Consider the following 57,671-nt stretch of genomic DNA (forward strand, 5'->3'; position numbering starts at 1 on the left):
GAGGCGCTGCTGGACGAACTAACCGGCTGGGCCGCCCGCCAGTTCGCCGATGCCGTCGATGCCGCTCGCCCGGACGCCGCCCCGCCGCTCGTAGCCCTCTACCAGATCACCGCCAACGTCCTGCGCGTGAAGACGGACTGGTCGTTCGCCATGAACCGAGCGGCCGAGGACGACCACCCCGAGGCGGCCCGCATCCACGCCGACGTCCGCGCCACCTGCATCCGGCTCTTCCGCCGCGCCCAGGAGGGACGCGTGCTCCGCCCCGACATCGACCTCGACTGGACACGACGCGTCTACTACGCCCTCATCCACGAAGCAGCCAAGGAAGGAGTGGCCGGCGGGGACCCCGACACGCTTGCCACACGCGTCGTGGACACCCTGCTGCGCGGCGCTGGGACGTCGGGCGCACTCGCCGGAATGTGACCGTCAGTAGATCGGCGCGGCGCTGGGGATGGCCAGCCGGGCCGTCGAGGGGCACGTGGCCCGACTGTTTCACCGGGCCAAACTGCCGCACGACACAGGCGAGATCGATGCGCCATACGCTCTGATCCGCCGCGCAAAGGCGGTCGTAGGAAGAAAAACGGCTACGGCTCGACCTGACGTCGTCGGGGTACAGGAGATCCCGGTGAGAACGATCACGGTCGGGGCGTGACCGGACAACCGACGGCACTGTGAACGATCATTGTGTGTGCACGAGCGTGCTGAGCCGGTTCCCCTACACGTCTGCAGGGCCGGCGGTGCCGGAACCGATCGTGGCCCGGGTGGCATGAGTGTGCCGGCCCGGGACGCGTACTCGCAGCGGGTTTCCTGGGCTTTCACCCTGGCCGTTCGGCCTGGCGTCGCACTTTCCGGCCCTGAGTCTTTCTACGGTCGGTGCAGACCGACGAACGGCAGAAGGAGACAGTTCCCCGATGAGCACCATCACCCTGTACGGCGCCACCGGCACCATCGGCTCGCGCGTGCTGGACGAGGCGCTGCGCCGCGGCCACACGCTGACCGCGGTGGTCCGCGACCCGGCGAAACTGACGGCCGAGCACCCGGGGCTGACCGTGGTGACCGGAGATGTGACGGACCCGGCGTCGGTGGCCGAGCACGCCAGGGGCGCCGACGTGGTGGTCAGCGCGGTCGGCGGCGGCGACGGGCCGGGCCACCAGACGCTGATCAAGCCGTCCTTCGAGGCCTTGGTGGCGGGGCTGCGCACCCTTGGCACGGATGCCCCGCGGCTGGTCACGGTGGGCGGCGCGGGCTCGCTGCGCACGGCGGACGGCAAGCGGGTGTGGGACGCCGAAGGCCTGCCGGAGTTCCTGCTGCAGATCATGCACGCGCACGGCGACGCACTGGACTTCCTGCGTACCGTCACCGACGTGCAGTGGACCAACCTCTCCCCCGCCGGCACCATCGCCCCGGGCGAACGCACCGGTGAATACCGCGAAAGCCTGGAAGATCTGATCACCGATGCGGACGGCCAGAGCCGGATCTCCACCGAGGACTATGCGGTGGCGCTGGTGGACGAGATCGAGAAGCCCAGGCACATCGGGGAGCGGTTCACCGTGGCGTACTGAAGACCCTGCCATCACACTCCGGGGCCCAGGAGACCCTTGCGGCCCGGGGCCCTGGGGGTGTGATGGGGCCGGGGGGTGGATCAGCGCGAGTTCGCTGAGCCGCTCCAGGCCGGCGCGGGGACTTGCCGTTCCGGAAGCTGAGGGCGGGCCGCCAGGTCGGCGACCCCGTCGTTGGGGTGGCTGAGCATGGCTCGGTCACGCCCCTGCATCGCCGTTGACCTCAGGGCCGGGGTCGGTCTCGGTGCCGGCGATGAGGACGCCTCTGATCGCGGGAGGACGGACCACCGACCCCGATGGCCTCGGCTCAGGCACTCAACCATCTGTCCTGGGCGCATTGCGGGCCCTGAACGCCTCCTCCACACGGTCCTGGAGCCTCGCGTGGCGGAACTGGTACACGGGCCCTACGGTTCGCAGGACATGACGCTCGCGGGCATCGGAGAGAAACCTGACCAGGCGGACCGGCGTCTCGTCCCTCCGACGCAGTTGGAGGCTCGCGAGGAACGTGCGCCAGGTCACCGATCCCACCAGGCTCAGCGCCAGGCTGAGCAGGAGGCCCCCCACCATGACCAGCGCGATCCCGGACAGGAATCCGTCGATGATCCCGAAGATCCGCTGGTGTGTCAGTTCGGCGAGCAGACCGAGGCAGGATCCCCCGGTGACGCTGCCAACGAGGCCTCCAGCGATTCCTGCGGTCAGCGTGTACTGACGGTCCTGTCTCCAGCACGAGACGGGGTCGATGGGAGTGTGGCTGTCGGCGCTGCGGTTGCTGAGACCCGTGACGAATCCGCCCACCACACCGGCGAGAAGGCCGAACACCAGGCCGCCGAAAAGCATGACGAGGCGGCCGTGCGCGAGGAGGAGGGCGACGCCCACTGCCAGTCCGAGAGCTCCCCCGCCGACAATCCCGAACTGGAAGTTCTCGCGGACGACGAAATCCCTCCACTGCAGACGGCCCAGCAACTGAGGGGAGTCCCCGGCGCGTCCGTACGTGAGTGACAGTGTTACCGAGAGTCCCACTGTCGCGCCGGCTCCCAGTCCGGCCGCCAGTCCCGCCCAGCAGAAGCCCACTGCTCCGGCGAGGACTCCGAGGAAGAGGCAACTGGCTGTCGTTCTCGGCCATGCCGGTCGCCACCGGGGAACCTGCCACCAGGCGAGGTCGCGGGTCCCCTCGCTGTTCATCCGATGCGCTATGGCGCCGAGCCAGCGCTCGGCCTGGGCGAGACTGTAGCGACTGTGCGGCTGTCCCGGCCGGTCGTCGTCATAGGCGGCGGGCAGCACTCGGGCGAGAAGGTGGTCCTCCACCGCCGCCCGGTCCGCGAACCGTTCCAGTTCGAAGCGCTGGTCGGTGCGGTAGGTGTCGCGCATCAGCGTGAGCATCAGGGGCGTGTCCAGTGCCTGGGCCACTGCGCCCGAGGGGTGCGTTCGGATGTGCTGCACCAAAACGCGCCAGGCGTCCGGGAGCGGCTGTGTCTGGCAGCGCGTCAGGTACTCCGCCGCGTCCTCGGCGCTGACCGGCAGCAGTTGCAGCCCGGCGGAGCCGGACAGGGGTCCCGCCACGGATACGGCCGTCAGCAGCTCGTTCACGCGGCTCAGCATGACCAGGCGGAAGTTCGCCTGCTCGTCCAGCGCCCGCAGTGCCACGGGGCGTACGGGCTCGGGTATCTCGTCCAGGCCGTCCAGGAAGACGGCGATCCGGCCCGTGCCGAGGAGTCGGGAGACGGCGCCACCCGCGTGTTCTTCGGACTTCCTGAACATGTAGTCCGTGGCAAGCCGTGTGACGAGCCAGTCGTGCAGTCGCTGATTCAGCGGATCCCAACCGCTCAGCGTGAGCAGCACGGGCACGGGGACTCTGGCGCGCGCGGTGGGGTCCAGCGCCTCACGATGCGCGAGCGCGTCGAGCAGCAACCTGATGGCGGCGCCGCTCTTGCCGGCCCCGCCTGCTCCGACGATCACCATCCGGCCGGAGTCCAACGCACCGTAGAGGCGGAAGAGGTCCCGAACGGCACCCGCTTCCAAATCCGCGATGGTGATCGGTTCCAGCCCCGGGAGGGTCTCGAACCGCCGTGAGCCGTTCCCGGCACCCACAGCGTCGGCCGCCGGACCTGACAACGGAAGATCCGACCATCTCCACCGCACCGGTACGGGGCTCGGATGCAGCAGCCGCCGTTCGCCGGCCGCGGCACTCCACTGCACCTTTACCCGCTCAGCCAACTCGTCGGCAAAGCGGCGCAGAGCCGGTTCGGTGAGTTCCGCCCGGGGCCTGCGGTTCGTCAGAAACAACGCGGCGCTGGCGGCAGGGACGACGATAGCGCCGATTCCCTGGACCAGTGTGGCCGCTGAGTCCCGGTCATGGGACCGGAAGATGAACCCAAGGGCGACGAAAACGACGAACAGGATAACCACTAAGCCAACGATGACCATTCGTGCCCCCCTCTTGTCACCGTATGAGGAGTGTGTCAGACGGTTACGGGGCGTGTCCTCGAATCGGCCGTGCAGCTCGGTGGCCCGGTCCGCGTCGTGCCCACAGTGCGGTCAGGGGGTGGCAAGGGCGTACGGGGATACTCGGCGGACGGCCGACCTGTGCGTCCGGCAAACGCCCCGCCCACCGGGGGCAGGGGGAGGGTGAGCAGCCGTATCGTTGACGCCGGCCCGACCGGCGGCGCGGCGGCGGGCGTCCGCGGACGCGGGGCTGTCAGCGGGAGCGGACGGCGTCGGTGATGCGGTTCTGGATCGCTTTGGGCGGGTGTTTGCGGGCGCCGCGGCGATAGTGCACGGTCCGGTAGCGCACGGTCCGGGTCAGGCTGAACGCGGAAGCATCGCGCGGCCCGCCGCAAGGGCAGGCCCAAGCCTCGGACCCACCTGCCACGGGATGCTGTGCCGGGCAACGGATGACGTCCTCACCGCACAGGAGTGGCTGACGACGTGGACGCGATACGACACGGCCGGCACACTGCGTCCGGTCGCCCCGATGACCCCGCTGCGCCCGGAGACGGCCCGACGTCTGGCCGGACAGCTCACCGTGGCCGGACCGGGACATCCCTGGGAGGACGTACGGTTCACGGCGTCGTGGGCGCGCACACTCCGCTGGACGTCCTCCTCACCGATCCCGCCTGGTGGCCGAGGCGGTGGGTCGTAGGGCCGGGTTCGTGCTCAGTCACGGGAGGAGATGCCGCAAGCTTCCCGACGGATCAGGGTGTGGGCGAGGCGTCGGTGAGTGACATCCACTCTCGGACCGTCTCTTGGTGCGAACCTTTCGCTGTGTTCGCAGCCACCGCTTCGGCGTCGTCGACGGAGCACGGGCGTCCTGCTCGGGTGAGCAGGACGAGAGGCCACACAGGACCCGCGCCGGCCGGTTCCCCGTCGAAGGCGGTCCAGTCCCAGGGCCCGCCGAACCGCCATGCCCGGCCGCCGGCGTCGGCTACTTCGTCGCCCACTTGAAGGGATGCGTACGGACGCATCAAGAGTTCGAAGGTGAAGGGAATCCCGTCGCCAGGGTGGATGGTGTACCCCGAGCCGTCGAGATGGCTCTCACTCGGAAACTCGCGATAGGACAGACCTCGACGCAGCACGCTCACGGATTGTGTGGGATGCGGCAGCCAGGTCGTCTCCAGCGGGGGATCATGGTGGTCGACGGCCGTCACGTGCACAACGGTAGGTGGCACGCCGACCCTGCAGACGTCCCCCGCCTTCAGCTGTTCGGGCGGAGGGTCCGTGCGAAACAGCTCGGCCGCCACCTCAGGCGAGACGCTGCTGCCGCTGTGCACGCCGAGGGCGACGATGCCGTTCCAGCGCGCGAACTCGTTGCCGTCGTCGGTTTCCCACCACGGCCATCGCACCGAAAGATGGCCCCCCGTGACACCACGCTCGACCCTGGTGAGCGTGAAGGGGCACGCGACCGACAGCACGTCACCGACCCGGAAATCCCCTTCATGAATCATGTGGTCAGGCTATACGGGCACCTGGGCGGGCCGGTTCGACGGTTTTCACGGATCAGGCTCGTCACATCGGTCCCCGGCACCACGGCCGGGGGCAGGGCCGCCGGCAGCGCGGTACTGGCGCGGTCCAGCACCGCGACGTAGACCCTCCAAGCGGGGCAGGATCGCGCGCAGTCGGTGGGCGAGAGGTTGTCACCGCCGACGTCCGGGTGATCGAGGAGTGGCTCCAGCACGGTGGACACCTCGCTCCACGGTCGTTCGCCGCCGAAGCCCCGCATCTCGGAGAGGGTGAACCCCTCGGCCCGGGCCAAGCGCCGCCGGAAGGCGGCAAAGCCGCTGTAGGATCAGGAGCCTTCCGGACTGGACGTGGCTCCATCGCCCGGGAAATGAACCAGGCCCATGCGCCCTCCTTGACCTGCGCGTCGAGCACGTCGGATCGACGAGGTGGGGCGGGACCGGCAACTGGGATGATCTCCCTGTGGCTGCTGCGGTCACTGCGGTGATGTCGCCCTGGACAGCCCCGTTCAGCGGACTGATGCTGCGGCAGTTCGGCCGCAAGCTGGTCACGGCGCTGCGGCGCGAGGGAGCGGACCCGGTACGCAAGGGCCGGCTGGAAGACCGACACCGCCGCGAACCCGGCCGGAGCGAACTTGTGGCCTGGAGAGAGAAGCACCACGCCTCACACCGCAAGGTCCGTGCCCCTGTCGGGCACGCCTTTGTCTGTATGAAGACCTGGATTCCTGGCATCGCCTCCGGCCGCATCCGGTGGTGAGTTTCGTAACGCGTACGATCCACCGGTCATCCGATCGATCCCACGAGCGGCCGCAGGCGCCATTCTCGCAGCATGACTGACACCCCCCGCCCCCATTCCGCAAGCCGCAGAACCGTCATAGCCGCCCTGGGCGGTGCGACGCTCGGAGCGGCCGCCCTGGGGCTGACGACCGGACAGGCGACCGCGGCCGCGGACCGGAGCCGCGCCGACCAGACCCCGGCCCTGCCGGTCGCCGACTGCGTCCTCACGCCCGAGCAGACCGAGGGACCGTACTACCTGGACCTGGAGACGGTCCGCAAGGACATCACCGAGGGCAAGCCCGGCGTGCCGCTCACCCTCCGCGTCAAGGTGATCGACACCGCGACCTGCTCCCCACTACCCGGCACGGCGGTCGACATCTGGCACTGCGACGCTCTCGGCGTCTACTCCGGATACGTCGCAGGCGGCTCGACCCCGGACACGACGTTCCTGCGCGGCGTCCAGCTGACCGACTCCACCGGGATCGCGGAGTTCACCACCGTCTACCCCGGCTGGTACGTCGGCCGTGCCCTCCACATCCACGTCAAGACACATGCCGGCGGCACCGTCACCAACGGCAAGTACCACGGAGGCCACGTCTCCCACACCGGTCAGCTCTACTTCCCGGAGACGTACAACAGCAGGATCGCCACCCTGGCCCCCTACCGGAGCAACACCGCCACGCGCACGCTCAACGCCAGGGACGGCATCTACCGCAACGGCGGGTCCTCCACCTTGCTGACGCTCACGCAGATCGGCAGCGATCTCGGCAAGGGTGTGACCGGCACCGTCGTGCTCGGCATCGACCCCGACGGCACGACGAACTCCAGGGCCTCCCACCGGGAGTGAGCGACCCGGAACTGGGGATGACAGGTTCATGGCATGCGAGGCGTGCGGTGCACCGCTGACCGGTCGACCGCGTCGCGGTCGGCCGGCTCGCTACTGCTCCGACGCATGCAGACAGCGGGCGTTCCGGCAACGCTCGGCGCGCCGGAACTCCGGCCTGGCGCAGACGGCCGTATCACCGCCCCCGCGCAGCGATGCCCCGGCGACCGCCCAGGGCCGCGGCCTGCCACGGACACTCGACTCCTTCGTGGGCCGACGGGCCGAGCTGTCACGACTGCGCACGCTGCTGCGGACGTCGCGGCTGCTGACCCTGACCGGTGCCGGCGGCGTCGGCAAGACGCGGTTGGCGCTGGAGTTCGCCAAGGGCCTGACCGCCCGCCACGGGCGCGTCGACCTGGTCGAACTCGACGCGCTGCATGACGGCGCCGCGCTCGCGCAGTCCGTCGCCGCCGCGCTGGCCGTGGGTGAACGGGCAGGACGCTCCGGTGCCGACGTCCTGGTCCACGCGATCGGTGACACCCGTCGGCTGATGATCCTGGACAACTGCGAGCATCTGGCGGAGCCGTGCGCCCGACTGATCGCGACGTTGCTGAGTCACTGCCCTCGGCTACGCATCCTGGCCACCAGTCGGGAGGCCCTGCGGGTGCCCGGCGAGACGGTGCTCCGGGTCGGTGAGCTTTCGCTGCCTCCGGCCGACGCCGGAGACGACCCGGTCGTCCTCCTGCGGGCGGACGCCGTCCGGCTGTTCGTCGATCGTGCCGCGAGTCGCTCACCAGGATTCCGGCTCCATCGTGGAAACGCCCGGACGGTTGCCGAGATCTGCCGCAGACTGGACGGTCTCACGCTCGCCGTCGAGCTGGCGGCCCGCCGGGCCGGAACCCTTCCGCCGAGTGACATCCTGGCGGGGCTGGGCGACCAGGTCTCGTCGCTGTCCCTCTTGGCAGGCGGACACAGGACCGGACCCGGGCGCCACAGCGAGCTGGCCTCCGCGATCGACTGGAGCCACCGCCTGCTCGATCCGGCCGAGCAGGCGGTCTTCCGACGTCTTGCGGTACTCGTCGGAGGGTTCGACGTGGCCGCCGCGCGGGCGGTCTGCGGCGGTGACGGCATCCCACCCGGGCAGGTGCTCGGCATCCTCTGTGCCCTGGAGGCCAAGTCCCTGATCGCACGTGTCCCCCAGGCGGGGACCGCGCGTTTCAGACAGCTGAGTCCCATCCGCGCCTACGCCTTGGAGTGTCTGCTTGCATCGGGTGAACTGCCGACCACCAGGCGCCGGGTCCTCGAGTGGCTGAACGGGCTGGCCGACCGGGCCGGCGACGAGGTCTTCCCCGACCAGGCAGGCAGCCCACTGGCCGTGGAGCGGGACAACCTCGTGGCGGCTTTGGCCGGCACCACCGTCCGCGACGGCGCCTCGCTGCCACGGCTGGCACTGGAACTGGCGCGCGTGCACTACGAGCAGGAGCAGCCGTCAGCCGCCCGCGCGCTGCTGGCGAAGCTGCTACCGGAAGCCGGCGGCCGGATGCTCGGCGGGGAGGTGGCGGCGCTCGCCGCGCGCGTGGCCTGCCAGCGGGCCGACCCGGCACAGGCACTGCGCCTCGGCGAGCGGGCGGTGGCCATGGAGCGCACGCGCGGTCACCCCGCCGGACTTGCCAACGCCCTGGACGCGCGGGCCGCGGCCCGGCTGTGCCGCGGGGAGTTCGGCGCGGCCGTCGCGGATCTGCGCGAGTGTGTGGACGTCGTCGCCGCGCTGGGCAAACCGGAGGACACCGCGTGGTGCACGCATCACCTGGCCTGGGCGCTGTTGCAAGGGGGCGAGGCACGAGAGGCCGACGAACTCATGTCCCGCTGCCTGCCCGTGCTCAGGGCTCACGCCCCGTGGAGCCGCGTCGCGGCCGCTCTGCACACGGCGGGCGCCGTCCGGCTGGCTCTGGGGCACCTGGAAAGTGCCGAGGCCCTGTTCGCCGAGGTACTGCGGATCGTCCCCGGAACAAGTCTTCACGCGCTCTACCCGGTGGAGGGCCTGGCCCTCGTGGCCGCCGAAAGCGGCGACATGCGGCGAGCCCTTCGGCTGTACGAGGCGAGCGCGCAGGCACGCCGCCGACTCGACGCCGTGTCCGAAGCCCCGTGGCGACGCCAGGTGGAGCGCACGGTGGCTCGTGCCAGGACAGGGCTCCCGGCGGCCGCTCGGGACGCGGCTGTCAGCGGCGGCCGTCGGCTGTGCGGGAACCGGCTTGTCGCGTACGCGCTGCGGACAAGGAGCGACGACCACCGAACGACGACGGACGCCGTGGAGGCCGTCGGCGACCGGTCCACGCTCACCGGGAGGGAGTTCATGGTGGCCCGGCTCGTCGCTCGCGGACTGACCAACCGGCAGATCGCGGAGCGGCTCGGTCTCTCGGCACATACGGTCGCCACGCACCTGGACAAGGTGCGTGACAAACTCGGCATGCGGTCACGCACGCAGATCGCCCTGTGGGTGGCCGCACGGACCAAGGCCGAGGACACGTGCGGGTGACCTCACCCGGCAGCTGTCGCTCCGCAGCGTCCCGAAGAGCGCGTCGAGAGCGGGTTGGTGGGCGTGCTCGGGAGGAGCCGCGAAGCCGCGAAGCCGATGGGCAGACCTTCCGGGCGCGAAGCCGGTGAGCGGACCTTCCGGGCAGCCGCGCGGATCGATCTGGAGTGCGGACAGACCTCGCAGTGAGAGTCCCTGCCGGGCGCAGCGGGAGAGGATCTCGTCAGCGGGTGGCCAGTCGGCGGGGAATCTCCCCGGGTGTGGGCACGTGCGCAAGTGCCGACGGCCTGCCGCCGGCCGGGGTGGAGAGGGACACTGGTCGGGTACGGGTGCGAGGACGTCAGCAGCACGGTGTCGACCCCGTGCGTCAGCGCGTCCTGTACCACCGCGCAGGCCGGGCTTTGCTGCCCGGGGAGCGATGCGAGCCACCGGCGAAGGAGCGGTTCAGGCGGCGTCGGAAGCGCCCTGCTGGGCGCTGAGCGCGTCGTCGGTGCTCGGGTAATGGGGTAGGAGGCTGTCGACGCCGGTGAGGATGAGCATGCGCATCAGCCGGTCGGGGACGGCGGCCAGGGCCAGGGAGCCTCCTGCTTCCTGGGCGCCGTGCCAGATGCCGATCAGTGCGCTGAGGCCGGAAGAGTCGCAGAAGTCCACACCGGACAGTTCCAGGATCAAGTGGTGGTGGCCCTGGTCGATCAGCTCCAGCGTGCGGGTGGCCAAGCCGGGTGCGGTATGCAGGTCGATGTCGCCGGTGACGGTGGCGATCGCTGCGGAACCGGCGGTGGCGGTCAGGGTCAGCTCGAGGTCGTCGGTCATGGCGGTCAGTGCTCCTCGCCGGCCGGCGCGGCGGTGGTGTGGGCGGTGGATCCGGCCCCCGTCGCGGCGGCGGCCTGGTCGGGAGTGGGAACCGACAGAGCCAGCAGGGCGACGTCGTCGTTCGCGCCCTGGGGCAGGGCGTCCAGCAGACCGACGGTGTCCTGGACCAACTGCGCCGCCCCGCACAAGGCGGGACGAGCGGTGAGGAAGGCCGTCAGGCCCTCGTCACCGAGCATGGTGCCGGTGCTGGTGTGTGCCTCGGTCAGGCCGTCGGTATAGAGGAGCAGGGTCTGGCCCGGGGCGAGGTGGAGGGTGGTGGAGGCGAAATGGGCACCGGGGAAGGCCCCGATGAGCATGCCGCCCTTGGGATGGACCGCTTCCACCCGGGTGTGCGAGGCGGGCCCGGCTTCGGGCGGGGCGGGGCTGAGGTGGTAGGCCGGGGGGTGCCCACCGGTGGCCAGCTCCACGGTGAAGCCCCCGGCCGCATCAGGGGTCAGGGTGGCGAAGAAAGCTGTGCAGAACCGGCTGCCCGCCCGCACATCGGCCAGCAGGGCGCTGTTCAGGGCCTGGAGTACCGCGACTGGATCGTCCGTGTGCTGGGCGGAGGCGCGCAGGGTGTAGCGGGCCAGGGAGGTGATGGTGGCCGCCTCGGCGCCCTTGCCGCACACGTCCCCCAGGAACAGTCCCCACTTCCCGGCGGGCAGGGGGAAGACGTCGTAGAAGTCGCCGCCGACGTCGTGCACGGACGCGGTGTGATAGTGACAGGCCAGCTCCAGGCCCGGCACTGTCGGCAGCACCGGCGGCAACAGAGTGCGCTGCAAGGTGGAGGCGAAGGAGGCGAGCGCCGCCTTGTCCCTCTCCGCCTGCTCCCGGGCCGCCCGCTCGGCCTCGGCGGCCCGCTGCTCCTGGCGCACGGTGCGCAGCGCGGAAAGGCGCAGCTCCATCTCGTCCATCACGATCGCCGCCAGATCGGTCAGGGTGGCAGTCTGTTCGGAGGTGATGGAGCGGGGCTTGGTGTCCAGGACGTTGACCGTGCCCAGCTTGTGTCCTTCCACGGTGGTGATCGGCGCGGCGGCGTAGAACCGCACCCCCAGCGGACCGGTGACCAGCGGGTTGCCGCAGGCGACCTCGTCGAGCAGAGTGTCGGGAATCACCAGCGCATCGTCGCGCAGCACCGCGGAGCCGCACAGGCCCGGGTCCCGGCCGATCTCACTGACCCCGTCCAGGCCGTACGCGGCCTTGAACCAGATCCGGTCCTCGTCCACGATCGTCACCGTCGCCACGGGAACCTCGAACAAGCGGGCTGCCAGCGCAGCCACCCGGTCGAAGGCACCGTCGGGCGGGGTGTCGAGGATGTCGTAACGGCGAACCGCCTCCATCCGGCTGGCCTCGACGGCCTCGTCGGGCACCAGATGCAGGCGCTTGCCAGGAACGCCGTGCTCGGATGCCGAAGCCTGCTCGGGCATCGGCCTCCCACCTCCTTGACCTCCCACAGCCACCGGGCGTGGCGCGGGCCAGCGGAAAGCGTAAGCGGAACGAGTGTGCGAAAGCCATTCGGGTGGCATCTCATAGGATCACCGTCACAGATTGCCGAGCTTCGGCTTGCCGCCGAGGATCAAGCGGATCGACAAGCGGATCAACAAGGTGAAGCCGTACCGGCCGGTGGCCGGCGAACCGGATGCCTGCCCCCAGCCGACCCCGGTGCCGGCCCGCCCGACCCGCCGGGAACTCAATCGCCCGGCGGCACGACCGGATGATCAAGTATGCAACCGCGATCCGGACCCGCACCGCGTCCGCCGAGGCGATCCCTCACGCCGGCCGACCGACGCGGCCCGACCCCGCTGTCCTGGTCCCACGTGCGTCCGTACGGAGAGGTGAACCTCGACATGGACGCCCGGCTCGACCTCGCGGCAGCAACCGTGCCGTGCGTGGCCTCCGCTGGAGATCGGGCTCCTGACGGCGGAGGTCGGCGAAGCTTTCGCAACCTGGCTGAGCGGCTCCCCCACCGGGGCGAAGAGCTGACCGACGTGTTCCTCCGCCTGGTGGGATGTGCCCGGACGCAGGGCGTGGACCTGGATGAGGAAGTCACGCAAGATCGAGAAAGGATGCGCGCCGTACCTACGCCCGGAGGCGAACGGCACCCTCCTGCGGACCGGGGAGGAATAGACCGGTCGGAATAGACCGGGCGGTTCCCCGTACCGGTGGGCGTTCGCGCCGGTTCGGCAGAGACGGTCAGACGGTGCCCGATGCGCCGCCGCGGACTGGCCTGCTGCCTGCGCACCGCATCCCGGCCGTCAGGAAGTGATCCCTGGCCGGGCCGGCATGTCAGCGCACCCGGTGGTGAGCAGCGGCGGCGCTGATGGCCAGGGCAGGGTGTGCGCCGCACTGCACGCATGTGCCCGCGGTGCAGTCACCGGCCCCGGAGCGCTGACCGCTGATCCACCAGGCGCGACGCGCTACAGCCTGCCGACCGCGGACTGCTCTGGCCGAGGCCCGTTCGGCATAGCGGAAGGTCCGCGCGGCCATGAGGAGTCAGCGTCGGCGCTGAGTCGGTCCGGTCAGACCCGAGTCCCTTGCTGATCAGGAAGACCCGAAGTTATCCGGTGCCTGGATGAGACGGCCGAGCAGCGCGGACGTCCATCTGCCGCCAGCACCGGGCAGCGCGGCGGCGACGCCGAGCAGGACGAGCACGGTCGCGGCGAGTGGAGGGTGAGTACATCGGGCAGCCGGTGCGCCGCGACGTCGACGGTGGCGAGCAGCACGGCGTCCGGTGTGAGCAGCAGCCCGACCACCAGCTCGGGGCGGACCCCGGTGACGGCCGCGAACAGTGCGCAGACCACGGCAGTGACGGAGGCGACGCAAAGTGCGCTCGGCCCGTAAGGGTGCCCGGCTGCCCAGCGAGAACGTCCCAGCCATCCGTTGCCGGTATCGAAGAGCAGACGGCCGGCCGAGCGCGCCGACCGCCAGGGCTCCTCCAAGACCACGGAGAACCGGTACGCGGGAGGGGGCATGAGCACGCCCGCGCCCAGCCCCACAGAGCGGCAGTCGTGATGATCAGCAACGTCTCCACCGTATGGAGCTCGGAACGAGGCGGACCCGGGGCTCAGCTTCGCTCCGACGGCTCCTTGAGGGCATTCGCCAGGGCGCGGACATCCATCCGTCCGGCGGCAACCTGCTCGAACGAGGTCTGCAGCCTCCTTGGCGGTGAACCGCACGGGCGGATCGCTGTCGTTCAGGTGGCGTACAGCGACCGCAGCGTCGAAGAGCGGGTTGCCGTGCTCCAGAGCCGGGACGCGCAGCAGCGACTGGACGAGAGCCGCGGCGCGGTGCCAGGTCTGCGGTCAGCCGCCGGCTCGCGTATTGGTCAGGGTCCTCGTGGTCGTCGGCGGCGAGACGTTGCAGTTCCTCGTACGTCTCGTCCTCGACCCCGGATGCGGATCTCCTTCGCCATGGGGCCACGGAAACCGGGCCGAAAGCCGGACGGGAGAGATGTGCTGGAGCCCGTCGGACATCCGAGCTCCCGAGGCGGTGACGGCCACACCACCTCGGGGACTCACTGGGGTACACGCACGATCGAGGCCCTGGACGACGACGTCCGGAAATGGACCATCGAGGTCCGGCCGGAAGAGGCCGAGCGGGAGCTGCTACGTTCCCTGCAAGGGTCGGTGAAGAAGATCATTCGCCGCACACGGGCGAGCCATCCACCGAAGAGGGCGACGGCCAGTGAGCCCCGAACATCGTCCTAGCGTTGTATCGGAGCCTGGGCAGCCTGGGCGAAGTGCATGACCGCGGCCTTGGCTCCGACGGCGGCCTCGTCGATCAGGGCCTCGCTGCGCGGGTGGGTCGGGTGCTTCATCGCCCAGAGCATGGAGAATTTGATGATCTGGTCGACGTCGCTCGGGCGTAGCAGGATCGCCTGGCCGGTGTGCAGCGGTTCGGGGGACTTGTACTGCCACAGACGGTAGAAGTGGCCGTCCTCGTCGTTGAAGGCCAAGTGCCGGTCGCCGTGGGGGTTGATCAGGCTGATCGCGAAGGGCAGGTCCTTCGGGCTCGGCTGCCACGGCTCTTCCCGCTGGCTCATCGTGTCCTCCGTTGGCGTGCGGTGATCACAACAGACCGAGTGTGGCAGTGCCGGCCGGAGACAGGCAGGCTTTCTGGCCAATGCGCCCGATCCGCGCAGTGGTAGAACGCCTAGCCCGCACAGGGCGGGGCTCGTCTTCGGGTGCCGCTTTGACTGGTCTCAGCAACAGCGCGCACCCGGCGTCCCGGACGGGCGGCCGCCGCTCTCGTGCTCACCCCCGGACAGAGCCCTCCGACCAGCATTCCGACACAGATCAGCGCGCCCCGGACGTCCTCGCACAGGTGCCGGCGCGCCGACCGTACTGCTCGCCGTCGGCTTCCCCGCCGAGCTTGTCCAGGTCGGCGATCAGGCAGACGTGCCATCATCCGGCCGTCGACATGAGCACAGCACGCAAGGGTGCCCGGCTACCCGAGGTGGCCGGTGGGTACGGGACTGCTCTTCGGCTACGGCACCGCCTCGACGGAGGCCACCCGGGGCGCGAGCGCGGCCAGCACGGGTACAGCGCCGGGGTGCGCGCGGGCCTGCTCGGGGTCGGCGACGATGGGGACGAGCGTGCCGGCGAAGTCGAGGCCTACGAGCGCGGCGCGGGTCGCCGGCCAGATCACTCCGTCATGGGCAGGCACTCGGCGAGCAGGTCGACGACGTCCCGCCAACAGCGCCGCGCGTGCTGCGGGTGGTAGCCGACGCCGGGGACCACGGTGTGCTCGACCGTTGGGTGATGGAAGGCGTGCAAGGCGCCGCCGTAGACCACGAGGCGCCAGTCGACGCCCGCAGCCTGCATCTCGGCGGTGAACGCGTCCCGTTGCGCGGGCGGCATGATCGGGTCTTCCGACCCGACCCCGGCCCACACCGGGCAGTGAATGCGCGCCGCCTCGCCCGGTCGGCCCGTGGTCAGTGCGTTGACTGTCGCGATGGCGCGCAGGTCGACGCCGTCGCGACCGAGTTCCAGCGCGATCGCGCCCCCGGTGCCGTAGCCGACGGCGGCGATCCGGTCCGGGTCGGTCCTCGGCTCGGCGCGCAGCACGTCGAGCGCCGCGTGGCCGATGCCGCGCATCCGGTCGGGATCGGCGAGCAGCGGCATGCAACGGGCGAGCATCTCCTCGGGGTCACTCAAGTAGCGGCCGCCGTGGAGGTCGAAGGCCAGGGCCACGTATCCCAGCTCGGCGAGCGCCTCGGCCCGGCGGCGCTCGACGTCGCTGAGCCCCATGCCCTCGGGCCCGACCAGGACCGCGGGCCGGCGGTCGGTACCGGCCGGGAGCGCGAGGTGCCCGGTCATCGTCAGGCCGTCGGCCGCGTATTCGATCGTGCGCGTGGTAACCGTCGTCATGGGCCTGGACTGTAGTGATCGTCGAGCCCGCTCGGGCCGGTGTTCTGCCACTGGCAGAAGGCAGGTCTCCGGCGCGTTCCGGAACCACTCCGTCGACGGTTCGGCACAGAGCCTGGGAACAAACCGCCGTCCGTCCGAAGGGGCGTACCAGACGCCGCTGTTCGCGGACGGGCGAGGCTTGCCTACGGGGGCGCCGGCCTGTTGGTGGCCTTGCGTGGTCTCCTGGGGCGTATCGGCTCCATGTACCGCCTGTCTCTCTACGGCTGTGGCCCTTGACCTCAAGCGAACCTGAGGTCTCAGGATGATCTACATGAACACCGAAACCGCGGACATCAAGGCCATCGAACAGGTCGTGGCTACAGTCGAGCGCGCTCAGCGTGCCAAAGACGTGGAGGGGTTCCTCGCGCTCTTCCATCCCGACGCCCTCTGGACGACTTCTCACGGCAAGGTCCTCATCGGCTTCGACGCGATTGCCGAGTTCACCCGCGCCGTCCTGCCCAACGCGAGCTGGGACGGCAAGGTCACCTACGAGGCAGTGCACACGCAGTTCCTGCGGCCCGACGTGGCGGCCGTCAAGGTCCGGCAGGTCTACCACTCGGCAGAGGGCGACACGGAGGGCGCCCCTCTCTACGTCATGACCAAGCAGGAGGACGGGAGCTGGTTGCTGCACGCCTGCCAGAACACCGAAGTGCGGGTCGATTAGAGCCCGTCCGAGCGATCCGTTGATCGCCCGCTCGACGGTGTTGCGTTCCTTGTACCGTTCCTCGTCGAAGCCGGGTGGCCGTCCGCCGCGTGAGCCCTTACGCAGGCGGGCGGCCTGACTGTCGGTCTTCTCCGGGATGCCGGCCGGATGCCGCTTCGGCGCAGGTAGCCGCGGCAAGGTCCGTTGCCGTGGGCCTTGTCCGCGGCTGGGCTGTCCGGCTTCTTGAGGGGGTTGCAGCTGGGTGGTGAACCACCGCGCGGGCGGCCCAGCCCCTCACCTCCCGCACCACCTCCGCCCAGGGGGGCGCTGTGGCTCTGCCGCGGGGTCTCGATCCGGTGTTCTGACACTGCGTCCCCTTTTGACACAGGAGCCGGCGGCGGGTCGGTGCGGGCACCGGCGGCGTGCTGATGCGCCCGCGCGACGGCGCCTGCGTTCCCACGTCTCCTCCCTCGGCAGACACCATGGGCGTGCCGTCACTGCCGGCAGGACGGCGACAGCACGCCACGAGAAGTGGTCGCCGGGCCTTTGGCAGCGGCCCCACTCGATCCGAGGTCGAGGCACCGTTTCCACGCGGCCGGTCAGTGCAGGATGCTGACGGCCCGGGCGATCACCAGAAGGGAGGTGAACAGGGCGGAGACGCACTGGATGCTCATCAGGAGCTTCGCGCGGGTCGACAGCGGCATCGTGTCGGTCGGGCTGAACGCCGTGGAGTTCGTGACGGACACGTAAAGGTAGTCCACCAGGGTGGGGACCCAGTCCGACGTGCCGCTGGCGCCGTCGGCCACTTCCTGGACGGCGTCGTCGTTCTCGTCCTGCGAGAAACGGAAGTCCGCCAGAGGCAGGGCCGAGCGGGCCGCCTGTGTGCGGCTGACCGGGCCGCCGCGGTCCAGCTCCCAGTAGGCCAGACCGAAGACGATGATGTTGGTGAGCCACACCTGCAGCGCCGCCACCAGCAAGGACCGGCCGTCCTTGACCCCGGCGTACACCAGCTCGTGGATCAGGATGACCAGCGCCACCAGATTGCTGACGGCGATGACCGCCACGAGCGTGAGGGAAAGCACCCGGAACACCCTCGTCTGCCGGGTCAGGCGCTTCGGATTGATCGCGATCAGGGGAACCAGCAGCAGGCACTCCAGGACGGGCAGCACGTAGCGCGGGGCCACCAGCAGCCGTTGCGGCAGGAACAGGTACAGGGCGATCGCGGCGAGCGTCGCGACGACCGCAGGCAGCCGTACCTCGCCCCTGCGTTCGTGCCGGGGATGCCTCGTGCTCGCCTCCGCACGCGTACGTGCCATACCGACTGCTCCCTGGGGTCGCCGCCACTGACAGCGCCACGACGCCTGCATCCTTCAACGGTGCGGGCCACCGAGCGCCTCCACCATCTACCCCGAATACGGCTCTCCCCCGCCTGCTTGATCCGGCACGCGAGGGGGGCCGGCGGGGCGTCTCACTCCTGTGGGTGATCGCCTGCCTCTCCTGTCGGGGTTTGCCCGGTGGTGGCGGTCCGACCGGCCCGGCCGGTGGTCGGTCCACGGCAGGGACCACCCGCAGGACGGTATCCACCCCACCCCTGGGAAACGACGTGGCCGTTCTTGAACCGCGCGGCGGCTGCCTGGCGGATGCGGGCCACCGATCTGACGGGCGGCTGGCGGCGGGTAGCCCCTTGGACCGCCGTAGAGTACGCGCCCCGACGGTGAGGTACGGCTGGACTAGCGCGTGTCTCTTTGGTCGGTTCGTCAGTTGATCGGATGTGCCTGTCCGATTAGTGATCACTGATGCGATGTGGGGACGGATCGAGCCGCTGATGCCGGCCGATCCGGTCCGTGGACGACGGTGGGCCGGCCACCGCCGAACACTGGAGGCCATCGCGTGGAAGTATCGCGCCAACTCGCCCTGGCGGGACCTGCCCGAGGAACTCGGACCGTTCCAGACCGCTCACAAGCGGCTGATCAGGTGCGCTGTCGACGGCACCTGGGAGATGGCCCTCGCCGCTGTTCTGAGGGCGGCGGACGCCGACGACGAGATCGACTGGACGGTGTCGGTGGACTCCACGGTCGTCCGGGCTCACCAGCACGCCGCCGGGGCACGCAAAAAGGGGCGGCTTGCTCCGGTGAGCCCGCCGATCACGCGCTCGGACACTCCCGCGGTGGGCTGAGCACCACGGTGCACCCGGCCGCGGACGGCGGGGCACGACCTCTGGCCTTCACCGGCACTGCAGGTCAGGCCGGTGACGCCCCCGTCTTCGAAAAAGTGATGTCCCGCATCCGCGTGCCCCGCAGCGGCCCCGGAAGGCCCCGGACCCGGCCTCTGGCCGTGCTGGCCGACTCCTCCCGCGCCATCCGCAGCCACCTACAGCGCCGGGGAATCCGAGCTGTCATCCCTCAGCCGTCCGACCAGATCGGCCACCGCTTGCGGCGGGGCCGCCGAGGCGGCCGCCCACCTGGCTTCGACGCCGAGACATACAAGCAGGGCTTGCGAGCCTCACGCCCCGCACTGCCGGAGGACTGTCAGAACAGCCCCCTGGCGCGGTTGAAGCCACTACCGATCTTGACCCGGGTGCCGTATGACCCCTTGCCGTCACCGGACTGGCGGTAGAGGTTGCCGGCGGTGTCGCGGGCGATCAGGTCGCTTGTGCCGTCGCCGGTGATGTCGCCGACGCCGACCACCACGTTGTAGGAGCCGCCCCAGTTACTGGCGAGCTTGACGCGGCCGGCGAAGGTGCCGTTGCCCTTGCCGTAGTAGCGGTACAGGTTGTTGGAGGTGTCCTGTGCGATCAGGTCGCTGATGCCGTCGCCGTTGAGGTCACCGGCGCCGATGACTTTCTTGTACGTCTTCCAGTTCGCGTACAGCTTCACGCGCGCGGAGAGGGTGCCGGTGCTGGTGCCCTTGTAGAGGTAGACGGCGCCGGTGGAGGAGTTGCGAGCGATCAGGTCCGGGCGGCCGTCCTTGGTGACGTCACCGGGGTAGGTCAGGACGTCGTACTGCTTCCAGCCGGTACTGGAGACCGTCCTGTACGGCGTGCCCGCGGCCGACGGCGCGGCGCCACAGGCCGGCCGGTAGGCGCGCAGGGCGTCGCCGACGCGGACGAGGAAGTCGTTGCAGCGGTCACCGCTGAGGTCGCCAAACGGCACCGCCTTGATGCTCGTCGACCATCCGCCGCCGATATCGCCCCCCGCCAGGGCGCCGCCCGTGCCGAGGAGCCACTGGAGCCTGCCGGAGGTGTCGAGCTGGAGCAGGTCACCGAATCCGTCGGAGACGATGTCGGCGCCGCCGCTGAAGTCACGGAAAGCCGGCCTGCCGCCGGCCACCGCGATGGTGCCGGTCTGCAGTGTCGACGCAACGCCGGAGCCGTACTGGACGGCCTTCAGCGTCCAGGTGAGTCTGCCGTTGTCGGCGATCGCGCCGGTGCTGGTGCGGCCGTTCCAGACCGGGGCGATCGTCGTGGCGGAGCCGGGGTCGCCGGTGAGGGTGCGGACGGTCCGCCCCCTGGTGTCCTTGAGCGTGAGCGACCAGGAGGCGACGGGGGAGTTGGTGGTCCAGGAAGGCTTCCACGCGGCGCTGGAGGAGGTGGTGCCGTTCAAGAACACCTTCGCCGGGACCGTGCTGTCCGTCACCTGAAGGGTGGGCCAGATCATGGTGGAGGCCATCACCTCCGTGTCCGGGGAGATGGAGGACGCAGGCCCCCAGACCGCGGTGGCGGAGCCGACGGCGTCCGCTGCGATCTCGACCTGCACCGACCGTCCGCCACCCACTCGGCGTGCGGACGTCCACTTTCCGCCGGCCAGGGTGGACTCCCACACGGACTCGTGCTGCTGGTCGGCGTCGAGCTCGGGCCACAGCACATGGACCGAGTCGTCGGGGGCGATGACTGCGTCGGACTTGTACCGGGCGTCGCCGGAGGACAGCGTCCTCGACGCCGACCAGGTGCCGCCGGTGCTGTCGAAGGTGGTGGTCCGTACCGCTTCCGAGCCCGTGGCTTCGTCGGTCCAGGCGAGGGTGATATCCCCGTCGGACCCGACCAGCGGCTCCGGAACCTCGGCGGGCTTGCCGACGGCGGTCGCGGCGGTCTGCGGCTGGCCCCACGCGGAGGCCGCGCTGGCGCGGCGCATGATCTGGAAGCTGCCGTTCGCGTCCTGCCACACCAGGTGGACCGAGCCGTCCGGGGCGGAGGCCAGCTGCGGAGCGACGGTAGCTGCGGTGACCTCCTGCGGGGTCGGCCAGGTCGAGACGCCGAACGGTCTGGTGTTGGTCATCACCCGGTAGTACTGGGAGCTCACGCTCATCCAGTACGAGACGACGAGCCCGCCCTGTCCGTCGTAGGCGATGTGCGGGTGCCCGACGGTCCCGTAGCCGGAGGGACCCGCGTAGGTGGCGGCGTTGCTGACCTGCGCCGGAGTGGACCAACCACCCTCGCCGGCCAGGGTGGCGGCGTACGCCTCGCTCCTGCCGGTCCGCCACACGCGCTGGCTCCACACGGCGGCGATCGTCCCGCCCGGTCCTACGGCGAGGTCAGGGGAGTCGAAGTTCGTGCTCTGGTTCGAGGCGATCACCGTGGGCTGCGACCAGGCCGACTGTCCGGCGCCCAGTGTGGCGGAGGCGATGTGGTCGGTCGTGGTCCATACCGCGGTGACCGATCCGTCCGGCAGGGCCGCGAGGCGCGCTTGGCCGACCGTCTCGGAGGCCAGGGCCCGGGTGGTCCACGTCCCGCTGTTGGCGGGGCGCGTCGCCCAGTAGAGGACGCCGGTCGTGTGCTGGGTCCAGACGGCCACGGCGGTGCCGCTCTTGGTGATGACGACGTCCTGGACCTCGGACTTGTAGTCGTACAACGACACCGGGCTACTCCACGGCGGCTGCACGGTCGCCGCGGCGGCCGGTACCGCCGGGATCGTGCTGCCTGCGAGAGCGAGCGAGACGGTGGCGAGTGCGACGGCCGAGCCACGGCGGCGCGTCGGCAGCGCTGATCTGCCCATGAGTATGACTTTCCCTCCCCCATAAGGGCTGTTCGCCCCTCCTCCGGGCAGCTTAGGGGGTTCGTGAGCGAATCGTGAAGGGATGTGATCAGAGGCGTGGAGAGGTGAAGCAGACCGTTCCGATCAGCGGCCCCCCTTCACGGTCCGCCGACCACTGACAAGGCGCTGACCCGCTCCTCCCGCGCCTGGCAAGAACACCGTGCGCAATGCCGGGCCGGACGGAGATCGTGAGGGAGCCGCGGTAGCAAGGTCCCCGGCATCCAGCCTGCGACTGGAAGTGGTACCCGTGGCCTCATCCCCCTTTCCGTTGCACCGCACGACGCACCCAGTCCTGCGCTACCCCCACGCCCTGCAACCGGGCCCCGGCGGGCTGGCCGTCGCGCCGTGATCCGGGGCCACCGACCTCGACCGACCGCCCCGTCTCGGGTGGAGTCCGGTGTTGGCCAGCGCTGCGATGCCGGTGCGGGTGCCTGGGGCGAAGCCGAGCAAGGCGGTGACTCCGCAGGTGGCACCCGCGTGGAAGAGCAAGGTGGGCTATCCACCACAGGTTCCGGTTCTGGTGCCGGACGCGCCTGTGGTGCACACGTCTGCTGTGCGGTCGGTGTTGTGGACGGTCGCGCACGCGGCTGCGGTGGGGGCGGTGGTGTGTCTGTACGGCGACGCCGGTCTGGGCAGGACCGTCGCGCTGCAGTACGCCCTGTCCAAGTTGTCGCACCCGGCCAGGGTTCGCCGGGTCCACGTCGGTGTGCGTCCGACGGTGCCGGAACTGCGCCGGATGCTCTTGAGCTGGGCGTGCGTCTGCCGCGCGGGGCGGGGGAGGCGGACCTGATGCCGGTGAACGCGCTACGACAGCCCGGCGTGCTGGTGCTGCACGAGGCGCAGCGTCTTCGGGCTGTTCGCTCGCGCGGCCAGGGGCGGAGGGGAAGGCGCCTTCCGTCGATGCCGACGCTGCAGCGGGCGATCCGTCGTGATCTGGCGCCGGGGGCGCGGGCCGGGCTCGTCGGCGGTTTTGTCTCGTCCACCCAACCCATTGCAAGGCCCATTGCAACTGGCCGTGCTGGCCGTGCTGGCCAACCGGGCCTACTCCTCCCGCGCCATCCGCAGCCACCTACAGCGCCGGGGAATCCGAGCTGTCATCCCTCAGCCGTCCGACCAGATCGGCCACCGCTTGCGGCGGGGCCGCCGAGGCGGCCGCCCACCTGGCTTCGACGCCGAGACATACGAGCAGCGCAACACCGTCGAGCAATGCATCAACCGCCTCAAGCAGTGGCGCGGCCCGGCCACACGAACCGACAAGCTCGCCATCGCCTACCAGGCCGCACTCCACCTCGCCGGCATCCTCATCCGGTCCCGACGCTGACCAAAGAGACAGAACCTAGGTGGTGGAGGAGATGCTCCGTATGGCCCGCGCGGCCACGTACGCCCGGCCCCGAAGAGACCGGCCGCGCTCCCAGCTCCCGGATCCGGTGGTCCGGGCCCGTGGTCAGGACACCGATGAACGCCGCTATGTGCCGCTCGACCGCGTCGACTCCGAGGCGAGCACGGCCATGGGCGTCCGGCGCTTGGCCGGCCCTGCGGTCAGGACCTTCAGCGCCACCACGGGGTGGAACAGCACGGCGGGAGAGGCCACCATGTTCACCACCCGCACGAACCTCGCCCACACACGAGCGTCCCTCACCGCCACCTGGAAGAGACGTGTGTTGTACCAGTGTGCGAAACGCGCCCCGAGCGGCTGGCCGTGCGGGTTCCACATCAGGTCGGAGTTGGTGGACAGCGTCCAAGGACCACGCACCAGACGGCCCACCCTCTTCTGGAAATCGGCAGCGAGGCCGTCCAACCGGCCAGACGCGCTGCGCCGCGCCAGCATGCCCTGGAGCAGTTCCGCCTCCATCGCGGCCACCGTCAGGCCCTGGCCGTAGACCGGGTTGAACACGCAGACGGCGTCACCGACGGCGACAAGCCGGTCCGGCCAATCCTTGACCGCGTGGTAGAGCCGCCACTGGTTGTCGACGTTGGTGTAACTGCGGGTGGGCTCCTGGACGGTACGCCGGCCGATCTGCTGGGCCAGGCGCGGATTGTTCAGGCTCTCGGCGAACGCCAGGTAGCCCGCGTCGTCGGTCGGCGGCTGGTCCTGGAAGGCGAACAGTGAACACGTCCACCGGTTGCGTTCCACAGCGAGCAGGACTCCGGCCCGGTGCACGCTGGGAGCGAACAGCATCTGGTAGGCGACGTGGAAGTCCGGATGGCCGGGATCGCCTTCCTCCACCCGATCGAAGATCATCGACGTGTATGTGACCTTCGCCTTCACCGTACGCTTCGGCGGCACGGCGACGCCCATCCCACCCAGCCAGTCGGCCAGGGAGCTGGACCGCCCGGAGGCGTCGACGACGAGATCGGCGGTGACCTTGACGGGGTCCGCGCCCTGCGGCCTGCACGTCACCCCGCTCACTCGCCCCGAGGGGTGCCTGTCCAGGCCCGTGCACGACGTGGACGGCAGCAGCGTGACGCCGGGCAGTGCCAGCACCTTGCGGCGCAACCGGCGTTCCAGCTCGTCACGGGTGAAGGTCTGGATCCGCACTCCGGTGCGGTTGCGCGGCGCGAGCCCGACGGGCAGCAGGAAGTCGATTCCCTCCCCGTAGTCGAAGACCGGTGCCCCCGCCGCCCTCAACTCCTCGCGCAACCCCGGAAACAGTCGCTCCAGGATCTCCCCGCCCCTCGCCAGCATCGCGTGCGCGTGGTGGCCCTGCGGCGCGCCGGGATGCACACCGGTGTCCTCGTCCACGGCGTCCCGCTCCACCAGGACGACCTCGTCGAAGAAGTCGGCCAGCACCCGCGCGGTCACCAGCCCCGCGTAACTGCCGCCGATGACAACAGCCTTGCTCCAAGGGCGATCTGTTCCCATGCCGTCTCCCAGATATGACCCAGCCAGCCCGTCCACGCCAAGTCAACGCCGTTGCGCGCTCTTCGCCAACAGGCTCGGGAAGCACTCGGGGAGCGCGTTACAGCAGAGGCAGCTGACAACCACGCCGGCACCATGCTGTGCCGGATGAGCCACGGCGCCTCCCGACGGAAACGGAAGTCGGAGAGGCACGCTGGTTCCGGTACCACCAGCGCTACGACCTGCCCTCGGCCCGCCGCGTGTACGGCGCGCGATGAGGCCTCAGATGGCCGGCTCCCGGTGCAAACGGATCCGGGTGCCGTCGCCGGCCAGGCGGAGGACGCGGCGTACGGCGTTCGGCTGGATCGCTGAGTGCCCCCGGGGGGCGGCCCGTGGCGTACGCCCGTGGCGGTGCGGAGGCTGCGGATCGGCCCTGATTACCTCCCGCTGGCCCGATCGCAGGGAGCACACAACACCGACCTCGATGCCCCCGGCGCGCAACGGCAGCACGGTGTCGACCGCCGTGTCACGCGCGCACGTGCCGGCCGTGATGTGACGCGCGGCCAGCCCTGCGGCGGTGGGGCCACGGAAGACGTCGCCTCCTGGTGGTTCGCCCGCCAGCCGGTGCCGGATCCGACCGATCAGCCGCATCACGAGCAGGGAGTCGCCACCCCGCTCGGAGAAGTCCGTTCCAGCCCGCTTTCACCGGCGAGTTGTACGTGGCGGGGCCGGGCCGGCCCGGGGCTTGGCGCCGGTTGTCGTCGCTGTAACGTCATGGCGCAGGTCCCAGGACGCGCAGGACGCTGTTCAGGCGGTCTGCTTGCGGGTCGATCGATCCGGGCGAAGGTGCTCGGCCCGGGCGGCCTCCAGCAGCAAGCGCCAAGAGGTCACCGTCGGGCGGCGCCGAAGAAGGCCGCGTCGTTCCCGCTCGGTCATGCCTCCCCAGATGCCGTGTTCAATGCGGTTGTCGAGAGCGTGGGCGAGGCATTCGGTCCGGACCGGACAGCCGCCGCACAGCGCCTTCGCCCGGTTCTGGGCCGCGCCCTCGACGAACAACTCGTCCGGGTCCGCAGTACGGCACTTCGCCCGAGTCTCCCACTCCCGGTCGCTCGTCTCCATCGCTGGCTGCCCCTCCCTGCAGTTGCCCCTCGCTACGGGGGCCGGTGCAGACCGTATGCCCAGGACACCTGGCATGATGATCCCCTGCGCAGATCACAACGCAGCCGTTGACGGCAACGGCCACCAGCGCGCCGCGCGCTCCAGCGGCACAGAAGACTTCCCGCCGGGGCCCGATGTGCCCAGCGGATCCGCGCGGGGGCGGGGATCACGTACCTCTCCCCCGTCCCTCGGCGTTCGCCCTGGCGCGCCGAATCTGGAGCATGGGCAGACGTACGCGAAGCACCGGCCGGGCGGAGCACCGGGTCGGCAACCTACGCCGACGCTCAGCCGACCCGCGTTCCCGTGCCGTTGACACGGACCCCGGTGTCACCCTTCCGCAGGGTGACCGTGAGCTCGCCAGGGCTGTCCAGGTCATCCCGGACGTGGAAGACGGTGGCCGGCTCCCGCCACACCGACTGGAGTCGTCGTCAGTCCAGGCGCTGCACCAGGGATTCGAGGCGCGCGACGTCGTACGCGAGGTCGGCGAGGCGCTCGCGCGTGGCGGCCGCGAGGACGAGACGGCGGGCGCCCTCGAACGCCACCCGGGGCGGGAAAGCCGGGTCGAGATCAGCGGCCGGCCCGCCGAGCCGGCCGGCGCCTCTGCGCCTCTGCACCTTTGTACTCGGACTCGTGGTGTCGAGTGGCGCGAGTCCCCAATCCGGTCGATACGTCCTGTGGCGCTCCGACGCTCCCCTGTTCGGACCATTCCATTATTGAGGCCCCCACCATGCCCATTAGCTTCAGAACATGGGCATGTGTGCAGTCCGGCCGATCGGCCGCGCAACGGTGCTGGTGAGCATGGTGTGCTCCCTCCTGGCTGGGGGCGTCGGTCATACCGATGCCGCAGCCCGACATTCGAGATTGTTGGTCCTGGGTGACTCCATCGCCGGGGGCAGCTCACAGGGCGGCAAAGGATCGAACGGCTGGCCCTCGCTGGTCGCTGAGCAACTGGGACTGACTCTGAAGCTCGACGCCAAGGGTGGAACCGGCTACACCACTGGTGGCCGGCAGGAAGGCGGTCGGCCGTACTCAGACCGGATCAAACAGGCCATCGCCGCTAAGCCGGACGTGGTCGTGGTCGAGGGCTCCCGCAACGACGCCAACCCGACGAAGACCGCAGCCGCCGCGGTAGACACCCTGCGGCGTCTGCGCACAGGACTTCCGCACGCACGCATCCTGGTCATCGGACCCATCTACTCGTTTCAACGACCGATCGGCTCACATCCGATCGATGAGGCGGTCTCGGCCGCAGCGGAGAAGGTCGGCCTGGCTCACGTGTCCGCGGTGCGCCGTGGGTGGTTCACCGGATCCGCCCACCAGTTCATCGGAGGGGACGGTGTTCACCCCACGAACGCCGGCCACGCCTACCTCGCCAAACGAATCCGCCCCGAACTGGCACGGCTGTTGCGTACATAGGACCGGGACGGCCGATCACTCCTGCCTGCCTTGCGAGACACCGTTGCAGGGCTACCTGGCACGGTTGTCCGCCCGACCGGGCTCATCGACTGCTTGATCGCCGATGCGGGGCAGCGGCAGCTGGGAGCGCAGATGCGTCCGGTCCTGCCGTACTGGCTGGTCCAGTACGGCAGGACCGGGTGAACGTCGACGCGGCCCACGCCCTACGGCTGCTCGGCGGTGAAGAAGAGGCCGCCGAGCGCGTCAGGGCTGCTCGCGCGTGGCCGGCCGACAGCGACCGGCTCCGGGGCAGACCGGCACCTGACCGCGCCGGACTACTGGCCCCCATCTGGCGCATCGTCCGTTCGGCGAAGAAACCCGGTGACATCTGGCAGTGGCCGTCCTACGGAAAAGGGGGCCGCGCTTCTACGACTGGGCCGCGCCCGTACGGCTCGCCTCCCTGCTCTTCCATCCGGATCCGCCAATTCCCCGGTGGGTGACGGCCGCCGCGGCCTGTCCGACCCGGTGCGATCTGCTGCGGTCTGGCCTGCGTGCCCGTCGACTGAGACCGCCGAGCCGGCACGGGGGTGCCGGCTCCGGCTGGGTGATCGAGCACCGTCCGGTGGGCGCGCACCCGGGCTCCTGCTCCGCGGGTCGGCCCCCGACCGGGCGATCAGCGCTCGCGAGCGGCCCACGGCCGGGGGAGGGTGATCCAAGACCTGCCCTTTCACCGGCTCACCGATATCCGCACTGCAAGGAGCACCGCCATGACCGGACGCCATACCGTCATCCGCAGCCTGCACGATCTGGGACTAGCCGCGTGGTTCGGTGGCTCCCTGATGGGCGCAGTGGGGCTCAACGGAGCCGCCAGACAGGAAGGCGGCACGGAGGCCGCCCAGACGCGCATCGCATCAGCCGGCTGGACCAAGTGGACGCCGGTCAGCGCGGCCGCGATCGCTGCGCACCTGTACGGAGGCGGAGGCCTGCTCGCCGTCAACGCCCACCGGGTGTACAAGCAGAAGGGCGTGACCGGCTCCGCCACCGCGAAGACGGTCGTCACCGCGGCGGCGCTGGCGGCCACCGCCTATGCCCGCGTCTTGGGAAAGAAGGCCGAACTCGCCTCCTCCCCCGACCCCCGGGACATCGAGAGGGCGGCCAAGCACCCCATCGACACAGCCAAGGCGCAGCGCCGGCTCGCCTGCGTCCAGTGGGCGGTGCCGGCCCTGACCGGAGGCCTGGTGGTCCTCAACGCCCTGCACGGCGAACAGCAACGGCCACTCGAGCAGCTGCACGGGATGTGGGAGCGCGCCCGCGCCGCCACCCCACTCCTGCCCTGACAGCCTGACAGCCGGACAGCCGGACGGTCACCGGCGCACCTCGGGAGACGTTTCGGCCGGGCCGCACGACGGTGCTCGTGGCCGCGACGGCGCTCATGCCCGCGCCATCCGCTGTTGTGTGCCGTCCTGCCGGACAGCGATGGGAGGGTCCGGGTGGACGCTTCTCACCGCGCCGGAAGGGGGACGGGATGCCGGGGGGTCGGGTTCATCGCCTCGACCGCTGTGACCAGGGGGGCGAGGGCGGGGTTCTCGGCGGCCTCGTCGAGAGCGTGTCTGAGGGCGGTGTCGTTGGAGGGCCGGGCTTCTTCCAGGAGCCTCAGGCCGGCTTCGGTGACGTCGGTGTAGATGCCGCGGCGGTCGGTCGGGCACAGGTAGCGGGAGAGCAGGCCGCGGTCCTCCAGGCGGGCGACCAGGCGGGTGGTGGCGCTTTGGCTGAGGACGACCGCGTCGGCGACCTGCTTCATCTGCAGGTGCCCGCCCTCGCCGTCGTGCTGCCGGCTGAGCACGTCGAGCAGCGAGTACTCCCGCACGCTCAGACCGTGCCTGGCTTGCAGGGCGCGCTCGATGTGCGCCTCGATCATGCCGTGCAGCAGGGAGAGGGCTGCCCATCCGTTGGCGAGGGCGGTCAACGCGGGATCCGTGGCGGTCATGGGTCCGGGTCTCCTTCCGGATGAGACTGGGATCCAGGGTAAGCCCTGGTTGAAATTACCCGCTCTCTCCTATATCCGGCGCGTGCAAGTAGAGCGTGTTGATCTAGGGCGAGGCGCTCCTGGCGCGCCGTCCTGGGCCCGGACGGGGGGCGAGAGGGCGGGGATGGCTACCGTCCGGCCCGCTGCCCGGCGGGCCGCCGTCGGCTGAAAGGTGCTCGTCCGATGCAGATCGACTCCAGTGGACGTACCGCGGCGCTCACGGGGTCGACGGCGGGAACCGGCGAGGCGACGGCGCAGGCGCCCCGACCGATGCCGGGGCCGACGTGGTGGTCGACGGCCGCGACGCCGACCGGTCCCCGAGGCGGCGGAGCGGATCGGAGCGCGCGGTCGCGGCCGCTGCCGGGACGGCGGAGGGGAGCCCACCTGGTCCGGCAGCTGCCCGACGTCGACGTCCCGGTCGTCAATGCCGGCACCTTCGCGACCGGACCCACCTTCGAGATCCCCGATGGGGCTGGCTGCGGTTCTTCGAGGTCAACGTGCTCCCCAGGGGGCGCCTGACCCGCCGCCACTCCCGCGGATGCCCGGCGCGAGCGGGGCCGTGATCTTCGTCAGCACCGAGGCGGGCAGCGAGACGCCGACGGACATGACCCCTTGCGAGATGACCAGGACGGCGCAACCGGCGATCTCGCCGGCGGAGGGGTCACCGTGAACCGCGTGCCGCCCGAGCCGAGGACGAGTGACGGCATGCCGGCGGTGTTCGACGAGCCGCATCCGGGCTCGAGCCGGACGAGCAGGAGCGGCGCTGTCCGGCGGAGGACCGTGCGGCCGCATCCCTGCTCAAGCGCCTGATCCCGCCCGGTGAGTGATCACTTGTGTGCGTCGGAGCAGGCTTCGGCGACCACAGGCCGGGCACCCGGCGCGGACGGCGGCCTGGTGCCCACGAGCGTCCCCTGCCGGGGCCACTTGCCTTACCCCGCGTCTGCAATTATTGTCTTCGCCTGTAACGGGCTAGAGCAAACATATGGGGGTAGCCCTTACCGCCCAGGCGGCTGACCCTCCCGCCCGGTGCCCGGCCTTCCTGCATGCAGGCCGCCGCACCGGGAGGCATCCGCTCTCCTTCACGCCTCACCCCCCATACCGAGGCACCGATCGAAAAGGCACCGTCCATGTCCCTGAAGAACATCCTTCCCGACCGTCTCGGCTTCGGCACCGCCCCCCTCGGCAACATGTTCCGCGCCATCCCCGACGAGGACGCCCGCGCCACCGTCGAAGCCGCCTGGGACCAGGGCATCCGCTACTACGACACCGCCCCCTTCTACGGCGCCGGCCTCGCCGAGGAACGCCTGGGCCAGGTCCTGTCGACCAAGCCCCGCGACTCCTACGTGCTGTCCACCAAGGTGGGCCGGGTCATCCTCGACGAGATCGAGACCGGCGTCCCCGACTTCGGCGAGAAGGGCGGCCTGTTCGAGCACGGCAACCCCAACAAGGTCCTCCACGAGTGGACCGCCGACGCCACCGAACGCTCCATCGAGGGCAGCCTGCGCCGCATGGGCGTCGACCGCTTCGACATCGTCTGGGTCCACGACATCGCCCAGGACTTCCACGGCGACGCCTGGGTCGGCAAGTTCGAGGAGGCCCGCACCGGAGCCTTCCGCGTCCTGTCCCGCCTGCGCGACGAAGGCGTCATCAGGGCCTGGGGCCTGGGCGTCAACAAGACCGAGCCCATCGAGATGACCCTCGCCCTGGACGAGCCCCGGCCCGACGGATTCCTCCTCGCCGGCCGCTACACCCTCCTCGACCACTCCCACGCTCTCCAGCGCCTGCTGCCCCTGGCCGAGGAGCAGAACGTCGACATGGTCGTCGGCGGCCCCTACAGCTCCGGCATCCTCGCCGGCGGCACCAACTTCGAGTACCAGCAGGCCCCGCCGGAGATCATCGAGAAGGTCAAGCGCATCAAGGCCCTCACCGACCAGCACGGCATCAGCATCAAGGCCGCCGCCCTCCAGTTCTCCCTGGCCCACCCCGTGGCCGCCGCCGTCATCCCCGGCGCCACCCGGCCCAGCCGCATCGCCGAGGACACCGCCGCACTCGACGAGAACATCCCGGCCGCCTTCTGGACCGACCTGCGCGCCGCGGGCCTGGTCAGCCCGGCCGCCCCGCTGCCCAACGGCGCCTGAACCCCGCCCTCCCCGAAATCCCCCGCACCAGTACCACCGTCCGGAGAAGCACCATGGCCTCGACGTCCGTCAGCCGTATCGTCCCCGCGTCGCCCGAGAAGGTCTGGAGCCTCGTCGGAGGCTTCGACGCCCTGCCCGACTGGCTCCCGTACATCTCCGAAAGCACCCTGCTCGAAGGCGGCCGGGTCCGCCGGCTGAAGAACTCGGAGGGCGAGGTCATCGTCGAACGCCTCGTCGGCTTCAACGAGACCGAACGTCACTACAGCTACGCCATCCTCCAGGCCCCCTTCCCCGTCAACGGCTACGTCTCCACCATCCGGGTCCACGCCGTGCCCGGGCAGGAGAACGCCGCCGAAGTGCAGTGGTCCGGCCGCTTCAACCCCATCAACGCCCCCGAGGACGAGGTCACCGACCTGTTCACCGGCATCTACCGCGACGGCCTCGACGCCCTCCACCAGACCCTCACCGCCTGACCCCGCCACCGGCCCGCCCCAGGGAACCGGCCCCGGCCCGGCCCGGGTACGCATGCCGCGTACCCGGGCCACTGTGCGCCCGGGCGCAACGCCGCCCGTGAGCCGGACCGATGCCCACGACCGGGTCCTCTCCAGGCGGCACACCGCAGCGCCGTGTGCCGCCGACGGATCCTGCACCAGTGCCGACACACCGTCCGCTCCGCAGCACGGGTTCTGGCGAGGGCCGTACTCGGCGTAAGGAAGAGGTTCGAGCGTATGCGTCAGTACACCGCTGAGGACCGACGCCGCTACGACTTCGCCGGTCATGAACCTCTACTTGATGGCCACCTTGAGGATGCGGTCCTTTCCGGCGCCCTGGTCGGTCGTGCCCATCCAGAGCTGGTCGGCGCCAGGGACCTTGGCGATCGCGCGGAGCCGGCCGTAAGCACCGTTGTAGTAGGACGTCGCGTGTCCGACATCCTGGCCGGTGGCGTCGATCGGCATCCTCCACAGTCGGCGACCGCTCAGCGTGGTGGCGTAGATGACGTCGTTGACAACCGCAATCTGTGCGGGCACGCCCCCCTTGTCCGGGCTCCAGACCATTTTGGGGTTGGTCATGCCCGAGGTGGAGCAGTTGCCCTGGCAGAGCGGCCAGCCGTAGTTCTTACCGGGCTTGACGAGGTTGAGCTCGTCCCATTTCTCCGCGCCGATCTCTGTTTCCCACAGCCGTCCGGCACGGTCCCAGGCCAGTCCCTGGGGGTTGCGGTGGCCGTAGCTGTAGACACGGGTTCCGAAGGGGTTTCCGGGTGCCGCGGCGCCGGTCTTGGTGATCCGCAGGATCTTTCCGTTGGGCGACTTCTTGTCCTGAGCCAGTTGGCGCTTCGAGGCGTCGCCGGTGGCGACGTACAGATATCCGTCGGGTCCGAAGGCGATCTGCCCGCCGTTGTGCCTGGTCTCCTGGGGGTCCCTGCGGATTCCTGTCAGGATCGGGGTGTAGTCGCTCAGCTTGGTGCCGTCGAAGCGCATCCTGACCACGCGGGAGTCCTCGGACGTGGTCTCCATGAAGAAGACGTCCTTGTCGGTGGTCCCGTTCCAGGTCGGGGACACGGCGACACCGAGCAGACCGCCCTTGTCCCGCGATTCGCTCCACACCGCGCCCGGCACGGTGCCGACCTTCTTCTTTGCCCCGTCCAGGGCGATCGCCCAGACCTGTCCGGCGTCCCGTTCGGTCACCAGCGCCGCCTTGTGGCCCCGGAGGAACGAGATCCCCCAGGGTGTCGTCAGCTTGTCCGCGAGCGTGCTGACCCCTGATGGCGCACCGCCTCCGCGGGGCGCACTGAGCCCGCCGTCCCGCGCATGGGGAGTGAGGGGCGGTTCCGTGGCCGTAGCGGGCGGCCCTGACACACCAACGGCCATGAAGGCGGCGGCAGCGGTGAGGGCGCCCAGCCCCGGGCGGACCCGACGCAGTGTCGAAAACGACATGTGTGACATTTTGTTACCTTCCTGCTGGAGAGCGAACCGCGTGGTCTCCGGCGGGGGTGACACGTGACAAGTGCCAAGCACCGAGCGCCAAGTGCCACGGTTCGACAGGGTGGTTTCATTGCTGCGCCGCAGCATGGGGGAATCCGTGTGGACGGAGCGTGACCGCCCTGGCTCCCCTGCGGGGCGTCCGCCCAACCTGTGACGGACCGTTTGCCGCGTCGCGGACAGCGCACATCAGTGAGCTTGTGAGCCGACGCGTCCACCGCCGGTGCACCGGCGCCGAAAGGTCCCTCCCAGGAGTGACAGCAGTCGTGCACGTGGGCGCGCGGGTTACACCGTGTCAGGCGAAAGTCGTCAGCGGTGGGGGCGCGAACTTCCGGACACAACCCCGCCCTCAGCGTCCCCTGTCCCGGGCGCCGCCAGGGTCGTGGCAGGTGCAGCGGAGCGTCCGGCCTGCTCGGCGAGGGGCGGTCGCGGCACGCCGTACTCGCTCTGCCCTGCAACGGAACTCAGGGCGGGTGGCCCAAGCGATGCCGGACGTCCGTTCGAGACCTGTTCGGACAGATCACCTGCCCCCACCGGATTACCGGCGGCCGCCTGGCGACCCGAAGGTGGACATTGGGAAGCGGGTCTCCCCCATGGGCCCCTGACGGAGGCGGCACCGGCCGGGGCCCCGCCTTGCGACGCGACACCTGAGGCAGTTGCACGCGGCCCCGACCCGTCACACCGCCGGTTCGCGTTCCGTCGAGCGGCGGCTCAACCGTGCTGCCGAGGCCGGCGTCCGACGACGGCGCCGCCGGAGTCGTCGGTCAGAGCGAGGCGGGCGGTGATGCGTTTGCCGACCGGCTGCCGCTGCGCTTCGAAGCTCTGGACTACGGCCATGACGATCTCCAGGCCGTGCTGCCCGACCCGGCCGGCGTCCGCGGCCCGGGCAACCGGCAGGACCGGGTCGGAGTCCCACACCGAGATCTCCACCAGGCCATCGAGAATGCGCAGGTCCAGCACGACCGGGCCAGGAGCGTACTTGCGGGCGTTGGTGACCAGTTCACTGACCACCAACTGGGTGAGATCCATGGCTCGCTGCGAGACGCGCAGGCCGTGGTCGGCCTGGGCCCGGGTGAGGAATCCGGCCGCCAAGTGGCGGGCGTGAGCGATGTCCGCGCCATCCCCGACCAGGACAGCGCTGGTCTGCATGACCGGCCTGCCCGGCGCCGCGCCACCTGTCGGCGCTGAGTCAGCTTCCATAACGGTCGTCAATTCGTCCCCCCATCACAACCAAGTCTGCGCGTACCCGCACAGTTGCGGATCATGCCTCGCCGTTTGCCTGGCGCCCGCCACCCGACGGCATCGCTCGTCCCCGTGCCGAGCGGCAGCGCGCGCGAGGGCTTGAGCGTGGAACAGGAGCAGCGGGGTGTCCGGGGCTGAGTGACGCGTCGACCACGCTGGTCGGACCGGTCAACTGTCGATCGTGCCCGTCACCCCCGACGGCCGCCGCCGGCGCATCCGTGATGCGTACCACCGGCAACCCGGGTGCGTCGGCGCCGTCATCGACTGCGCGGAAGCGCCCGCCACGCCCTCACCGGCTGGCCGACGACCGGCCCTCTCGGACTCGGGCCGCAGTCCGCGCTTGAGCACGGCCGCCGACTGAACGGCTGGAGGGTGTGACGACGGTCCGTGACCAGGCGCAGACGACCGCAGGAGGGCGGCGACACCCCGCGGGGGGGCCCGGCAGGGGGACCCGCCGGCAGTCATGGGCTCCCGGCTGCGGTGGCTGTCCGAGGAACGCGGCTCGGCCCGGCTCCGGCACCCCGTGACGCCGGTGGTGGCAGCAGCGGTCGGGCCGGACGGGCGGCCTGCCCGGCTGCGGGCCCTGCAGGGAGCCGCGCTTGGGTCCGCCGTTCACGCACCGGAGTTCATGAGGACCGGTTCGGCGGCCTGCCACAGCGCGTTCGCCCCACGCTCCTGCGCCTGCCGGCGTGCCCGGAAGAGGTTCTCGTGGGCGAGGTCGGCAGGTGTCCGCACGAGCCCGGCACGGCCCGCCGTGAGCCTCGGTGAGGCGGGCGGACCAGGACATGGAGTTCGTGTCGAACGAGAAGACGAACGTCCCGTCCGCGATGGCCATCGCTTCCCACGACATGCGGGTGACATACCGCCTGCGTGCGGGAGAACCGGCTCGCTCGGTCCTTGGCGGCGCCATGAGCGGCGGGCGCTCCGAGCCCCGGCCGCCCGGAGCGCAGGTTCGAGGTGGTACCGCCCGTCCACCGCCGCTCAACGGAGTCATGATCCAGCCAGTTCGTGCGCATCCCCTTGCACAATGGTCAAGAGTCGTTGACCATTTCTCGCATGGCTACCGATGATCTTCCCGAGACGTTTCACGTCACCACGGACGAACAGCTGCGCGCCGTCTCCAGCCTCACGCGCCACCGGATCATGGCCGTGCTCCGCTTCGAGCCGGCGACGATCACGCAGATCGCCGAGCGGGTGGGTCTCGCGAAGGGGAGCTCCAGCTATCACGTACGGCTCCTGGAACGGGCCGGCCTGGTGAAGGTGGTGCGGACGCGGAAGGTCCGGGGCGTCACCGAGCGGTACTACGCGATGGCCGCGCGGACGATCGCGCTGCCGGATCCGGAGGAGGGAGGGCCGGACGTGCTGATGCGGCATGCGGTGGCGGACCTGGAGGCGGCGCCGGCGGATGGCGAGCGGCACGTGCGGATGGCGCACCTCCGGCTCACCGATGAGCAGTTCGCGGAGTTGGGGGCGCGGCTGCAGGCACTGGCGGACGAGTACCGCGAGCTGTCCGATCCGTCGCTGCCGGACGCGTCACTCGTGTTCGCACTGTTCCACCCGGCATCGCGCGAGCAGGCCGAGGGGAGCGCCAAGTGACCTCAGGGGTGCGGAAGTTGCCGGCCGGGTTCGGGCGGCTGTGGACTGCGCAGACGATCTCCTCGCTCGGTGACGGGGTGTCGCATGCCGCGCTGCCACTGCTCGCGTTGACGTTGACGCGGGATCCGGTGGCGCTCGCCGTCGTCACGGCCGCCGGGACGCTGCCGTGGCTGCTCTTCGGGGTGGTCGGTGGTGCGCTGGTGGACCGCTGGGACCGTCGGCGCACGATGTGGGTCGCGGACGCGGCGCGTGCGGTGCTGCTCGCGATACCGGCGGCAGCGGCCGGGCTCGACGTGCTGAGCATTCCGCTGCTCGCGGCCGTTGCCTTCCTCCTCGGCCTCGGCGGGCTGTTCTTCGACACGGCCGCAACGGCCTACCTGCCGGATCTGCTCGGGCGCGACCCCGCGCTCCTGGAGCGCGCCAACTCTCGCCTGCGCGGCGCCCAGACCGCCATGTCCGGTTTCGCGGGGCCGCCTGCGGGCAGTGCGCTGCTCGCGCTCGGGCGGGCGGTTCCGTTGCTCGCCGACGCCGTGTCGTTCCTGTGCTCCGGGCTGCTCGTCCGGACGCTGCCCGCCATGCCCCGGCCCGTGCCGGAGGTCCGTGAATCGCTGCTTCGGCAAGCACGGGCGGGGGCCTCGTACGTCTTCCAAGACCGGGTGCTGCTCGGGCTGGCGCTCCGCCCGGCGGTCGGGAACGTCGCCTTCCTCGCCGTGGAGACCGTACTCGCCCTCTTCGCCCACGACCGCCTGGGCATCGGCACCTACGGCTTCGGCCTGCTCCTCACAGCGGAGGCCACCGGCGGCCTGCTCGGTGCGGGCATCGCCTCCTCCCTTGGCCGACGACTTGGCATCGGCACCGCACTGACCTGCACGGCAGCCGTCGAAGGGCTTGCCATTCTGGGCCTGGCCGCCGCCTCGGACCCGTATCTGGCGGGGCTGGCGCTCGCCGTCTGCGGGGCCGGCATGGGCGCCACGATGGTGCTCGGGCCCTCCCTCCGGCAGGCGATCGTCCCGGGCCACCTGATGGGCCGTGTCGCCTCCACCTCCCGCATGCTGGCCATGTGCGCCGCCCCCGTCGGGGCCTTCCTCGGCGGCTGGCTGGCCACCGCCTACGACATCCGCACCCCGCTCTGCGCCGCCGCCGGTCTCCTCCTGGCGATGACGGCCGTCACGGCATCCATGACCGGTAACCGCCGGGTCGAAGCGGCGTTGCGGGCCGCCGCCCCGGCCGGCGGGCCGGACCGACCGGTGTCCAGGGATCCCGCCCAGGAGCCTGCCCAGGAGAGTGAACTCGGCGTTTGGTGACGCCTGTCGGGATGTCGCCCCCGACGGTCAGGCCGAACTCCCGGACTCGGCGGACGACGCACGCCGCGTACTCGGGTGCGGATGTCCGCGTCGGACAGCGGCACCGCGGCTCACAGCATGCGGGGAGCACGGGCCGCTGTCCGGCGCTGCTCGTTCCGTGCCTCGGCTGCCAAGAGCCACAGCCACACTCCGACGGTGATCAGGTGGGCGCGTTGAGCGATGCCCTGCCCACCGCGAATCCCGACGTAGGGGCCGGCCGAGACGATCGCCGCCGTCATCGAGAGTGGCAACAGCCAGCGGGCCCAGCGTCCGGCACGACAGTACCGCCCGGTGGCCGACCGAGCATGGACGGCGAGTACGGCCATCGAGGCGAACACGGCGAAGTGCACCAGTGCGCTGGTCACCGTGTGCGCGATGTTGTCCACCGGACAGCCCGTCTCCCGGGAGGGCGCGCACCGCATCGGCAGCGCGACGTCCGCCACGGAACACACGGCGAACAGCGCGAGGGCCGCCCAAGCCGCGAACGTCCAGCTCCATGACACCAGGGGAAGGACCAGGCACGAGGCCGCCAGTACCAGCGCGGCGGAGAGCAGCTCCACCGTGCTGAACAGCACGCGGTGGGGCTGATCGGCGGCGAACGCCTCACTGACATAGGAGTTGCGCTGGTCAAGCCCGGTCCGCACGCAGAACTGGAGCAACCAGTCGTTGTAGAGAAGACCCGCCGCGGGCAGCAGGAACGCCGCCGTCGCCCACCGCACGGCCGGCCCGTCACCCCGCCTGCCCCAACAGGCACCACCTGACGAGTCCGATGCCCCTGACGCGTTGTCCGTATGCACCCAGCACCTCCGTTCCGTAGCAGCCCCGCAGGACAGACATACCGACCAGAAGTGGCAAGCGCGGTCATCGCCGTGAGCAGCCGCCCGTACGTGTCATCGTTCCGCCGCTCCGTCGCAACCGTCGGCACGTGGGCCGCCCCCGACCGGGCCGTGCTCCTCGAGCCGTCGACGGCCACGGCTGCTCCCCCTCGTTCATTGTTACGGTCGTTGGATGGCGAACTGGGACGCGGACGGCGTCCGCGTACGGGTACGGGAGATGGCCGCACGGGATCCGGGGCGGGAGCGTTTCGGCGCGCGCACGCATCGGTACGCGCTGGCGCCGCCGCTACCGGAGAGGGAGATCCGGGCGTTCGAGGAAGCCCACGGCATCGCCCTGCCGGTGGAGTACCGGTCCTTCGTCACGGAGGTGGGCAACGGCCTCGCCGGGCCCGGGCACGGCGTGATGCCGCTGACCGTCCCACGCCCGCGGGCCGACGAGGAATGGGCCGCGGACGACGAGTGGGAGGAGGACCGGCTGCCGGGCCGCCTCGCAGAGCCGTTCCCACTCACCGAACCCCTGCCCGGCCCCATCGGAGCACCCGCTGATCCGACCCGCGGCACGCTCATGCTGGCCGAACAGGGCTGCGGCATCTACGACCGGCTCGTTCTCAACGGCCCGCACGCAGGAGAGATCTGGCAGATCGATCCGGACTGGGGTGGCTTCGTACCGGTGAGCTCCGGCTTCGGATCCTGGTACTCCGTCTGGCTGGCGGGCCCGTAGACGTATGTCCTGCCCTCCAGGTCCGCCGGCGCGAGCGTCGCTGTCAGTCCCCGTTGAAGACGAGATACCGGTGAGGCCTGCGCTCGACGTGAGCAGTCAGGGCGAGGATCTCGTGCACCGCCTCCGCCTCTTCGGCGGTTGAACCGTCCGCCAAGGTCCGGAGTTCCGGGAGGAGGAGCCTGAGCTGCGACCGGTTGAACACGGTGTCGTCGTAGGGATCGACGCAACCGAGCAGGGGAAGGTCCTGCCTCGTCGCCCGTCTGCACAGGGCAGCGACGGAAGGATGCACGCACGTGGCTTCGAGCACGCCCGTGTAGGTCCGAACTTGAACGCTGATCCCCATGGGAGCACGCTACTGCTCGGCAGGTGGTGCCGCCGAGGCGTTTACGGGGGCCGGACCCGTTCCTTCACGGCCGCGATCAGCACCGTCGCCTCGTGGCGGACGGCGAGCTTTTCGTGTCCGGTCGCCACGGCCGGGTGGCGGCGCTTACGGCGGTGCATGCCGCGTTCGACGCCGGCAGCGCGCGGGCGTCCCAGGCCGATCCAGGGCACCTGGCTCGCTTCCACGGCCTGCGCGGAAGCCTGGGAGCACCTCGTTGCCTGCCCGGTCCGTTGTGTTCAGGGCAGCCGGTTTTGGTGGTGGTCTCCTCCACCGGGGCTTCCGCGCCGCGGGTTTCCCGGCCCGGCCGCCGTCGGTGTGGTCAGGTGACGCCTGCTCCGGTGAGACCGTCGTCTTCCTCCGCCTGCTGTGCCCCGGTGCGGGTGGGAGGTGCGGTGAGGTGGTCGAGGACATCGGTGAGCCGCAGCATGCGTTCGAGGCGGGCCGGCCGGTTGTCCAGGTGGAGGGTGGCGCCGAGGGCGCTGGTGCGGCGGCGGATCATGAGCAGGGCCGTCAGCCCGGAGGAGTCGATGTACGCCAGCTCGCGGAAGTCGAGCCGGACATCGGCGGGCGGTGGCTGGCCGGCCGTGAGCTGTCGACCGACTTCGTGGAGGAGGTCGTCGCTGGTGTCGTAGTCGAGTTCGCCGCGGATGACGACGGTCAGCGTGGTGGCTTCGCGGCGGACGGTCGTGGTGAATTCGCTGGGTGGCAGGTGCGTCATGCGTGTGTGTCGGGGCCGGGGACGGGGTGGGTGGCGTGCTCGGTCAGGGCGGTCCTGCCGTGGTCGAGCATCTTGAGGGCGCGGGGAAAGTCGTGGAGCTGGTCGGCCAGGGCGTCGAGGCCGGCCGGCAGCGAGTGGGCCGGGACGCCCCGGGCGGTGAGGATGCCGGCGGTCCAGGTCAGGAACGTGGTGAACAGGTGGGGGTCGTCGACGTAGAGGGCGGTGGCCAGGAACTCGACGATGTAGGCGATGTCCTCGGCGGTGCGTTCCTGCTGGGCGCGGCTGTAGGCGCGCACGGCGGGGAAGCGGTCTTCCAGGTCGGCAAGGGTCTGCTTGACGAACCGGGTCCGCGACTGGGCGACCAGGGTGTATTCCTGGTCGCCCAGGTGCGGCAGGTCGTCCACCGTGTGCCGGATCGCCGAGGCGTCCGGCCGCGGTATGCCCGCCGCCAGGACGGCGGCCGCGGCCCGTGCGTCAGGCGCCCACCGGTCTGCCCCCAGGGCGGTGGCGTAGCGGCCTTCAGGGCCGAAGGCGCGGCCGCCGGCCAGGACGGGGACGCCGAGGGCCTGGCAGGAGGTGATGGCGGCGTGCGCGGTCGGCAGGTGGGTGGGGATCGATCCGGACAGCAGGACGGCGTCGGGGTTGGTCAGATGCAGGTGGGCGACCAGGTGGGGGGTGGGGGTCTGGGCGCCGAGGTAGTCCACGCGCCAGCCGTGCAGGGCGAGCACCTCGGCGACCAGACGGGCGGGCAGCGCGTGCCATTCCCCGTCCACGCAAGCCACTGTCACCCGGCCGCGGTCGGGTGCGGGCCGGCTGGTGCCGGGGTGGTGGGCCAGGGAGGCGATGACCCGCTCGTTGATGGCGGTGGCGGCGTGTTCCTGGGCGACACTGATACGGTCCGCCGCCCATTCCGCGCCTATCTTCTCCTGCACGGGGGCGATGACCTGGAGGAGGAGCGTCTCCTCGCTCATCCCGTGGGCCAGGGCGTCGTGAACGGTCACGGCGGCTCGGTGCTCGTCACCGCCGATCACGGCCTGCCACAGCCGTTGCACCGCCCCGGCCGTGGCGGTGGGCTCACTCACTGCCTGCTCCTCCTGGTCGCTCCACCGCTCGCATGTCCGTTGACGATGCTCAACGCGCCGGTTTTCGGGGCGGTGATGGCCATGACGGCCATGTCGTCGTGGCGGCCGTTGCCCAGCCACTGCGCGGCCAGCATCTGTACCCGCTCCACCACCGCTTCCGCCGGCATGCCCACGCATTCGGCGAGCGCCCGCTTCAAGCGGTCCTCACCGAAGAGCTCATCACCCAGGGGACCGCCGCGGGCCTCGGTGATCCCGTCGGTGTACAGCAGGCAGGTCTCGCCCGGCGCGAGAACGGTCCTGGCCGTGCGCGCGGTGACGGCCGGCAGGGCGCCGACCAGGGTTCCGCGGGTGTCGGCCTCCTCCACGGTGCCGTCGGTGCGGACGATGAGGGGCGGCATGTGTCCGGCGCTGGTCAGCCGCAGCTGCGCCCGGCCGCCGCGGCGGCGTACGGAAGCCAGCGCCAGGGTGGCGAAGCGGGTGTGGTGGGAGGAGAGGAGCGCGCTGTTGAGCAGGTTGAGGATGCGTTCGTGGTCCTCGGCGAGGGGCAGCAGGGCGTGCAGAGTGTTGCGGATCTTGCCGGTCAGGACCGCCGCGTCCAGGCCTTTGCCCGCCACGTCCCCGAGGACGACCAGCGTTTCGTCGGAGGGGCCTGCGCCGGGGTGGACGTCGTAGAAGTCGCCGCCGATCCGTTCGTGTTCCTTCGACGTCCGGTAGCTGCCGGCGTACTCCACGCCGTGCACCCTGCGCAGCGTGGGCGGCAGGAGGTCCTGCATCAGCGTGGCAGTGATCGTGGCCTGCTCGGTGTACAGGCGGGCGGCGGACAGGGCCGCGCCGGCGCGGGCGGCGAACAGCCGGGCGAAGACTTCCTCGCCCTCGGTGAACGCCTGATCCGTGCCGGAGCGCAGCAGGATGAGCGCACCGGCCGGGACGCCGTGTCCGGGCAGCGGGGCGACGATGACGGAGCCGACCGAACCGGCGAAGCCGTCCGGGATCGCCCAGTCGGGAATGTCGGCGGGGTTTATCCAGCGGGCCGGCACCGGCGGGAAGCCCTGCAGCGCCTCCCTGAGCCCGGGCACACCGCCGACGTCGACCTGCCGACTGGTCTGGACGACGCGGCCCCCTCGGCAGGCGTAGGTGAGGGACAGGCGCCGCCCCTGAGGGGGCGCGATCAGCACGGCGGCCTCGGCGAGATGCTCCGCGGCCACGGAAGCGGCCACCTCCATGCACCTCGGCACGTTCAGCGTCGACAGCAGCGTGCTGGACGCCTCCGCCAACACCTCGGAGCGGCGTCGCGCATCGCTGAGCGCCCTCTCGGCCAGGCGTCGGTCGGTGGCATCGACCAGCCACCACACCACATCGCCCTCGCTGAGGGTGGGGCGCGCCTCGAAGTGGCGGTCCCCGACGGCTCCGTGCGACACCTCGGGGGCGGTGCCCGCAGGGCGTGGGGCGACGACCCGCTGATGGGCGTCGGCAAGCCAGGACGGCACCTGTTCGGAAAGGCGGGCGCCGCTCACTGCGCCCGGCAATATCAGCCGGGCGGCGTCGTTCAGGCGCACGAGGTGGCCGTGCCGGTCGGCGACCAGCACAGGATAGGGAGCCTCGGTCCACCCCGGACCGGCCTGTCGGTCGGCGTCGGGCGGACGGGCGGAAAAGCTGCTGGAAGCAGTCACAAACGGAGGCACGCCCGGTGCGTACCTCACCACCTTCCTGCCATGTGGAAACAGATGTCCAGTGGCAACCGTCCCGCACCGGCCCCGGTCATTGCAAGTCAGTCGGGAAAGGCTCACGTAAACGCCACAAGCGTCCTGGCATGAGGCAAGCCGTCACCGTGCATAATTCGGGCATCACTGTATCGTTCGCAGCCGCCGCCAGTAACGTTGTCACGGGGCGCAGCGAGAGGTCGCTGACGTGGTCGCCGACGTGTTCTCATCAGCGCGGTGACCAGCCCGTGCAAGGGAGGCCAAGCGGTGCTTCACATCGTCGAACGCATCGGCGACCACGTCACCGCCGCCCTGCCCGAAGACGTCGACCTCTACTCCACACCCACCGTTCGCGCCGTCGCGGACCGGATCATCGACGAGGGCTGCCGGCACCTCACCCTGGACGCCTCCCGCACCCTGTTCCTGGACTCCACCGGCATCACCGCCCTCATCACCTGGTACCAGCGCCTCGATCATCTGGGCGGCTCGCTCAACGTCACCGGACTCAACGAACACCAGTACGCACTGCTCAGCCGCCTTGGGCTGCACACCGTCATGACCCTCACCACCGCGCCCACCCACGAAGCCCCACGGTCATAGGTCCGAAGGAGGAAGACCGTTCCGGGATGCGGGCCGGAGCGGGAGCCGTCGCCGTGGGGGCCGTGGGCTGCGGGAGGCTCCGCGACGCGAATCCAGCGGATGCACCGGGAGAGCGTCGTCCTCTACGTCCACCGCACACCACGGCTCCAGCACGTCACGACCGACGACGCCGTAGAGGTCGACGAACAGGCCGGTACGGCGGTGTCCCGCTCGTACGTCCACCGTGCGGCGGTCCGCGCCCGGCTGCCGTCGCGGTCATCGCCGCCGGCCACTGCCACGACCGTTTCGAGCACCGCGAGGGCCGGTGGCGCTTCACCGGGCCGCGGGTCCGCGTCCACCTCGCCGCTGTCGTGACCCGCATCTGCGTCCAGTCGGCACGGAGGTGGCCACTTCCCTCCCTGGCCGCGACCGGGCCTTCCGCCAGCTCCCCGCCTCCGGTCTGCTGTTGACTGTCGGCACCGGCGTCTCTGAAGGGTCGTATCGCACTACTTGCACGCCTCGCGGTCAGGGCCGCTGGTCTGACTCCCACGCTGCGGAGTGACCCCTGCATGTCGAAGCGCCGGCGCATAACGGCCCCGGACCGGCCGGCCGGGCCGCCGGGCCGGGAGGCGCCGCGGGCGGACGCGGTCGCCCGCGCGGGGGCGGCTCGGCCGCAGGGTCCACCTGGTGCGGCCGCCGGGCGTGTGTCGGCCGTGACGGTACGGACGGGCGGTTCGGCAGGACTGCCGGCCGCCTTCGGGAACGGCCGGCCGGTGCGGGGACGGACCGGGTCAGTCGGGGTGGGACGGATCGGTTCAGTCGGGGTGGACGATGCGGCTGTCGTAGGCGAAGACCACCGCCTGGACGCGGTCGCGCAGTTCCAGCTTCTGCAGGATGCGTCCCAGGTGGGACTTCACGGTTGCCTCCGCGAGGCACAGCGTGGCCGCCACCTCCGCGTTGGACAGGCCGCGGGCGACCTGGACGAGTACCTGGCGTTCGCGGGTGCTGAGCAGGCGCAGCCGCTCCTGCCGGTGGTCGCTGCAGCCGCTGGGGATGTGCGGGGAGAACTTCTCCAGCAGCCGGCGGGTGATCCGGGGGGAGACGACCGCGTCTCCGGCGGCGACGTCGCGAATGGCGGTGAGCAGCGCTTCGGGCCGGACGTTCTTCAGCAGGAAGCCCGCTGCTCCGGCCCTGAGCCCGGCGAACGCGTACTCGTCGAGGTCGAAGGTGGTGAGGATGAGTACCTTGCTCTGCGGTGAGAGCCGGGTGATGCGACGGGTTGCCTCTATGCCGTCGGTACCCGGCATGCGGACGTCCATGAGGACGACGTCGGGGCGCAACTGCCGGGCGAGCCGGATCGCTTCGTCGCCGTCCGCGGCGCCCCCGACCGTTCTCATGTCCGGCTGGGCGTCCAGCACGGTGGTGAAGGCCATGCGCAGCAGCGCCTCGTCGTCGGCGAGGAGAACGCGGATGGTCACGCCGCCACGTCCGCTTCACGTCCGAGGTCGAGGCGTGCGGCCACCTGCCAGCCACCGTCCGGCAGCGGTCCGGCCCGCAACGTCCCACCATGGGCGGCGACTCGTTCGTGCATGCTGCGGATACCGAGTCCCGAGGCGGTGTCGGCCTTCTGCCGGGGCGGTCCGTCGTCCGTGACGTCGACCGTGACGGCGTCGGGGTCGGTGTCGGTGTCGGTCAGGCAGTGGATCCTGATGCTCGCGTGGGTGCCTGGAGGTGTGTGTTTGAGTGTGTTGGTCAAGGCTTCCTGCACCAGGCGGTAGACGGTCAGTTGCGCGGCGACGGGAACCGGGGTCGGGTCGCCCCTGATTTCCAGGCGAGTCGGCAGGCCGGCCCGGCGCATCTGTGTGGCGAGGTCCTCCAACTCGGCCAAGCCGGGCAGCGGGTGTCGTCGCGCGTCCGGCTCGTCGGCCCGCAGAAGGCGCAGGGAGCGCCGCATGTCGGTCAGCGCCTGTCGTCCGGTCTCGGCGATCTGGCGCAGTGCGGCTGACGACGTGCCGGCCGACCGGGCGTAGGGGGCGGAGTCGGCCAGGGCGACCATGACGGACAGGTTGTGGGTGACGATGTCGTGCATCTCGCGGGTGATACGGCTCCTCTCCTCGGCCACTGCGAGCCGCGCCTGCTGGTCCCGTTCGCGCTGGAGCTGTGCCGCCCGCTCCCTGAGGGCGCGCGTGTTCGCCCCGAGGGACGCGGCGGCGGCGGCGAGCGCGCTGAGCGCGACGGCGGTGGACAACAGGCGTCCCTCGGTCGCCCAGCGCTGGCAGGCCAGCGCTATGCCTCCCTCCATGACGAGGCAGGCGATCAGCAGCCGCTGCCGCGTGGTGTACGCGGCCACCGTGTAGAGGGCGACGAGCAGGCCGATGTCAGCGGGGAGTTGGTAGTCCAGCAGCCACTGGACGAACGCTGCGGCGGCCACGGCGCAGAACACCGCCCACGGAGTCCGGCGCCTCCAGACGAGGGGCAGCAGAAGACCTGAGCTGACCGCCGTTGCCGTGGGTTCGGCGACGACCGGGGGCAGCGTGGCCACGCCGAGCGCAGCCACCAGCAGGACGTCCCACACCAGGGGCGGGACGATCCGAGCGCCGGCATGAAGCACGGTCGTTACCGGCCGGGCGGGCAGGAACGCGTGGTCACGGAGCGGTGTCATCGGTCACCGGGCCTTGGCGGGGGGTTGGTTGAGTGCGGCTGCTGCGATCACGTGCTTGTTCCCTCGTGGATGCCGCCCTGCGTCGGTTCCTGCAGGTCGTGCGGCCGTGTCGGCTGTGTGGGTGGCGTCGATGGTTTCGGTCATGTCGGCGGTGACGGTGGTGTCGGTCATGTCGGCGGTGCCGGTTGACAACGCTAGGCCGCCGGTGCGACGGCGACATGGGCCCGTCGTCTGAACGCGCCTGCTCCGGGCTGCTTCCTCAGGAGGAGCGACGGTCCTACCCCGGTGGCAAAGTCGGCCTTTGACCTGGAGTTCCGCTCCTTCCGTCAGGGGCCCGGGCGCGGCGGCCGGGCGTGATGGGCCCGGGACTGCGCCCCCAGTCGTAGACGACGCGTCGGACGTGACGTGCCTCGACCGCCGAAACGGCAGGTCACGGCCATTTACCAGGCATCCGTCTCAGGGACTGCGCCGTCATGGACGCGGGGCCTGAACGACCGACCGTGAGCTGATGTGCCGGTCGGGTCCCGCGGCCTAGCTTCGGCAGTCGACAGGCGGAGCGGCTCACGTACCGCCGCCGGTCACGTCATCCGACACCGAACGAACGTGAGGAGAGGCCATGTCGAGAGCCCGTCGGACAGGTGCGACGACCGCCGTGGCGGTTCTGGCGTGCGCGTCCCTGGTCACCGCGTGCACGCCCCGGGACTCCACCCCGGCCGGAGGCCACGGACCGGCCCGGTTCGAGCAGCAGGACATCGTCTGGCACGACTGCAAGCACGGGGCGAAGGACACCGAGGGCGCGGCACTGGACGAGGCCGGAGCTCGGTGCGCCGAGCTCTCCGTACCGCTGGACTACCGGCATCCCGACGGCCGGACCATCAAGGTCGCCGTCTCCCGGCTGCCGGCGACGGACAGCGCCCACCGGCACGGCACCCTCCTCTACAACCCCGGAGGCCCCGGCCTGCCCGTCCGGTACCTGTCCCTGCACCTGCGTCGCGCCGCTCCGGCGTTGGCCGCCCGCTACGACGTGATCGGCATGGACCCCCGGTTCGTCGGACGCAGCACACCCCTCGACTGCCACTGGCCGGCTGTCAGCATCGGCTCCGCCGGAGCGGACCGCGGCACGTTCGACCAGACCGTGAGGCTGGCCGAGGACCTCGCATCCCGCTGCGCCGGCCGGCGGTCCGTCCTGCCCCACGCCTCGACGCGCAACGCGGCGCGCGACATGGACGTGATCCGTGCCGCCCTGGGCGAGCGGAAGATCAGCTATCTCGGCTCCTCCTACGGCACGTACCTCGGTCAGGTCTACACGCAGCTCTTCCCGGACCGCGCCGACCGCGTGGTGCTCGACAGCACCCTGGACGCCGACGCCTTCGGGCCGGGGCTGACCCGCACCCTCGGTCCGTCCGTCACCCGAGCGCTACGGCACTGGGCGGCCTGGGCGGCCCGCCGCGACGGCACGTACCACCTCGGCTCCACCCCGGCCCAGGTCATGCACGCCATCAGCCGGCTCAAGCGGAACATCGACCGGGCTCCCGTCAAGGTCGGCACCCACACGGTCAGCAGTCGTAACCTTCCCCAGCTCCTGTGGAACGTCACCGCGGGAGACGACGACAAGGCGTACGCGAGCTACTCCGCCGACGTCGGGGTGCTGGTACGTGCGGCCCGTGGCGACGCGGTCCGGCCCACCGCCACCCTCGGCCAGGTCCTGACCGACCTGTCCGCCCCGGACGCGGACGGAACGTTCGCCGCCCAGACCGCCATCGAGTGCGCCGACCGGGCAGCCGCCTCCCGCGACCCGGAGACCTATTACCGCGACATTCGGCGGCACCGCGACGACGACCCTCTCTTCGGGCCCCTCACCCGGACCGTGACTCCCTGCACCTTCTGGCCGACGGCCCCGGCGGAGCCCCCCACCGATGTGCACAACGACGTGCCGCTGCTGATGGTGGGTGCCACGGGTGACCCGGCGACCGTGTACCAGGGCCAGTTGGCTGCCCACCGCGCCCTGGAGAACTCCCGCCTGGTCACCTTGCGCGGCGCTTTCCGGCACACCGTCTACGCAGGGCTCTTCTCGCCGAAGAACGCTTGTATCGACGACGCGGTCAACCGCTACCTCACCACCGGTGTCCTGCCCGCTCACGACAGCTCCTGCCGCGCCTGACGCCGTCCTGGCCGGCCTGCAGGGTGTCATCACGACATGCCGGGGATGCCCGCATGCCGCATGCCGCATGCCGCATGCCGCATGGCCGCGGCCAAACGGGTGCGCGGCATCCCGACCCCCGGCCGCGCCGCACATCCCGCACCCGTGGCACCGCGCACGCCGGCCACCGTGACCGGCGGGACGGCCTGACGTGACCGTCCGGGCACGTCACACTTTCGTTCCCGTCTGCGCTCGGTCCCCAGGGGGTAGGCGGGTGTGGTGACACCTCCTACCTCTCCTTCCACGCCCTCCCCTGCTGCGACGGACGGCTCACCGCAGGGCGGGGCGCCCGCGCTCAGGAAAGCGCTGACGACCCCCCTGCTGTACTTCTTCATCCTCGGCGACGTGCTGGGCGCCGGTGTCTACGTCCTGGTCGGCCAGGTCGCCTCGCAGTCGGGCGGCGCCGTGTGGCTGCCCCTGCTCCTGGCCCTGCTGCTGTCACTCCTGACGGCCGCGTCGTACGCCGAACTCGCCACGAAGTACCCGAGGGCGGGCGGTGCCTCCCACTACGCCACCCTCGCCTACGGGCCGTTCACCGGCTTCCTCGCCGGATACTGCATGCTCGCCGCGGGCATCGTCTCCGTCGCCGCGCTGGCGCGTGGCTTCGCCGGCGACTACCTGGCCGTCTTCGTCAGGATTCCGGTCGTACCGGTGGCGGCCGTATTCCTGTGCGCCCTGGCCCTGCTGAACGCCCGCGGCATCAGCGAGTCGACCCGCGCCAACGCTGCGGCGACGGTCGTGGAGGTCGGCGGTCTCCTGCTCGTCGTCGGGCTCGGGGTCTGGCTGTTCGTGCGCGGCGACGGCGACGCCGGCAGGCTCGTCCACCTCGGCACCGCCCACAAGGGGGCCGCCGCCGGGGTGCTGAGCGCGACCGTGCTCGCGTACTACTCCTTCGTCGGCTTCGAGACCTCCGTCAACGTCGCCGAGGAGACCCGCGACCCGCGTCGCTCCTACCCGCGCGCCCTCTTCGGCGCACTGGTCACAGCGGGAGCCGTGTACGTCCTGGTCGGTGCCGTCGCCTCGGCCGCCGTCCCCACCGCGACGCTGGCCCGCTCCAGCGGCCCGCTGCTGGAGGTGGTGAAGGAGGCGGGCGGCGTGCCGCCGAAGGTGTTCGGCGCCATCGCCCTCGTCGCCGTGGCCAACGGCGCGCTGCTCACCGCCATCATGAGTTCCCGCCTGGCCTACGGCATGGCGCGGGACGGCCTCCTCCCCCGCTTCCTGACCCGGGTGCTCCCGGGCCGCCGTACGCCATGGGCCTCGATCGCGGTCACGACCGTGCTGTCCTTCCTGCTGGCGCTCACCGGTGACGTCGCCAGTCTCGCCTCCACCCTCGTCCTGCTGCTCCTCGTGGTGTTCTTCATCGTCAACACCGCGGTGCTCGTCCAGCGGCGCGACCGCTCCGACCGCCCGCACTTCCGGGCGTACACCGCCGCCCCCGTTCTCGGGGCGGCGTCCTGCGTGGCGCTCGCCACGCAGATCGAGGCCGACGTCTGGACGCGCGGGCTGATCGTCATCGCGGTCGGCGTGGCCCTGGGGGCCGTCGCCGCCGCCCGGCACCGCCGACGGGCCTCGTCCTGAACGGCGCCGGGGCCCGCGGCAGCGGGCGTGAAGGACCGCACCACGGTCACCGAAGGGCCGGCCGGCACCCGTCCGGGACGTGGTGAAGTGCCCGTACAGTGCTTCCTCGCGGGCCCGCGTGGTGGTGCTTCGTCGCAGTACCTGCGCGAACAGACCGACACCGCACACGCGAGGTCGATCGTTGGGACGCGGGGACCGCGCGGCCTCCGGCGGGCAGAGGGCCGTACGGCTCGGCGAGGAGCTGCCCGCGCCTTCCCTCACCTTCCCGGCCCTCCGGGCCGGCGGCGAGACGCTGCAGGTGCGCCGGCCCGGTGGGAAACGGGCCACGACTTGCGGGTCTGATGGCGGCCCGTCCCGGAGGCCTCGCCCAGGCTGCGGCAGCAGGGGTCCCAGCGGCCCCGCAGCTCGTCCGGCACGGTCCGCGGGGTGCGCGGCGGCCGCCGCATCGCTCGGTCCGTTCGGTCGGGGCGGCCCCTTGGTCCCACCCCGACCGCCGGCGCGGGCGCCGGTTCTCCGGTGACGTGTAGGCGGTGGCGGTGGGTCAGCTGGACGGGAGGCAGGACGCGTCGGCCGTGTGGGCCGGCGTCTGCTCCGGGCCGGAGGCGGGAGAACGGGCCACGATCTGGGAGGTGGTCCTGGTGAGCCGCAGGGCGATGGCGACCGTGGCGAGGGCGAGGACGGTCATGGCGGCACCGGCCCATGCCGGGGAGGCGTAGCCGAGGCCGGCGTCGATGACGGTGCCGCCGAGCCAGGGGCCCCCGGTGTTGCCCAGGTTGAACGCCGCGGTGGTGGTGGCGCCGGCAAGAGTGGGGGCGGCTCCGGCGACGTTGAACATCCGGGCGTTGAGGGCGGGTGCGGTGTAGAAGGCGGACACGCCCAGGAGGAAGGTCAGCGTGATGGTGGCCACGGGGCTGGAGGCCAGCAGCCCCAGCGCCACGAGGAAGACGGTGGAGGCGGTGATGCCGCTGAGCAGCACGCCGAAGAGGTGGGCGTCGGCGACCCGGCCGCCTATGTACGTGCCGATGAGGGCGCCGATGCCGAACAGGGCGAGGACGGCGGAGACGTAGCCCGTGTCGAGGCCTGAGACGTCCGTGAGCAGCGGGGCCAGGTAGGAGAAGGCGCAGAAGACGCCGCCCGCGGCGAGGGCGGTGATCAGGACGGACAGCAGGACCTGCCGGTCCCGGTAGATCACCAGCTCGCCCTTGAGGCGGGGCCGTTTCTCGGGCATGGGTATGTGCGGGATGCGGGTGACGACGCCGACGAGAGCGATGGCCGAGGCGACGGCGACGGCCCAGAAGGCGGAGCGCCAGCCGAGGTGCTCGCCGAGGAAGGCGCCGGCGGGTACGCCGAGGACGTTGGCGATGGACAGACCGCCGATCATCACGGCCATGGCGCGGGCACGCGCCCCGACGGGCACCGTGGCGATCGCGACGGCCGCCCCGACCGCCCAGAACCCGGCGCAGGCGAGTGCGCTCACCACCCGGGACACGAAGAGCACGGCGTAGTTCGGCGCGAGCGCGCCGGCCACCTGACCGAGCCCGAACAGGGTGATCAGCGCGACGAGTGTGGTCTTGCGCGGCAGCCGCAGAGTGGCGACGGCGAGCAGCGGGGCGCCGACGACCATGCCGATGGCGAAGGCCGAGATGAGCAGTCCGGCGCGCGGGATGGAGACGTGCATGTCCTGCGCGATGGGCGGCAGCAGCCCGGAGAGCATGAACTCGCTGGTGCCGAGCGCGAAGACGGACAGGCCGAGGATGTACACGGCGAGCGGCATGCGGGCGGACGGCACCGAGGACGGGGCGGGTGCTGACGGGGGCTCGGCCGGCAGGGACCTGCTGAGCTCGGCGGAAGAAGACGGCATGTCATGGGCTAACAATCTCTTTGTGCCTGTCATTCCTCCTTCGGCGAACGTCTCGCGATGCGGGACGGCACCGAGGCGCGCCGGTGTCCCGGGCGGGACGGTGACCGGAGCAGGCCCTCTCCCCCGCAACCGGCCTCTCCCCCGCAACCGGTCTGTCGGCCGTCATCGTCGGCGATACTCCCGACGACGGCGGAGGGTCGCCCCGCGTGTGCTCCACCGGGGGCTTCCCACGGAGTCGCGCGCGTGCGTGATGCGCCGACGGCGGTCCGCGACGGCGGTCGGTGTCCGACTCCGGTGAGCCGGAGCCCGGTTGACGCATCGGGTGGACGCTGTGGCTCGTGGTGGTGCCGGCACCACCCCCGGTCCGGGGCCTGGGCCGACTGCTTCACGGGCGAGCGGGGAGGAAGGTTGCTTCCGTCACGCCGGATCCGACCGACGGGTCCGGGGTATCGGCAGAGAAGCGGGGGAACATGATGGTCAGTCAGACGCGGCGGCGACTTCTCAAGGGTGCCGCGGTCGCGGCAGCGGGCGGGGTGGTCGGGAGCGGCCTGGGGTCCGGCTTCTTCACGGCTTCGGCGCAGGCGGGCCCCATCACCGGCAGGAGCGGCGGTGCGACGGGGGCGACCCCGTTCCTCCAGGGGGCCTTCGCTCCGGTGACCGAGGAGTTGACCGCGTTCGATCTCCAGGTGACCGGACGCGTTCCGCGCGACCTGGACGGCCGCTATCTGCGCAACGGTCCGAACGCGCTGGGTCTGGAGGATGTCCGCGCTCACCACTGGATGCTCGGTGACGGCATGGTGCACGGGGTCCGTCTCCGCGGCGGGTGCGCCGAGTGGTACCGCAACCGCTGGGTGCGGTCCTCGCAGGTGGCGGCGAAGCTCGGGGAGCCGTACCCGGGTCAGGCCCCGCCGGACGACTTCGCGTGCAACACGCACGTGATCCCGTACAACGGGCGCATCCTGGCCCTGCAGGAGGGTGGGCCGCTGCCGTACGAACTGGACGGCGAGCTGAACACCGTGCGCCCGTACGACTTCCGGTCCACCCTCACGGGCGCCTTCACCGCGCACACCAAGTACGACGCCACGGCCGAGGAGCTGCACGCGATCGCGTACTACCCGGCCTGGGACCACGTGCGGCACATCATGATCGACCGCACCGGCCGGGCGGTGCGGACCACACGGATCACCGTCGCGGACGCGCCGATGATGCACGACTTCGCGCTCACCCGGAAGTACGTGGTGATCATCGACGTGCCGATCACCTTCGACGGTGCGGCCGCACAGGCCGGCGCGCTCGTGCCGTACGTGTGGAACGACAGGCACCCGATGCGTGTCGGGTTGTCGCCGCGCACCGGCGGCACCACGCGCTGGTTCGAGATCGACCCCGTGTTCTACTCGCACACCCTCAACGCCTACGACGACGGTGACAGCGTCGTGGTGGAGTACTCCGGGTTCCCCGCGCCGTTCTACGCTGCCGGGCGCGGCACGGACGGTCCTTCGGCGACCGGTGCTCCGACGCTGAACCGCTGGACGGTCGATGCCGGCGCGGGCCGGGTCCGCAGCACCCGGCTGGACGACCGTCCGCAGGAGTTCCCCCGCATCAACGAGTCCCTGGTCTCCCGCCGGCACCGGTACGCCTACACGGCGAGTACGGCGGAGATGTGGCGCGCGTACGAGACCGTCGACGGGGTTCCCCCGGACGAGAAGTTCACGAACTACCTGGTGAAACACGACATGTTGCGCGGCAGCCGGCAGCTGCACCGCTTCCCCGTGGGCGCGGCGGTCAGCGAGCCGGTGTTCGTGCCGCGGCGCGGGGCGCGCGACGAGGACGACGGTTACGTCCTGGCGTACGTGAACGACCCCGACCGCGGCGCGACCGACCTCGTGATCCTCTCGGCCGTGGACTTCGGCGGTCGTCCGCTGGCCCGGGTTCACCTGCCCGGCCGGGTCCCGCTGGGATTCCACGGCAACTGGATCGCGGACGCCCGGTAGCCGTCACCGGGGGCGTTGCTCCCCCAGCACCCTGACGCAGCGGGCGAGGAGCCGAGTCAGCGCGCTTCTCTCCTCGTCGGTGAACTCGGCGGCGAGGGCCCGCTCCACGCGTACGGCGCGGGCGTCGGCGTCGGCCAGCACGGTACGGCCCTCGTCCGTGAGCCGGGTCTCCAGGACGTTCCTGTGCCACTCGTGCGGGGTGCGGGCGATCAGTCCGCGGTCCTGGAGGTTCTTCAGGACCGTGTTCATGGTGGGCGGTGTCACACCGCAGAGCCGGGCCAGAGCGGCCGCCGAGATGCCGGGCTTGTCGGCGAGGTGAAGCAGCGCGGCGTACTGCGCGACCGTCACCCCCGTCGGTTTCAGCACCGCGGTCTTGGTGGCGGCGAGGGCCTGCTCGGCCTGCTTGAGGTGGGAGCCGAGGCGCTCGGACGCGGGCATGGAGGTGGTCACCCGCGCATGGTATCGGGCACATACAGCCATGCGCGCTCCCCCGGTAATGCACACCTTGACGATCATTAGAGCTCTAACATAAGTTCGCGTACGTCCATACGTGCTGACTCAATCGATCCGAGAGGCGCCGTCACCCCGTGTCCCGTTCCATGCACCGCCGCACCTTCCTGACAGCCGGCGCGGCCGCAGCCCTGGCCGTCACCGCCCCCGTGTCCGCACAGGCGGCCGCCCGGCCCCGCATCTCCACCGCCTTCACCCTTCCCGATGAGCGGGCCTATCCCGAGGGCATCGCCCTCGACCGCAGGACGGGCGACGCGTACGTCGGCTCGTACACCACCGGCGCGGTCTACCGGGCCGCCGCCGGACACCGCACCGCCCAGGTCTTCCTGCCGGCCGGGGCCGACGGCCGGACCACGGCCAACGGCCTCAAGGTCGACCGTGCCGGCCGCCTGTGGGTGATCGACTCCACCACCGGTGTGGACGTCTACGACCTGCGCGACCGAAGCCTGCTGGCCCGTTTCGAGGCGCCGGACGACAACCCGCGCTTCCTGAACGACCTCGTGGTCACCGCGGACGGAACGGCGTACATCACCGACAGCGTGCGTCCGCTGATCTACCGTGTCACCCCGGCCGAACTGGCCCGCGCCCGTGGCGGCCGGGCGGCCTTCACCGCACGCTACGACCTGAGCGCGGACCTGCCTGCGCGACCGTCCGCGGCCTTCGCCCTCAACGGCATCGCCGCCGACCCCGGCGGACGTCTGCTGTTCGTCGTCGACATGCCCGGCGGCGGCCTCTACCGGGTGGCCGTGGCCGACGGCTCGGTGCGTCAGGTTGCCCTGCACGGCGGCGACCTGACGCACGGCGACGGCCTGGAACTGGCACACGGGACCCTGTGGGCCGCGCACAACGCCACCCACACCCTCACGCGCTGGCGCCTGTCCCCCGACGGCACCAGGGCCCGCCTCACCGGCAGCCTGACCGATCCCGCGCTCCAGACCCCGACTACCCTGGCCCACGACCACCGCGGCCTGCTCGTCGTCCGTTCCCAGTTCGACAAGGGAGGCCCGATGGGCCCGGGCACCCCTCGGACACCGTTCACGGTGGCGCGGGTGACGGGGATGTGAGGCGTCCCCGTCACCGAGGTGGCCGGTCGGCCCACCGGCGGACTCCATGTCGGGGAAGAGGCCGTTCCCGGCCCGTGATGCCGGGCCCTCGCGGGAGAGCGACGGAGTCGGGCGGTCAGGTCGCGCAGCAGCTTTCGCGGCGGACGACCCGGCCGACCGCCTGCCAGTGTTCGCTGTCGTCGGCCGTCCGCCCGGCGGCGAGGTGGTGGGGGCCGGTCACGTCCTCCCGACGGTGCACGATGCCGTCGCGCATCACCCAGGAGACGCGGGTCAGGTCGGTGAAGTCCCGGAAGGGGTCGCCGTCGACCACGGTGAGGTCGGCCAGTTTGCCGGGTTCCGCGGTGCCCAGGTCGTCCTCGACGCCGAACATCCGGGCGGGCACGACGGTGGCGGTCCGCAGGGTCTGGGCGGGGGACAGACCGGCGTACCGGTGGAGGGCGCGCAGGCCGAGGTGGACCTGGAGACCGATGGGGGTGAGAGGGGAGTCGGTCCCCAGGGCGAGCATGCCGCCGTCGGTGACGATCCGCCGGTAGGTGGCCATCTCCAGCCGCAGTTCGCGCAGTTGCTCCTCAGTGGGCCGGGTCTCGGCCAGGGCCTTCACCGCGACGGTGTCCCACGGGGGCATGAGGGCGGTCACCCGGGGGTCGTCGGCCAGGGCCGGGGCGTCCCCGAGCAGGCAGAGGGCGTTGAAGGGCGTGATGATGATCCCGAAGCGGCCACCGCGGTAGATCTCGTGGACGTCGTCGTAGGTGTGTCCGGTGGCGGACGCCGAGCGGCCGTACTCCTGGCGCTGGGTCGCCGTCAGGTGCGTCGTGAGGTCCTGGCCGACCTGGATGCCGGGTGTCAACAGGTGGCTTCCTGCGGGGACGCCGAGCCTTTCGCGGGCGGTGCGGGCCGCCTCCGCCATGACCCGGGCGGGGGCACGGACGTAGGTCTTGACGAAGTCGTAGTCGAGCGCGACGGCACGTTGGAGGGTGCGCCGCAGGCCGTCCGAGGTGCGGTGGGCACGGCCCATGCTGTACGCGACCCGGCTGCCGTCGATGAGTTCGCCGGTGGTGAGCAGCCGGGGGCCGGTGAGGGCCCCGCTGTCGGCGGCTTCGCGAAGGCGTGCCTGCTCGTAGGCGAAGCCGCCCAGGGAGACGTTGGTGGTGATGCCGTAGGCGAGCATCAGGCTGCTCTGACGGCCGCCGTAGATGTTCTGGTACGGGTGGGTGTGCGAGTCCCACAGGCCGGGGACGACGGTACAACCGGAGGCGTCGATCCGCCGTTCCCCCGCTCGTCCGGCGCCGGAGCGGTGCCGTTCGACGGCGCTGATGCGGTTGCCGGCGATGACGATGTCGACGTCCTCCCGGACGGTGTCCCCCGTGCCGTCCCACAGGCGTCCGGCGTGCACCCGGGTCACGTCGGTACGGGGCGGCAGGCGGCGGGCGGCCGCCAGGGGGACCGGGAGGGTACGGCGCCCCGTGCCGTCCCGGTCGACCATCCGCAGCCGGCCGCCGGAGAGGTGGAGCAGGCGGCGGGAGTCCCCGGACCACGACGGGTGGTCGGCCGGTTCGTCGGTGATGCGCTGCGGCCCGCCGGCGGGTGTGCCGTCCGGGCCGACGGGCAGGATCCACAGCGCGGACTCCACGACCAGCGCGAACGCGGTTCCGTCGGGTGACCAGACCGGTCCGCTGTCGCAGCGGTCGGACACCGAGATGTGGGGCAGCGGCAGAAAGGCCCTGGAAGAGCCGTCACGGGTGTCGATCACCCGGATCACGTTGTAGCCCTCGCGGAACCGCCGGTTCAGCCGGTTCCGGTCGCACAGGGCGATGTACCGGCCGTCCGGGGACCAACTGGGCCGGCCGGGGAGGCCGTTGCCGCCGAGTGGTGCGGCGAGCCTGGTCTCGGCACCGGATGCGACGTCGACGACGAGGAGGTTCCCGGCGGTGTCGTGACAGGCGAGCCGGTTCCCGTCGGGAGAGAGGGCCGGGTTGAGGCGGCCGCCGGTGGTCAGGACGGCGTCCTCACCGGTGCCGGGGAAGAACCGGTGGACGGCGGCCAGGCCGTCGCCGCCGGCGTCTTCGTCGTCTCCGTCGTACGAGTACACGATGCTCCTGCCGTCCCTGGCCCAGGACGGCATCTGCACGTACCGGGAGGGAGCGGCCTGGACCAGCTTGCGGGGTCGCGCACCGACGGACATCAGCCACAGGGCGTTCAGAGCGGCGAAGACGACGGATCCTCCGTCGGGTGAGAGCGCCGGGAGGTGGATGCCGCGCACCGGCCTGGGGGCGGTGGAGTCGAAGTCGCGTGCCTTGCGGCGGTGCACGGGCCGAGGGACTTCGAGCGAGGCGGTGAACGGGATGTCCCCAGCCGGCTCCAGCGAAGGGCTCACGGTGGTGAGCCGGCCGTCGGCGAAGTAGAGCAGGCCACCGTCCGGTGTCCAGCAGGGCGGGAGCGGGGAGACGTCCGCGGCGCCCGAGACCGTACGGCCGTCCACGACCAGGGCCGACG

General features: G+C 71.1%; 43 protein-coding genes and 6 pseudogenes (2 of these 49 cut by a window edge). 20 read left to right on the forward strand and 29 right to left on the reverse strand.

Annotated features, from left to right (window positions below):
- On the forward strand, positions 1 to 423 hold the 3' portion of the coding sequence (locus tag ACZ4VF_RS20410) for a TetR/AcrR family transcriptional regulator (RefSeq protein ID WP_467927982.1). 174 nt of this gene lie to the left of the window's left edge; the window shows 423 of its 597 coding nt (coding positions 175–597); its start codon lies off the left edge, out of view; the stop codon is at positions 421 to 423.
- Between the two features lie 488 nt (positions 424 to 911).
- Positions 912 to 1,562, forward strand: coding sequence for an NAD(P)-dependent oxidoreductase (locus tag ACZ4VF_RS20415; RefSeq protein WP_467927517.1), 651 nt, complete (start codon positions 912 to 914; stop codon positions 1,560 to 1,562).
- A 312-nt stretch (positions 1,563 to 1,874) separates the two neighbouring features.
- Here ACZ4VF_RS20415 and ACZ4VF_RS20420 read toward each other — a convergent pair whose 3' ends face one another.
- Both ACZ4VF_RS20420 and ACZ4VF_RS20425 read right to left on the reverse strand, forming a co-directional pair.
- Positions 1,875 to 3,983, reverse strand: coding sequence for a hypothetical protein (locus ACZ4VF_RS20420; RefSeq protein WP_467927518.1), 2,109 nt, complete (start codon positions 3,981 to 3,983; stop codon positions 1,875 to 1,877).
- A 767-nt stretch (positions 3,984 to 4,750) separates the two neighbouring features.
- A complete protein-coding gene (locus tag ACZ4VF_RS20425) occupies positions 4,751 to 5,500 on the reverse strand; it encodes a hypothetical protein (RefSeq protein WP_467927520.1) in 750 nt (249 codons plus the stop codon).
- A 475-nt stretch (positions 5,501 to 5,975) separates the two neighbouring features.
- Between ACZ4VF_RS20425 and ACZ4VF_RS20430 the strand changes: the two are divergent.
- From ACZ4VF_RS20430 to ACZ4VF_RS20440, 3 genes and pseudogenes are all read left to right on the forward strand, one after another.
- Positions 5,976 to 6,119, forward strand: a pseudogene (locus ACZ4VF_RS20430) (IS5/IS1182 family transposase); the annotation flags it as partial.
- Between the two features lie 222 nt (positions 6,120 to 6,341).
- Positions 6,342 to 7,136: an intradiol ring-cleavage dioxygenase gene (locus ACZ4VF_RS20435; RefSeq protein WP_467927521.1), complete on the forward strand. Its 795-nt coding sequence runs from the start codon at positions 6,342 to 6,344 to the stop codon at positions 7,134 to 7,136.
- Between the two features lie 244 nt (positions 7,137 to 7,380).
- A complete protein-coding gene (locus ACZ4VF_RS20440) occupies positions 7,381 to 9,648 on the forward strand; it encodes an ATP-binding protein (protein ID WP_467927522.1) in 2,268 nt (755 codons plus the stop codon).
- 441 nt (positions 9,649 to 10,089) lie between these two features.
- Here the strand turns inward: ACZ4VF_RS20440 and ACZ4VF_RS20445 are convergent, their stop codons facing one another.
- The 5 genes and pseudogenes from ACZ4VF_RS20445 to ACZ4VF_RS20465 all read right to left on the reverse strand — a co-directional run bounded on the left by ACZ4VF_RS20445 (position 10,090) and on the right by ACZ4VF_RS20465 (position 15,866).
- Entirely contained in the window at positions 10,090 to 10,458 is a 369-nt protein-coding gene (locus ACZ4VF_RS20445) for an STAS domain-containing protein (RefSeq protein ID WP_467927524.1), read from the reverse strand.
- Between the two features lie 5 nt (positions 10,459 to 10,463).
- Positions 10,464 to 11,924 carry a PP2C family protein-serine/threonine phosphatase gene (locus ACZ4VF_RS20450; protein WP_467927525.1) on the reverse strand — a complete coding sequence of 487 codons (1,461 nt, stop codon included), beginning with the start codon at positions 11,922 to 11,924 and terminating at the stop codon, positions 10,464 to 10,466.
- A gap of 2,276 nt (positions 11,925 to 14,200) precedes the next feature.
- Positions 14,201 to 14,539 (reverse strand): hypothetical protein, encoded by a 339-nt coding sequence (locus ACZ4VF_RS20455; RefSeq protein ID WP_467927526.1) that lies wholly within the window; start codon positions 14,537 to 14,539, stop codon positions 14,201 to 14,203.
- 449 nt (positions 14,540 to 14,988) lie between these two features.
- Positions 14,989 to 15,195, reverse strand: a pseudogene (locus ACZ4VF_RS20460) (hypothetical protein); the annotation flags it as partial.
- Positions 15,141 to 15,866 (reverse strand): dienelactone hydrolase family protein, encoded by a 726-nt coding sequence (locus tag ACZ4VF_RS20465; protein WP_467927528.1) that lies wholly within the window; start codon positions 15,864 to 15,866, stop codon positions 15,141 to 15,143. The gene ACZ4VF_RS20465 and the pseudogene ACZ4VF_RS20460, both read right to left, overlap by 55 nt.
- Positions 15,867 to 16,167: 301 nt before the next feature.
- Here ACZ4VF_RS20465 and ACZ4VF_RS20470 point away from each other — a divergent pair, with 301 nt between their 5' ends.
- Entirely contained in the window at positions 16,168 to 16,569 is a 402-nt protein-coding gene (locus ACZ4VF_RS20470) for an SgcJ/EcaC family oxidoreductase (RefSeq protein WP_467927529.1), read from the forward strand.
- Positions 16,570 to 17,147: 578 nt separating this feature from the next.
- Here ACZ4VF_RS20470 and ACZ4VF_RS20475 read toward each other — a convergent pair.
- Positions 17,148 to 17,864, reverse strand: coding sequence for a hypothetical protein (locus ACZ4VF_RS20475; protein WP_467927530.1), 717 nt, complete (start codon positions 17,862 to 17,864; stop codon positions 17,148 to 17,150).
- Between the two features lie 455 nt (positions 17,865 to 18,319).
- On the opposite strand from ACZ4VF_RS20475, the pseudogene ACZ4VF_RS20480 reads away from it, so the two are divergent.
- Positions 18,320 to 19,038: pseudogene (locus tag ACZ4VF_RS20480) on the forward strand (IS5 family transposase); the annotation flags it as partial.
- 38 nt (positions 19,039 to 19,076) lie between these two features.
- Here the strand turns inward: ACZ4VF_RS20480 and ACZ4VF_RS20485 are convergent.
- Positions 19,077 to 21,539: an FG-GAP-like repeat-containing protein gene (locus ACZ4VF_RS20485; RefSeq protein ID WP_467927532.1), complete on the reverse strand. Its 2,463-nt coding sequence runs from the start codon at positions 21,537 to 21,539 to the stop codon at positions 19,077 to 19,079.
- A 1,060-nt stretch (positions 21,540 to 22,599) separates the two neighbouring features.
- Here ACZ4VF_RS20485 and ACZ4VF_RS20490 point away from each other — a divergent pair.
- Positions 22,600 to 22,899: pseudogene (locus ACZ4VF_RS20490) on the forward strand (transposase); the annotation flags it as partial.
- 144 nt (positions 22,900 to 23,043) lie between these two features.
- Here ACZ4VF_RS20490 and ACZ4VF_RS20495 read toward each other — a convergent pair.
- The 4 genes and pseudogenes from ACZ4VF_RS20495 to ACZ4VF_RS20510 all read right to left on the reverse strand — a co-directional run.
- On the reverse strand, positions 23,044 to 24,441 hold the full coding sequence (locus ACZ4VF_RS20495; RefSeq protein ID WP_467927533.1) for an FAD-dependent oxidoreductase: 1,398 nt from the start codon (positions 24,439 to 24,441) through the stop codon (positions 23,044 to 23,046).
- 258 nt (positions 24,442 to 24,699) lie between these two features.
- Positions 24,700 to 25,095 (reverse strand): annotated as a pseudogene (locus ACZ4VF_RS20500) (phosphopantetheine-binding protein); the annotation flags it as partial.
- Positions 25,096 to 25,224: 129 nt separating this feature from the next.
- A complete protein-coding gene (locus ACZ4VF_RS20505) occupies positions 25,225 to 25,536 on the reverse strand; it encodes a WhiB family transcriptional regulator (RefSeq protein ID WP_467927535.1) in 312 nt (103 codons plus the stop codon).
- Between the two features lie 323 nt (positions 25,537 to 25,859).
- A pseudogene (locus ACZ4VF_RS20510) lies at positions 25,860 to 26,162 on the reverse strand (phenazine biosynthesis protein PhzF); the annotation flags it as partial.
- A gap of 160 nt (positions 26,163 to 26,322) precedes the next feature.
- Here ACZ4VF_RS20510 and ACZ4VF_RS20515 point away from each other — a divergent pair.
- Positions 26,323 to 26,991 carry an SGNH/GDSL hydrolase family protein gene (locus tag ACZ4VF_RS20515; protein WP_467927536.1) on the forward strand — a complete coding sequence of 223 codons (669 nt, stop codon included), beginning with the start codon at positions 26,323 to 26,325 and terminating at the stop codon, positions 26,989 to 26,991.
- A gap of 746 nt (positions 26,992 to 27,737) precedes the next feature.
- Entirely contained in the window at positions 27,738 to 28,307 is a 570-nt protein-coding gene (locus ACZ4VF_RS20520; RefSeq protein WP_467927537.1) for a hypothetical protein, read from the forward strand.
- Between the two features lie 164 nt (positions 28,308 to 28,471).
- Here the strand turns inward: ACZ4VF_RS20520 and ACZ4VF_RS20525 are convergent, their stop codons facing one another.
- Positions 28,472 to 28,957, reverse strand: a complete 486-nt coding sequence (locus ACZ4VF_RS20525; RefSeq protein WP_467927539.1) for a MarR family winged helix-turn-helix transcriptional regulator — start codon at positions 28,955 to 28,957, stop codon at positions 28,472 to 28,474.
- Positions 28,958 to 30,123: 1,166 nt separating this feature from the next.
- On the opposite strand from ACZ4VF_RS20525, the gene ACZ4VF_RS20530 reads away from it, so the two are divergent.
- Entirely contained in the window at positions 30,124 to 31,134 is a 1,011-nt protein-coding gene (locus ACZ4VF_RS20530; RefSeq protein ID WP_467927540.1) for an aldo/keto reductase, read from the forward strand.
- Between the two features lie 53 nt (positions 31,135 to 31,187).
- A complete protein-coding gene (locus tag ACZ4VF_RS20535) occupies positions 31,188 to 31,607 on the forward strand; it encodes an SRPBCC family protein (RefSeq protein ID WP_467927541.1) in 420 nt (139 codons plus the stop codon).
- Positions 31,608 to 31,919: 312 nt separating this feature from the next.
- On the opposite strand, the gene ACZ4VF_RS20540 is transcribed toward ACZ4VF_RS20535, so the two are convergent.
- The 3 genes from ACZ4VF_RS20540 to ACZ4VF_RS20550 form a co-directional block, all read right to left on the reverse strand.
- Positions 31,920 to 33,077 carry a PQQ-dependent sugar dehydrogenase gene (locus ACZ4VF_RS20540; RefSeq protein WP_467927983.1) on the reverse strand — a complete coding sequence of 386 codons (1,158 nt, stop codon included), beginning with the start codon at positions 33,075 to 33,077 and terminating at the stop codon, positions 31,920 to 31,922.
- 747 nt (positions 33,078 to 33,824) lie between these two features.
- Positions 33,825 to 34,262: an ATP-binding protein gene (locus ACZ4VF_RS20545; RefSeq protein WP_467927543.1), complete on the reverse strand. Its 438-nt coding sequence runs from the start codon at positions 34,260 to 34,262 to the stop codon at positions 33,825 to 33,827.
- Positions 34,263 to 34,967: 705 nt separating this feature from the next.
- Entirely contained in the window at positions 34,968 to 35,090 is a 123-nt protein-coding gene (locus ACZ4VF_RS20550; RefSeq protein WP_467927544.1) for a hypothetical protein, read from the reverse strand.
- Between the two features lie 321 nt (positions 35,091 to 35,411).
- On the opposite strand from ACZ4VF_RS20550, the gene ACZ4VF_RS20555 reads away from it, so the two are divergent.
- Positions 35,412 to 35,951: an ArsR/SmtB family transcription factor gene (locus ACZ4VF_RS20555; RefSeq protein WP_467927545.1), complete on the forward strand. Its 540-nt coding sequence runs from the start codon at positions 35,412 to 35,414 to the stop codon at positions 35,949 to 35,951.
- On the forward strand, positions 35,948 to 37,255 hold the full coding sequence (locus ACZ4VF_RS20560; protein WP_467927547.1) for an MFS transporter: 1,308 nt from the start codon (positions 35,948 to 35,950) through the stop codon (positions 37,253 to 37,255). The genes ACZ4VF_RS20555 and ACZ4VF_RS20560 overlap by 4 nt, the downstream gene beginning before the upstream one ends.
- A gap of 110 nt (positions 37,256 to 37,365) precedes the next feature.
- Here the strand turns inward: ACZ4VF_RS20560 and ACZ4VF_RS20565 are convergent, their stop codons facing one another.
- Complete coding sequence (locus ACZ4VF_RS20565) at positions 37,366 to 38,013, reverse strand: DUF998 domain-containing protein (RefSeq protein WP_467927548.1); 648 nt, start codon at positions 38,011 to 38,013, stop codon at positions 37,366 to 37,368.
- Positions 38,014 to 38,302: 289 nt separating this feature from the next.
- Between ACZ4VF_RS20565 and ACZ4VF_RS20570 the strand changes: the two genes are divergently transcribed.
- Positions 38,303 to 38,851 (forward strand): SMI1/KNR4 family protein, encoded by a 549-nt coding sequence (locus ACZ4VF_RS20570; RefSeq protein WP_467927550.1) that lies wholly within the window; start codon positions 38,303 to 38,305, stop codon positions 38,849 to 38,851.
- A gap of 43 nt (positions 38,852 to 38,894) precedes the next feature.
- On the opposite strand, the gene ACZ4VF_RS20575 is transcribed toward ACZ4VF_RS20570, so the two are convergent.
- The 5 genes from ACZ4VF_RS20575 to ACZ4VF_RS20595 form a co-directional block, all read right to left on the reverse strand.
- Positions 38,895 to 39,194 (reverse strand): hypothetical protein, encoded by a 300-nt coding sequence (locus ACZ4VF_RS20575; protein ID WP_467927551.1) that lies wholly within the window; start codon positions 39,192 to 39,194, stop codon positions 38,895 to 38,897.
- A gap of 41 nt (positions 39,195 to 39,235) precedes the next feature.
- Positions 39,236 to 39,418, reverse strand: coding sequence for a hypothetical protein (locus tag ACZ4VF_RS20580; RefSeq protein ID WP_467927553.1), 183 nt, complete (start codon positions 39,416 to 39,418; stop codon positions 39,236 to 39,238).
- A gap of 134 nt (positions 39,419 to 39,552) precedes the next feature.
- On the reverse strand, positions 39,553 to 39,951 hold the full coding sequence (locus tag ACZ4VF_RS20585; protein ID WP_467927554.1) for an STAS domain-containing protein: 399 nt from the start codon (positions 39,949 to 39,951) through the stop codon (positions 39,553 to 39,555).
- Positions 39,948 to 41,033 (reverse strand): cobalamin B12-binding domain-containing protein, encoded by a 1,086-nt coding sequence (locus ACZ4VF_RS20590; protein WP_467927555.1) that lies wholly within the window; start codon positions 41,031 to 41,033, stop codon positions 39,948 to 39,950. The genes ACZ4VF_RS20585 and ACZ4VF_RS20590 overlap by 4 nt, the downstream gene beginning before the upstream one ends.
- Entirely contained in the window at positions 41,030 to 42,703 is a 1,674-nt protein-coding gene (locus tag ACZ4VF_RS20595) for a PP2C family protein-serine/threonine phosphatase (RefSeq protein ID WP_467927557.1), read from the reverse strand. The genes ACZ4VF_RS20590 and ACZ4VF_RS20595 overlap by 4 nt, the downstream gene beginning before the upstream one ends.
- 297 nt (positions 42,704 to 43,000) lie before the next feature.
- Here ACZ4VF_RS20595 and ACZ4VF_RS20600 point away from each other — a divergent pair, with 297 nt between their 5' ends.
- The gene (locus ACZ4VF_RS20600; protein ID WP_467927558.1) at positions 43,001 to 43,333 is read left to right on the forward strand and encodes an STAS domain-containing protein; all 333 of its coding nucleotides are present in this window, start codon (positions 43,001 to 43,003) and stop codon (positions 43,331 to 43,333) included.
- 794 nt (positions 43,334 to 44,127) lie between these two features.
- Here ACZ4VF_RS20600 and ACZ4VF_RS20605 read toward each other — a convergent pair.
- From ACZ4VF_RS20605 to ACZ4VF_RS20615, 3 genes are read right to left on the reverse strand one after another with little or no spacing between them, the layout of a single operon-like run.
- Positions 44,128 to 44,790 carry a response regulator transcription factor gene (locus tag ACZ4VF_RS20605; protein WP_467927559.1) on the reverse strand — a complete coding sequence of 221 codons (663 nt, stop codon included), beginning with the start codon at positions 44,788 to 44,790 and terminating at the stop codon, positions 44,128 to 44,130.
- Positions 44,787 to 45,923 (reverse strand): sensor histidine kinase, encoded by a 1,137-nt coding sequence (locus tag ACZ4VF_RS20610; RefSeq protein ID WP_467927561.1) that lies wholly within the window; start codon positions 45,921 to 45,923, stop codon positions 44,787 to 44,789. Before ACZ4VF_RS20610 ends, ACZ4VF_RS20605 begins: the two co-directional genes overlap by 4 nt.
- Before the next feature lie 54 nt (positions 45,924 to 45,977).
- Positions 45,978 to 46,145, reverse strand: coding sequence for a hypothetical protein (locus tag ACZ4VF_RS20615; protein WP_467927562.1), 168 nt, complete (start codon positions 46,143 to 46,145; stop codon positions 45,978 to 45,980).
- Positions 46,146 to 46,626: 481 nt separating this feature from the next.
- On the opposite strand from ACZ4VF_RS20615, the gene ACZ4VF_RS20620 reads away from it, so the two are divergent.
- Both ACZ4VF_RS20620 and ACZ4VF_RS20625 read left to right on the forward strand, forming a co-directional pair.
- Positions 46,627 to 48,135, forward strand: coding sequence for an alpha/beta hydrolase (locus tag ACZ4VF_RS20620; protein ID WP_467927563.1), 1,509 nt, complete (start codon positions 46,627 to 46,629; stop codon positions 48,133 to 48,135).
- Positions 48,136 to 48,492: 357 nt separating this feature from the next.
- On the forward strand, positions 48,493 to 49,752 hold the full coding sequence (locus tag ACZ4VF_RS20625) for an APC family permease (RefSeq protein ID WP_467927985.1): 1,260 nt from the start codon (positions 48,493 to 48,495) through the stop codon (positions 49,750 to 49,752).
- 541 nt (positions 49,753 to 50,293) lie between these two features.
- On the opposite strand, the gene ACZ4VF_RS20630 is transcribed toward ACZ4VF_RS20625, so the two are convergent.
- On the reverse strand, positions 50,294 to 51,526 hold the full coding sequence (locus ACZ4VF_RS20630) for a Cmx/CmrA family chloramphenicol efflux MFS transporter (RefSeq protein WP_467927986.1): 1,233 nt from the start codon (positions 51,524 to 51,526) through the stop codon (positions 50,294 to 50,296).
- A gap of 560 nt (positions 51,527 to 52,086) precedes the next feature.
- Between ACZ4VF_RS20630 and ACZ4VF_RS20635 the strand changes: the two genes are divergently transcribed.
- Positions 52,087 to 53,604, forward strand: coding sequence for a carotenoid oxygenase family protein (locus ACZ4VF_RS20635; protein WP_467927988.1), 1,518 nt, complete (start codon positions 52,087 to 52,089; stop codon positions 53,602 to 53,604).
- A 3-nt stretch (positions 53,605 to 53,607) separates the two neighbouring features.
- Here the strand turns inward: ACZ4VF_RS20635 and ACZ4VF_RS20640 are convergent, their stop codons facing one another.
- Positions 53,608 to 54,054 carry a MarR family winged helix-turn-helix transcriptional regulator gene (locus ACZ4VF_RS20640; protein WP_467927565.1) on the reverse strand — a complete coding sequence of 149 codons (447 nt, stop codon included), beginning with the start codon at positions 54,052 to 54,054 and terminating at the stop codon, positions 53,608 to 53,610.
- A 137-nt stretch (positions 54,055 to 54,191) separates the two neighbouring features.
- Between ACZ4VF_RS20640 and ACZ4VF_RS20645 the strand changes: the two genes are divergently transcribed.
- Positions 54,192 to 55,178 carry an SMP-30/gluconolactonase/LRE family protein gene (locus tag ACZ4VF_RS20645; RefSeq protein ID WP_467927566.1) on the forward strand — a complete coding sequence of 329 codons (987 nt, stop codon included), beginning with the start codon at positions 54,192 to 54,194 and terminating at the stop codon, positions 55,176 to 55,178.
- 115 nt (positions 55,179 to 55,293) lie between these two features.
- On the opposite strand, the gene ACZ4VF_RS20650 is transcribed toward ACZ4VF_RS20645, so the two are convergent.
- A protein-coding gene (locus ACZ4VF_RS20650; RefSeq protein WP_467927567.1) for an amidohydrolase family protein crosses the window boundary here: on the reverse strand, positions 55,294 to 57,671 show its 3' portion. Its footprint extends 580 nt past the window's final position; the window shows 2,378 of its 2,958 coding nt (coding positions 581–2,958); the start codon falls outside the window, past its right edge; its stop codon occupies positions 55,294 to 55,296.

The organism is Streptomyces sp. NPDC029151 (assembly GCF_055564315.1).

Excerpts from the sequence above, each read along its gene's own strand:
- ACZ4VF_RS20415 (WP_467927517.1), top strand. The coding sequence starts at position 912 with ATGAGCACCATCACCCTGTACGGCGCCACCGGCACCATCGGCTCGCGC.
- ACZ4VF_RS20420 (WP_467927518.1), bottom strand. The coding sequence starts at position 3,983 with ATGGTCATCGTTGGCTTAGTGGTTATCCTGTTCGTCGTTTTCGTCGCC.
- ACZ4VF_RS20425 (WP_467927520.1), bottom strand. The coding sequence starts at position 5,500 with ATGATTCATGAAGGGGATTTCCGGGTCGGTGACGTGCTGTCGGTCGCG.
- ACZ4VF_RS20435 (WP_467927521.1), top strand. The coding sequence starts at position 6,342 with ATGACTGACACCCCCCGCCCCCATTCCGCAAGCCGCAGAACCGTCATA.
- ACZ4VF_RS20445 (WP_467927524.1), bottom strand. The coding sequence starts at position 10,458 with ATGACCGACGACCTCGAGCTGACCCTGACCGCCACCGCCGGTTCCGCA.
- ACZ4VF_RS20450 (WP_467927525.1), bottom strand. The coding sequence starts at position 11,924 with ATGCCCGAGCAGGCTTCGGCATCCGAGCACGGCGTTCCTGGCAAGCGC.
- ACZ4VF_RS20455 (WP_467927526.1), bottom strand. The coding sequence starts at position 14,539 with ATGAGCCAGCGGGAAGAGCCGTGGCAGCCGAGCCCGAAGGACCTGCCC.
- ACZ4VF_RS20465 (WP_467927528.1), bottom strand. The coding sequence starts at position 15,866 with ATGACGACGGTTACCACGCGCACGATCGAATACGCGGCCGACGGCCTG.
- ACZ4VF_RS20470 (WP_467927529.1), top strand. The coding sequence starts at position 16,168 with ATGATCTACATGAACACCGAAACCGCGGACATCAAGGCCATCGAACAG.
- ACZ4VF_RS20475 (WP_467927530.1), bottom strand. The coding sequence starts at position 17,864 with ATGGCACGTACGCGTGCGGAGGCGAGCACGAGGCATCCCCGGCACGAA.
- ACZ4VF_RS20485 (WP_467927532.1), bottom strand. The coding sequence starts at position 21,539 with ATGGGCAGATCAGCGCTGCCGACGCGCCGCCGTGGCTCGGCCGTCGCA.
- ACZ4VF_RS20495 (WP_467927533.1), bottom strand. The coding sequence starts at position 24,441 with ATGGGAACAGATCGCCCTTGGAGCAAGGCTGTTGTCATCGGCGGCAGT.
- ACZ4VF_RS20505 (WP_467927535.1), bottom strand. The coding sequence starts at position 25,536 with ATGGAGACGAGCGACCGGGAGTGGGAGACTCGGGCGAAGTGCCGTACT.
- ACZ4VF_RS20515 (WP_467927536.1), top strand. The coding sequence starts at position 26,323 with ATGGGCATGTGTGCAGTCCGGCCGATCGGCCGCGCAACGGTGCTGGTG.
- ACZ4VF_RS20520 (WP_467927537.1), top strand. The coding sequence starts at position 27,738 with ATGACCGGACGCCATACCGTCATCCGCAGCCTGCACGATCTGGGACTA.
- ACZ4VF_RS20525 (WP_467927539.1), bottom strand. The coding sequence starts at position 28,957 with ATGACCGCCACGGATCCCGCGTTGACCGCCCTCGCCAACGGATGGGCA.
- ACZ4VF_RS20530 (WP_467927540.1), top strand. The coding sequence starts at position 30,124 with ATGTCCCTGAAGAACATCCTTCCCGACCGTCTCGGCTTCGGCACCGCC.
- ACZ4VF_RS20535 (WP_467927541.1), top strand. The coding sequence starts at position 31,188 with ATGGCCTCGACGTCCGTCAGCCGTATCGTCCCCGCGTCGCCCGAGAAG.
- ACZ4VF_RS20540 (WP_467927983.1), bottom strand. The coding sequence starts at position 33,077 with ATGTCACACATGTCGTTTTCGACACTGCGTCGGGTCCGCCCGGGGCTG.
- ACZ4VF_RS20545 (WP_467927543.1), bottom strand. The coding sequence starts at position 34,262 with ATGCAGACCAGCGCTGTCCTGGTCGGGGATGGCGCGGACATCGCTCAC.
- ACZ4VF_RS20555 (WP_467927545.1), top strand. The coding sequence starts at position 35,412 with ATGGCTACCGATGATCTTCCCGAGACGTTTCACGTCACCACGGACGAA.
- ACZ4VF_RS20570 (WP_467927550.1), top strand. The coding sequence starts at position 38,303 with ATGGCGAACTGGGACGCGGACGGCGTCCGCGTACGGGTACGGGAGATG.
- ACZ4VF_RS20575 (WP_467927551.1), bottom strand. The coding sequence starts at position 39,194 with ATGGGGATCAGCGTTCAAGTTCGGACCTACACGGGCGTGCTCGAAGCC.
- ACZ4VF_RS20585 (WP_467927554.1), bottom strand. The coding sequence starts at position 39,951 with ATGACGCACCTGCCACCCAGCGAATTCACCACGACCGTCCGCCGCGAA.
- ACZ4VF_RS20615 (WP_467927562.1), bottom strand. The coding sequence starts at position 46,145 with ATGACCGACACCACCGTCACCGCCGACATGACCGAAACCATCGACGCC.
- ACZ4VF_RS20630 (WP_467927986.1), bottom strand. The coding sequence starts at position 51,526 with ATGCCGCTCGCCGTGTACATCCTCGGCCTGTCCGTCTTCGCGCTCGGC.
- ACZ4VF_RS20635 (WP_467927988.1), top strand. The coding sequence starts at position 52,087 with ATGGTCAGTCAGACGCGGCGGCGACTTCTCAAGGGTGCCGCGGTCGCG.